This window comes from Thalassotalea sp. 1_MG-2023 (genome assembly GCF_030546745.1).
Lineage (GTDB): Bacteria > Pseudomonadota > Gammaproteobacteria > Enterobacterales > Alteromonadaceae > Thalassotalea_C.
The window spans coordinates 1-57671 of sequence record NZ_JAUOPD010000019.1 but is presented as its reverse complement, the minus strand read 5'-3'; the positions used below and the strand labels follow the sequence as shown (position 1 = coordinate 57671).

Below are 57671 nucleotides of genomic sequence, written 5' to 3'. Positions count from 1 at the left end.
TCGATGCGAAACGCTCCATTAGGTCGAAATAGACTGGTGGTGTTACAGTTGCCTGCAAGTCTACCAATGTGGAATCTGGCAAAGATATTTCAGAAATATTCTGCTCTGTGGACGACAAAAGATGTTGTAAACAGCTTTCGTATGCTTTCACAATTAAGCTTGCGGCTGACGAAGGGTACTTTTTGTTATCAGCGTCAAGCACAAGGTAAGCGCAGCGACTGTTAGCAGATAGACCCGCCTGTACTGCTAAACCAAAGTTTGAATGTTCAAAGTCTACACCGCCAAAAACATCATTCGTTTCAAACGCACCGCGTTGCACTAACGCAACATTCCCGTTAAAGCGTTTGTTATATTCTCTAAAGTGAGTGAAGTTGAATGCAAAATCAAACAACGACGAGGCGCCACTGTCACGTAAAATATTAGGCAGTGGGTAATGTTTATTTGCTAGTGTTGTCAATTCGTCATCAAAAATACGTTGAATAAACGACAACCAATTTTCAACTTTGACTTCGCTTCTAAACGGAACTGTATTAATAAATAAACCGACAGTGCGATCAGCACCTTCTAATGCTGGTCGACCGTGACTAACTAATCCTGACAATGCATGAGACGAACCTGATAACAATGACACGGTTCTCATGTGCAATGCCAACATAACATGTTTCAAAGAAACCTTTAGTTTTGCAGCAATACTTTTAAGCTGCTGAGTTTGCTGCTCTGAAATAGTTATTGAATATTGGCTTACGCCTTGCTCTTTCTCTTCTTCTGGAAATGAAGGTAAAACACTTACTTGAGCATCTTGTAAATAATTCAACCAATATTCACTCACAGCAGTATTGTTTATTGCGCTTTGTTCGTCCGCTATAAATTGGCTGTATGGGGTGACCACTCGTTCTTGCAGTTGATGTTGCGTAATATTACCAGCAAACAAATCAACAAAATCACCAATGAGCACTGTTGAGCTCCAACCATCCATAATTGCGTGATGAAAACTCAACGTCAGTACAAATGATTCTGGCTCCAGAATCAGTACTTTTGCTCTCACTAATCCAGCCTGTTCCCATGCAAAGCCACGCTGTTTTTCATCGCTTAGGATCTTCTCAAATTGCTCTTTTTGCTTGCTTTTCTCTAGGTGTTGAAGACCAAACACCTCATATTCAGGCGTTACTTCACGATGAACAAGCTGCAAAGGTGTTTTTTCATTTTCAACTGAAAACGATGTTCTTAAAATTTCATGTTTATCAGTAACCGCTTTAAGAGCTGCTTTGAATATATTTTCATCAAATGGTAGTCGAATAGTATGACTAAGAATGTCGTGATAAGTTGATGATGAACGCCCAACATCACTTTGAATGAGCATACTAACTTGTATTTGACTTGCCGGATAAGCGGCTTCAATACCTTCAGGCAATTGCTTGTCAGAAACATATACAGACGAAGGTGTATTTTTTGGGTTTGGCTTTTCATCATTCGATTGACGAGACGCCACTATATTGGCAACCGATTTGTAGTTAAATATGTCCGCCACAGAACAAGATAACCCATGCTGCTCAGCGATTCCTGCCAGTTGAATAGCGACTATCGAGTCTCCTCCAAGCTCAAAGAAGCTATCTTCAGCACTAATATCTGGAGTTTCAAGTACCTCTGCCCACAAAGACAGTAGCTGCTTGATTTCATTATCGTTAGCGTCTGCGTTATTTATATTTTTAGACAACGCAATAGTAATGTCATTGATCGTTTTATGTTCAAATATTGTAGAAACCGTTAATTCAATACCGCGTTGTTCAGCTAAACCACTAATTTGAATGGCACTAATTGAGTCGCCACCAATATCAAAAAAACTTTGCTCCGTATTAACATCAGCGAGTTGAAGCACTTCCTGAAAAATATCAACTAAAGTACTCTCCAATGTTTCATCGGCTTCAATAGAAGCCAATGTTTGCTGTCCATCAAGCATTGCCAATAGCTTGGTTCTATCCACTTTTCCATTCACATTTAGAGGTAACGCTTGTACATGAATGAATTGGTGCGGGAGCATATATTCTGGCAACGTCGTTTTTAAATCGTCTTTAATTTTTGCTGCAACAACATTTTTATCAGCTACGACAAATGAAACTATCTGCTTTTGACTAGCCTCTTTTTCAACAACTAGCGTAGTACTTTGCCCAACATCTGTTAAGTTACTGAGAGCTGTGTCAATTTCACCAAGTTCTATCCTATACCCACGCACTTTGATTTGCTGGTCTTGACGGCCAAGAAACTTGATTTCACCTTGCTCGCCGCGTTTAACCAAATCACCGGTCTTATACAAACGACCACCATGATGATCAAACATATCAGGAATAAATTGCGTAGCAGTTTTTATAGGGTCGTTTAAATAACCATGACCAACTCCTGAACCACCTATATACAGCTCACCGATTTCGCCGTCAGCCACACATTCAAGCGCTTCATTGAGAATCAAACAATGTGAACCGTCTAAAGCAAAACCAATTGGAACCGATGATTTTTCGTCATTCAGGTTTTGACTTGATCTAATAGGATAATAACAACTAAATGTAGTCGCTTCTGTTGGCCCGTAACCATTAACAAAAGTTAGTTCAGGGCTATACTCACGAATTCGGTTAACCGCTTCTGGTGGCAACGCATCACCACCGGCAACTAATAACCTTAACCCTTTAACTAGTTCAATCTGTTGTTCGGCAATCCAGGGAAGTAGCGGAGCCGTTAACCATAGAACCGAAATATCGAATGCTTCAATATGTTCAGCAAAAAAACGCGTACTTACTGGCTCGTTGCGGGCTACAACTAGTGTCGCCCCTGCTAGCCAAGCTCCCCAGATTTCGTAAGTGCTAGCATCGAATACGAGAGCGGAATGCAATAGTACGTTATCTGTTGAAAATATCGTTAGTTCGTTGTTCTGAGAACACAAACGACAAATAGCTTTATCTTGAATCTGAACAGCTTTAGGATTTCCAGTCGATCCTGAAGTAAACATCACATAAGCGACGCTTTCCGGTGCTCGTTCACCCACAGATGGTTCTTTAGATAATGCTTTACTATTATCAAGTATCTCGTCAAGCGCAAGTGTGTTGGGATCAACGTTTGAAGAAGAAGTATCAGTGATTAATACCGCAGCATTCGCGACATTCATCATATGACACTTTCTTTGTTCTGGATAATTAGCATCAATAGGTGCGTAAGCGCAGCCAGCTTTAATTATCCCCAATATAAGACTTAAGGATTCCGGAGAACGCTGCAGTTCAACAGCAATAACAGAGCCTGCAAAAATCCCCCTTGCAGTAAAATAGTTAGCGATCTGATTTGAACGTTCATCAAGCTCACCATATGTCATTTCATTATTTTCAATTGAAGAAACAACAGCGACTTTTTCTGAGTAGTTCAAAACGGTTTTGTGGAAGTAGTCTGTTAATTTATTTTCGGTTATATGCTTTGTCATTTTGCAGGCTCTTGCTTTACGGATGTAATCAGATGCCTAACCTATCTTTAGACACCTAATCTATGTTAAAAAATTCGCTGCCAGTCGCTACGAATCCTCTCTAGTGTGCTGAAGCTGAACGCGCACTTAATGGCGTTATGTCAGTCCAATTCTGCGCAATGTAATCCAGACACTCTTCTTTACTCTGAGCCTGACCAGCTGTTTCCCAACCTTTTGGTTTATCCTTATGTGCAGGCCAAATTGAATGTTGGTTCTCGTGATTAATGACTACGTAGTACATAGTTTCGTTTTGATTTACTTGATTCATGTAACACTCCAATAGTTGTAATTTGGGTGACACTGCTAACTTCCAAAATAGAAATTAGATCGGTCACATCTTTTAATCTTCGTGGAGATTCAACTACAACTGTGTAAAATAGATAACTGCTACTTCTGACAGGAAGGTAAACGATTAGCTATCAACAGCCCAAGTCATACGGGGATGATGTGAATAACAAAGTTTTTTTCATCAAAAAAATTTAAAATGGCGATAGTGATTTGGAACCTCGGCTATAGTGCTTATTGCTAATCACAACCGATATTTCTGAAGTTTAGATTGGATAGGTATGAAATAAAGTGATTGGCACCAATGACATTCCGCGTCACACAAATCTGATGTTACTGTAATATTAGACAATATTTCTAATTGCTAACAAGTGGTGTATTTTTTATAAAATAGATAAACTTAGGCACGAGATCGCCGAGTCACCTCACATGCTACCCAAACCATCTCGTCAGACTGCCAATAGTCCATAACGATACTCTGTCCAGCAGACCAATTAGAAGACCAATCTTCGGTAAGGCGCAGCTCAATTTGAGTAGACGAAACGCCAATAACCTGTGCAGCAGTAAATTCTTTTAGCTGCTGGCAATCAGGGTAAAGAGCTTTGTACAATGACTCTTTACCGGCAAATGCCAAGGCATAAGCAAGGCTTAACGGCAGTGATTGATTACGGAGCCATTGCATTTCTTCATTACTTAGAAGCTGCCCTCCCAACTCCCGTACCTGCTTTTCAGAAAAAAACTGCTCGACATCCAGACCCAAACTCATTTCGGCATTCTGCGATAATCCTGCCCAAACTGAGCCGCGACTGTGACTAATAGAGCCACTGCTCCCTTGAGGCCAAATAGGACTTCTATCCGCCGCATTACTTATGGTGGCTTGATGAATATCTAATTGCCTTTGCAACTCTTTTACCAAATAACGCCCAGCTAAATGCTCTGCTTGTCGTTTTTCTACCGACTTTTCTATAAGCTCAGGCAGCTCAATACAAAACTCTTGCCATAAACTAGGTACATATGCTTGGACTGAAAACTCAGCACTAGCAAGTTGCCAATTTCGCCATTCGCGGAAGTGAAGGTTTGATATAAACTGTTTCAGAATCAACTTCCTTGGTTAACTTGGTACAAATTATTTGTATGAAGAACACAAATTATCAACTATTGTAGACAAAACTTGCGAGGACATGCCAAAGCTAAGCCCTCATTGTTCAATACAAGAATCTCATAAGGCGTCTTTCTTTTCAATAAGAAGAAAATGTTCTTCATATCAAAAAATTAGAAACGATGCCTTACTTTGCGTATGCGCTATGCAAATTAAAAAACAATGACTTACAGGTTAGAATCAAGCCAGCAGATTCAATACAAAATGGCGATATTATTCTGTCAAGAGGAGCAACTAGAACACAGATAATGCTGAAAAATTGCAAATAAAACTGCATGCTCATTTCCTGCGAAAATTACATTTGATACACACTAGGTCACGGTGCAAATTATAATAGTTTCGAAAGGAGTCCTTTACCTAATAAGAAAGTATAAAACTACTCAACCTGTCACCATTAGCTTTTGATGAAGAAAGAGTTGTAATATCGAGATAATTCAATTAGCCATTTCCGTCGGCTAGAGCTTGAGAGTAAATTGAGAGAGTGTGCATAGCTAACAGAAAGTTTAATAAATGTGTTGCGCTAATCGGTTGTTCTCACAGTACATACTTGCCGTAAGACCTATCTCACTTTGTGCCCCTAAGCGAGTTATAAACTATAAATAATTGGTTAGATTAACTATGCCACCTCGTTTAGCTGCATCACGATGTTTGTAGCCGTAGTTAACGACTAACTCCGCGCACTCTCGTTTAAACTATGCTGATAAAATTTTATTCGGGATTTTGATCTCGCTATTTGTATTAATAATACCTCTAACAAAGTCTCTAGTTAAATTATACCGTTACAAGTTTTTTTAGTTGATTTTTTTAACATCAAAAATAGTATGAAGTTCTGATACGCTTGATAAAGGAATAATAGTAACTCCTTCGGTTTCTAACCTAGGATTATAATTTCTCTTTGGTAGTATTATTGTTTTGAAGTCATTGCGAATAGCTTCTTTAACTCGTTCTTCGCCTGACGGTACAGGTCTGATCTCACCTGAAAGACCTATTTCACCAAATGCTATCGCATTAGAAGGAAGTACAGAGTCATTTTGTGATGAAATCATGGCTAAAACGAGCGGAAGATCAGCACCTACATCTTTGGTTAAATTAACCCCAGAAACTACATTAACGTAAATGTCATTACCGCCAATATTAACATTCATTCTATTACGAATTATGGCTAGCAGCATAGACATGCGCTTGTAATCAAATCCAACGCCGCCTCGTACAGGTACCTCTCCATAAGACTTTGTTACCAGTGATTGAATGTTAATTAGTAATGTTCTGCCGCCATCGTTTGAAGCATATGCCATGTTACCACTTGATTCTAAGCCGCCTTTTTCTAAAAATATTGCCGATGGGTTCAAAACATCTTTCATGCCTGTCGCGGTCATAGCAAATGTCCCAACTTCCGTTGTATCGCCAAAACGATTTTTTGACGCACGTAAGGTACGGAACTTACTGTCTAATTCGCACTCAATTTTACACATAGTGTCGCCAATATGTTCTAATACTTTTGGACCCGCCATATCGCCTGATTTAGAAACGTGACATACTAAAATTACTGTTATGCCATGTTCTTTTGCTAAGCGGTTGAGAATGGCGGCAGACTCTTTAACTTGCGTTATGCCTCCGGGAGCATTTGAAAGGGAACTAACAAATGCCGTTTGAATAGAATCAATGATTAAAAACTTATATCCGTCTGCTACAGCGACATCACAGATTAACTCAACATCCCCTGAATTCATTATGTCGATATCGTTAATATCAAGCTGCAATCTAATACCTCGATCACGGACTTGATTTTTTGATTCTTCACCAGAGGTGTATAAAGCTTTACCTATTTTACTAAGAACAGAGCACGTTTTTATTAGTAATGTACTTTTGCCAGCACCTGGATCACCAGCTACCAATATGACAGAAGCTTCAACAATTCCTCCGCCTAATACTCGATTGAATTCTGAACTTCCACTATCGAATCTAGTTAAATTAGTGTCAGAAACTTTACTAAGACTTTCAACCTTAGCATCTTGCTTTGAATAACCTTGATGTTTTTTAGAACTAGGAGTGCGTTGTGTAACTGTTTTGCTCTCTTTGAATTCGATTATACTATTCCAAGCACCACATGAGCATTTACCTAACCACCTGCTGTGATTTTCTCCGCATTCCTGGCATATATATTGGGTATTGTTTTTCTTAGTCATTTTAATCTCGTGATCTAACTACATATCTAATAAGGAATAATTAGGTATTGTTTCAGTAACTTTTTATCCTCTGCTTAATGTTTATAATTAAGCTTTTAGAATAGTTTACTGTTTATTTGTACAGCTGTAAATATTGAGTATATGAGTGCTAAATTTATTTTATAATTTATTTCGTGTTAGATGAGGGAATAGATATATATTGAACCAAAATATTTCTATCGAGCAAAAGACTTTTCTTTTCATTTTTAATTAGTTCACCAGAGTTCATCTGGCTAATTATCCACACCTTAATTTCAGGCAAATAACTTTCTATAGGTGTACTAATTGTATTTCTCAAACCACCACTACCAACAATATAAAATTGGTTTGCATTGTTAACACCAACCACGACATGTAGCCAATCCGATTGGTTAGGCTGCTCCAGCGTTCCTTAAATTTTTCAACAGTCAACATAACTACCTCAACTCACTCAGTCCCAAAGCGATAGACTCTTGCTGAAATCGACCAAAAATATTAACGACTTTTTCATATGAGCTTGTTAAAAAGTGTTCTTCAACAATGTTAACAGTTTTATCAAAGGTTTGGTGTGAACGTTCTTCTTGTCATATTTAACCTCGTTAGTTAAGGGTAATAATACCTCTAACAAGGTGTCCTGAATATTTAGACCGTTACACACTGTATTATTGCTCTATTATGCTAGAAGGCAGTACTGACTCGCGTTATCGTACCTTACGTGGTAATAAAAACCGCTTTGACGCAGTAAATGAATTAGGCGTGTTTGCCATGACGGGTACGGGTCTAAAAGAAGTTAAAAATCCATCAGCCATTTTCCTCACCCGAAGTGAAGAACAAACGCCAGGAAGTATCGTTATGGTACTTTGGGAAGGAACAAGGCCATTGTTAGTTGAAATTCAAGCACTTGTTGATCATTCAGCCCTAGGTAACCCACGCAGAGTCGCTGTTGGCGCAGAGCAAAATCGACTTGCTATGCTATTGGCTATTTTAAACCGTCATGGCGGCTTACAAATGAATGACCCAGATGTTTTTGTCAATGTTGTTGGTGGTGTAAAGTATCTGAAACCAGTGTTGACTTAGCACTCATGTTAGCGCTATTGTCAAGCTTTCGGGATAAAGCGTTGCCACAAGATTTAGTGGTATTTGGTGAAGTAGGTTTATCTGGAAAAATTAGGCCAGTACCCAGTGGCCAAGAGCGAATTAACGAGGCGGCAAAGCATGGCTTTAAACGCGCCATTGTACCTTTTGCAAATATGCCTAAAGACCGTATTGAAGGGATGGAAGTTATTGGGGTAAAAAAAAATAGCGACGCATTAGAAGTCATTTAACAAATAATCAAATAACAATGTACACAAGGAAGCTGCGATGAAATTAAACCTTACGCTTTTAACCCTAGTTTTAGCCACTGCATCAATAGGTGCTTGGGCAACTAACAATCCATTTATTGGCACCTGGCAATTAGTGTCAGGTGAATATGTAAATAATGAAAATGAAACAATCGTCTACCAATCAATCGGCATACGCTCTCAAAAGGTCATTGGTGAAAAGCATTTTAGCTTCGTTACTTTTTCACAAGATAAATTTTGGGCCGCAGGCACAGGTAGTTATCAATTTACTAACACCACCTACAGCGAAAAGCCAAGTATGGCGTCATACCCTTTAGAGGGTAATGGTGTATACACCTTTCATTATGAGATGAAAAATAACCAATGGCATAACTCACGCTGGCATGATGGCAAACGCGTTGAGTATGAAATTTGGCAAAAAGTACAATAAAAGTTACAAAACCCATGTAATTCATTTCGCTCTTGAGCGAATATGGCGGAGTATATCCAAGGTACTTACTTGTTTTTGTTTATTATATCACGCAAAAATCGGTGATTAATCTTATCAATTAGGTTACTTAGCGGTTCAAGGTTGACTTTATTGGGCTAGTCGCCATTATAAGTAGCGTAAAAATGACTTATAAAAACGATAAGAGACCTCTATGAAAAAATCACTTTTAGCCATTTCTATCGCTACAATTTTGCTAAGCGCATGTAGCGAACAAACGACCTCAACGACCGTTAGCCAAGAAGCTAGCGTTGAAAATACGACAGAAAGTACCGCAGAAACTAGCACAACAGCCAAAGCTGAACTAGGTTCATTCGGTGTTGATTTAACTGCTCGTAACCTTACCGTTAAACCAGGCGACGACTTCTTCATGTATGCTAGTGGCAATTGGTACGATAATTACGAAATGCCAGCAGATAAAACTCGCTATGGCGCATTTAACGCGTTAGCAGAACGCAGCGAAAAACAAGTAAAAGAAATAATTGATGATGTAACTTCACGCGAAAACTTAAATGCTGAAGAGCAGAAAGTAGCTGATTTTTATCACAGTTACATGGATGTTGAAACCATCAACAAACTTGGACTGTCACCTATTCAATCTACTCTAGATGATATTACAGCCGTTGATTCTGTTGATGATTTAACAAAAATGTTCGGTCAAGCGTGGTTAACCGGTACTACAAGCCCATTAAGTGGTGGTATGTGGTTTAACCGTTTAGACCCAGATAAATATGAAATGTCTATTGGTGCAAGTGGATTAGGCATGCCAGATCGTTCATATTACTTAGTAGACAGCGAACGCTTTGAAAAAACACGCGCAGCTTATGTCGCTCATATAGCTGAAATGCTTGCCTTTGCTGGCGTTGAAAACGGTGAAGAAAAAGCCAAAGCCATTTTAGCATTGGAAACAAAAATTGCCGAAGGTCACTGGCCACGAGAAAAACGTCGTAATCGCGATTTAACGTTAAACCAAATTGAACGTGCTAACTTATCAAAAGAATACCCTGGTTTTAACTGGGATTTATACTTTGCACAAACAGAATATAAAGTTCCTCAGTTGAATATTTCACAGCCAGAGCCTGTTAAGGCGATGATCAGTTTAATTAATGAAGAAGAGTTAAGTGTATGGAAAGACTATATGACTTACCATACTATCTCTAATAACTCATCATTACTCGCTGAAGACATCTACGCAGCTAACTTCAAATTTTACGGTACTGAGTTACGCGGCCAACAAGAGCCTCGTCCTCGTTGGAAACGTGCTGTCGCTCAAATGTCTGGTACGCAATCTCTTGGTTTTGCCATTGGTAAAGTGTATGTTGATAAATACTTTCCTGAGTCATCTAAACAGCAAATGTCTGAGTTAGTTGAAAATTTACGCAAAGCCATGGGCGAGCGTATTGATGGTTTAGATTGGATGGGCGAAGAAACAAAAGTAAACGCCCATGAAAAATTAGCCGCATTCAACCCAAAAATTGGTTACCCTGATGTATGGCAATCATTTGACGGTCTTGAAATCTCAAGTAAAGACTTACTTGGCAATATTAAAAACATTCGTCAATTCTTCCGTGCTGACAGTGCAGCCAAAGAATTAGAAAAAACTGATCGTAATCGCTGGGGCATGACACCACAACAAGTTAACGCCTATTACAACAGTTCATTTAATGAAATTGTATTCCCAGCAGCAATATTACAACCACCATTTTTCGATCCAAACGCAGATCCTGCAGTAAACTACGGCGGAATTGGTGCAGTAATTGGTCACGAAATGGGTCATGGCTTTGATGACCAAGGGTCAAAATCAGATGCTAAGGGTATTCAACGTAATTGGTGGACAGACGAAGATCGTGCAGCATTCGATGCAAAAGCTGATCAACTTGCTGAACAATATAACAAGTACGAACCTATTCCAGAAAACTTTGTCAATGGCCGAAACAGCCTAGGTGAAAACATTGGTGATGTTGGCGGTATCGCAATGGCATACCATGCTTATAAATTAAGCTTAAACGGTAAAGAAGCGCCTATCATTGATGGACTAACCGGTGATCAACGTTTCTTTCTTGCTTGGGCACAAGTATGGAAAGAAAAACGTACTGAGAAAAGTATGTTGAGCCAACTTCGTGCAGGTACACATGCACCAGGACGTTTCCGTGCTCTTGCACCACGAAACCACGACGCTTGGTATAAAGCATTCGATGTTAAAGAAGGCGATAAGCTTTATTTAGCACCAGAAGATCGCGTACGTATTTGGTAATATACAAAAAGTAAGTAAACAAAAAACCGGCAGAATATGCCGGTTTTTTTTATGCGAAGAATTTGATATTAATCGCTAACGATATTTCCTTTAACCGGGTTCGTAATCTAAGTTCGCAGACAACCAACGTTCCGCTTGTTCAATGGTCATTTCTTTACGCGCAGCGTAGTCTAATACTTGGTCTTTTGCTACCTTAGCAACAGCAAAGTATTTACTGTCAGGGTGTGCAAAATACCAACCACTAACAGCAGCGCCAGGCCACATTGCATAACTTGATGTAAGTTCCATACCGATGTTTTCTTCAACATTTAGTAAATTCCATAACATGCCTTTTTCAGTGTGATCAGGACAAGCAGGATAACCAGGCGCAGGACGAATACCTTGGTATTTTTCACGGATCAAGTCTTCATTCGCTAAAGACTCATCCGCTGCATAGCCCCAATATTCTGTTCGAATTTTTTCATGAAGATATTCTGCAGAGGCTTCAGCCAAGCGATCAGCAACGGCTTTAATTAAGATGCTATTATAATCGTCATGCTCAGCATCAAATGCTTTAGTAAGCGCTTCGATACCAAACCCCGCGGAAACCGCAAATGCTCCCATATAATCAGCAACGCCACTGTCTTTATCAGCGACATAATCAGCTAAACACCGATTAAACTGACCTGAAGGTTTCTTACTCTGTTGTCTTAACTGGTGTAAACGCATCAATGGGGTTTCTTTCGCTTCATCTTCAAACACCCATAAATCATCTTGTTCACGATAAGCGGGGAATAAACCAAAAACAGCTTTAGCTTGTAATTTATTATTGGCAATCACATCATCAATCATGGCATTAGCGTCATTGAATAACTTCGTTGCCTCTTCACCTACCACTTCATGCTTCAATATCAGTGGATATTTTCCTGATAACTGCCAAGTCATGAAAAATGGTGTCCAATCGATATAATTACGCACAATGTTTAAATCAAGTGAATCAAGTACTGTGATCCCTAGTTGGTTTGGCTTTTTTGGGGTGTAATTGTCAAAACTAATTGGCGCAGGATTACTTCGTGCTTGCTCTAAAGTGATCAAGCTTGAACGAGGTCCTTTTTTATAGTGGCGTTCACGTACTTTTTCATATTCTTTATCTTGTCTTGCGATAAAGTCTGTACGTAACTCTGCCGATAATAAATTACTAACAACGGAAACTGATCGAGAAGCATTAGGCACGTAAACCACAGGCTCTTTATACTGATGTTCAATTTTTACTGCTGTGTGCGCCTTCGACGTAGTAGCGCCCCCTATGAGTAAAGGTAAATTGAAGCCTTGACGTTCCATTTCTTTTGCCACATGCACCATTTCATCTAATGATGGCGTGATCAAACCTGATAAGCCAATTACATCCACATTTTCTTCTTTGGCTACGCGCAATATGTCATCACATGAAACCATCACGCCTAAATCAATAATATCAAAGTTATTACACTGTAAAACTACACCCACAATATTTTTGCCTATATCGTGAACGTCACCTTTTACCGTCGCTAAGAGTACTTTACCATTTGAACGAGCTTCGGTTTTTTCAGCTTCAATATAAGGGTTTAAATGAGCAACCGCTTGTTTCATCACTCGTGCAGATTTCACTACTTGCGGCAAAAACATTTCACCTGCGCCAAATAAATCGCCGACAACATTCATGCCATCCATTAATGGCCCTTCAATTACATCTAACGGCCTCTTCGCTTCAATTCTCGCTTCTTCAGTATCTGTGATAATAAATTCATTTATCCCTTTTACTAATGCATGTTCAAGTCGCTTTATTACAGGGAGTTCTCGCCAAGATAGATCAACTTTACTGTCTTTTGTCCCCCCTTGACCACGGAACTTTTCAGCAAGGTCAAGTAATCGTTCCGTTGCTCCGTCATCACTATTTTGGATAACATCTTCGACGGCGGTTTTTAGATCTGTCGGTAAATCTGAGTAAATCGCCAGTTGCCCTGCATTTACTATCCCCATATCCATACCATTTTTTATCGCATGGTAGAGAAACACAGCATGTATTGCTTCACGAACTGGGTTATTCCCTCTGAACGAAAATGAAACGTTAGATACACCACCTGAAATCATTGCATGAGGTAAGTTTTGTTTAATATCGCCTACCGCTTCAATAAAGTCGACCGCATAATTATTGTGTTCATCAATACCTGTAGCAACAGCAAAAATATTAGGATCAAAAATAATATCTTCTGCTGGAAAGCCTATTTCATCAACAAGAATATGGTATGCACGGTGACAAATTTCATATTTACGCTTTCGGGTATCAGCTTGACCTGTTTCATCAAACGCCATCACTATAACTGCCGCGCCATAACGTCTGAGTAACTTAGCTTGATGCCTAAATTGATCTTCACCTTCTTTTAATGAAATTGAATTAACTACCCCTTTGCCCTGTATACACTTTAATCCTGCTTCTAAAATGTCCCATTTAGACGAATCGAGCATGATCGGCACTTTAGCAATATCAGGTTCACCGGCTATCAAATTCAAAAATTTAACCATTGCAGCTTGTGAATCCAACATGCCTTCATCCATGTTGATATCAATTATTTGTGCGCCGTTTTCAACTTGTTGAAGTGCAACAGCAATGGCCTGTTCATAGTTTTCTTCGGTAATTAATCGACGGAAAACAGCAGAACCTGTCACATTCGTTCGTTCACCGACATTAACGAATAATGAATCTTTATCAATCGTCAGTGCTTCTAAACCTGATAATCGACAGGCAATATTTTTAGTACTAATTGCACGAGGTTCAATTTTCGCAACTGTTTCAGCCATACCTTTAATATGTTCAGGTGTAGTTCCACAACAACCACCGATAATATTTAAAAAGCCCGATTGCGCCCATTCTTCTACATGCGTGTTCATGTCTTCAACGCTAAAGTCATATTCGCCAAAAGCATTGGGTAAACCGGCATTAGGATGCGCTGATACTGCAAAATCGCAAATTCGACTCATTTCTTGCACATACTGCCTTAATTCAACTGGCCCCAAGGCACAATTTAAACCAAACGATATAGGTTTTGCATGCCTTAATGAGTTATAAAATGCTTCAGTTGTTTGCCCTGATAAAGTGCGGCCTGACGCATCTGTAATCGTGCCCGAAATCATCACGGGGTACTTAATGCCTAACTCTTCAAATACTGTTTCAACAGCAAATATAGCCGCTTTCGCATTTAAGGTATCAAAGATAGTTTCAATTAAGATAAGATCTGAACCACCTTCAATAAGCGCATGTGTTGACTCTTTATATGCTTCAACTAATTGATCAAAAGTGACGTTTCGATACGCTGGGTCATTTACATCAGGAGAGATCGAACAAGTTCTATTTGTTGGGCCCAACACACCCGCAACAAAACGTGGTTTGTGTGGTTCTTTGGCGGTATATTCATCGGCGACTTCGCGGGCTAATGCCGCAGCCACTTTGTTAATGTCTGCACTATGAGATTCCATATCATAATCAGCCATTGCGATGGTAGTGGCGTTAAATGTATTTGTTTCAATAATATCAGCGCCTGCAGCAAGATACTCGCTGTGAATAGCTTTAATGATATCTGGTTGCGATAACACCAGCATATCGTTATTACCTTTAACATCTAGGTGCCAATCAGCAAATTGCTCACCACGATAATCTTGTTCTTCCAATTTATAAGCTTGGATCATCGTCCCCATAGCGCCATCAAGAATTAAGATGCGGTTTTCTAATTGCTGTTTCATTAATGAAAAGGAGGTTGAATGTTGCATGTGATGACTCTTTATTAACGTTGATGACTTGGATGAATTGCCTGAATATTATTAGCATCAAGCTGATAGGGTGTAATTTGATAAACGTAGTAGTTTAACCAGTTAGTAAATAAAAGACTTCCGTGGCTTTTCCAATTACACATAGGCTTTTGTTTAACGTCATTTTCTGGATAATAATTTTCGGGCATTATAGCATTTTCTGAGGTTGTTAGATCACGATGATATTCATCATCCAAGGTCGTCGCATCATATTCAGGGTGCCCCGTTAAATAGACTTGCTGCTTATTTTTACTAACGGCCAGATATACCCCCGCGGTAGGCGACTCTGCCACTACGGTTAGATTTGGCACTGACAGATAGTCAGCCTTATCAATATAACCATAACGGGAATGAGGCACATTAAAGTAATCTTCAAATCCACGAGTTAGATCTTCTTTTGCATCTAAAGGAGAATGAAGATAAACGCCTGATAATTTTTTTGGTCGTAAATGACGATTTAGCCCATAGTGATGATATAAAGCTGCATGTGCAGCCCAACACGAAAACATCGTGGATGTAACATTTCTTTCAGCCCAATCAAATACTTCACAAATTTTATCCCAAAAGGTGACTTTTTCGTATTCTAATAAAGCAAGTGGTGCCCCCGTAACAATAAGGCCATCATATTGTTTATGTTTAATATCATCGAATAAACGATAAAAATTATCTAGATGCTCTTGAGGTGTATGTTTAGATTCTGCTGTATTAATACGAACAAACTCAATATTAATTTGTAATGGTGTATTTGACAGCATTCGACAAATTTGCACTTCCGTTTCAATTTTATTCGGCATCAAGTTCAATATCGCCACTTCCATCGGACGAATTTCTTGATTGATAGCCCTATGTTCTGACATAACGAATATATTTTCATTATCAAGAACTTGTAAGGCAGGAAGTTGATCAGGAATTTTAATTGGCATTGCATACACCCAGTGTCGATTCGTATTGTGTTGTCTCGAAGATAACCTTTACAGATTATTATAGTGCGTAATGTGCCTTGGATTACTAGCTATGTCAACTTCTAAACGTATAGACGTCTAAAACAGTTATGCATAGTTTAGATTGAAACTGTCTTGTGTGTAAAAAGTCATTTAAAACGAGAATACCGTCAAGAACGAAAATGAAGCTGGATAGGTTTATAGATGTATTTAAACTACAAAATAGGATTAATGCGACTTGGAGAAGTTTAACATTATACTTTTAAGTAAATTCCATCCTTATACTTAGTAAATACAATCAGTGATCAATTTTTTTGACCACTGATTGTATTCCAATCGATATATTCTCTTTTATTTTAGATCTGATATTTTTAGAAAATTATTTAACATCTCTATAAAAAGATTATATTTTTTGATTAACATGTCTTGTTTAATTAAAGCAGAGCAATCCTCCGACTTTTCACTGTCATATCCGCTTAAGCGTATTATCCATCAATTAAAATTTTAACGCCGTGTTCTCGCAGCGTCGTAAGTGCTATATCAATATTTTCATGACGTTCAGGAAATGTGACTCCAGCGTCTATCCCTGAGTTACCTCCAAGAGATAAAGCTCGTTCAACCTGAATTACTCCTCCTAGAGCTGTTAAATGAGTCTGACCTTTTTCATCCAATAACGTTGCGCGTACAGTTTTATGTGTGCCACTTTCGTCCATACCTGTAATAGTTACAAGCACTTCGTGAGGCCCACCTTCTCCGGGGTTATAAAGTAGCGAATGTCTAAATTTTTTGAACATGGGTCTATCAATAATACGCCATAACCCAGAACGAACCATAAAAGATAGAAAACCAACAGTGTATTTATCATCATATGCAATACGCGCTGAAACACTTTTTGCCTTAGAAAACATTGGCAATGTACGTTGGTCAGGAGTATCAAAGCGATATGTATTAGTACTAAAACCACTTTCGAAACTTACATACTTGGGTTCGGTCATTGGCTTAACGGTTTTAATACGACCGTCAGCAAAAACGTTATAAGGTTTACTAAGTTGATCGACAAACTCAATTGAGTTTGGACCCGCTTTGTCATTTAGTGAAAAAAGTACATCTATATCAATAGAGTTTACTGTTGTGAATTGTTCAGATACTTTTTTCGCCAATATTGCTGTGGTTCCAGCCATCCATGCGGAAGAAAAGATTACTGGCTTTGTTATTTTTTCACCTGAAATACGAATAATGGCTTCTTCTAATCGCGCTGTCCAACGGGTCACATCGATATACGGAAGTTGATTTACAATAGCATCTAACAAAATATAATTATTAGGATCATTGGTTGCAGTAACAACAGCCGCTAGTTTTCCATGCAAGGGCGATATTTGCTTGCTGTTAGTTACATCTATCGCAATGCCTTGAGCATATCCAAGCATGTCGGCAAACTGTTCTGCTTTATTTAAGTCCCGACCTGCAATTATTAAAGGTAATTCGGGATATTTTAATCTAAGAATTGACGCTATCTGCCTACCGACAATGCCATAACCCCCGACAATTAAAACTGCACTTTCTATTTGAATTTTGCTCATATTATTCTCCGCAAACAAATTAGGTCAAATGACCTACTTTTAGAATAGGTCATTTGACCTAGAGTGTCAATTTCTATATATTTAGCTTCAACAGTAGAATGATTAGTAAGACATAATGAGTTCAAAGACTGAGCACATATTAAATTGCGCAATGAGTATATTAGTTGAGTCTGGTGATCAAGGGTTGACCATGCGCAAGATCGCTGAAAGAGCGGATATGAGATTAAGCAATGTCCAGTATTATTTCAAAACCAAAGAATTGCTTTTGGCAGCGTTACTTGAAGGGTTTTTATTAGAGTATGCAGACTCGATGCATTTACTTTCATTTCCTATGAACTTCGAACCACAAAAAAGATTAAGTTTATTAGCCTTTCATATTCTAAATGATATTGAGAGTAGTAATTGTTCTGTTATTTTTAAAGAAATTTGGGCTATATCAGAGCGTAATAGTTCGGTAAAATCAGCTGTCGAACAATATTATAAGCAATTATACTCGATGCTTTTTGAAGCACTTAAGCAAGTAGCCCCCATGGATTGCGAAGATAAGCAACTGGATAATACGGTGGTTATTTTATTGCCATTCATTGAAGGTTACTGCATTACATCTTCTAACCTCAACATCTCGACTAAAGAATTGGCTGATCAGCTAGGTAGTATGATGTATAACATATTAACTAAGTCGCCGAATTAATCTAATAACTATCTTTTGTAATATAAAAAATGGATTTAATCTAATTGCTTAAGACGACAAATCTTTCTCTTGCTCTGAATTAATAGTGAAATATCTAATTGTCACTCTCTCGTATTATGACTTAGTCCTATAAAAGTCTGTGCTCAACATCTTTTAATAAAGTTCTTTTACATCTGTTTCAAAGTAAGTTAACAATAAAAAACCCAGTAACATTGTTACTGGGTTTCGAAATATCTAGGTTATTAAGAATAAAATACGCAACGCAAAATACTAATAGTATTTTATATCAACCGTTTACTCTGCTTCTGCTGCTACTTCTTGCTCAGCGCTTTCAGTATTTTTATTTAAAAACATATCACGTAAACGAGTATCTAATTCCTTCGATACTTCGGGGTGTTGACGCATATATTCAACAGCTTTGGCTTTACCTTGACCAATACGGTCGCCATTATAGCTATACCAAGCACCAGCCTTTTCAACCATCTTATTTTGCACGCCTAAATCAAGCAATTCACCTAAACTGTTGATACCTTCACCGTACAAAATTTGAAACTCAACTTGTTTGAATGGCGGTGCCACTTTGTTTTTTACCACTTTTACGCGTGTTTCATTACCCACAATTTCATCGCCATTTTTTACCGCTCCAATGCGACGAATATCCAAACGTACTGAAGCGTAAAATTTAAGCGCATTACCACCTGTTGTCGTTTCTGGGTTACCGAACATAACACCAATTTTCATACGAATTTGGTTGATGAAGATCATCATGGTATTCGATTGTTTAAGGTTACCGGTTAGTTTGCGCATTGCTTGAGAAAGCATACGCGCTTGAAGGCCCATATGTGAATCACCCATATCACCTTCAATTTCAGCTTTTGGTGTTAAAGCAGCAACAGAATCTACCACAATCACATCAACTGCGCCTGAACGCGTTAACATGTCACAAATTTCTAACGCTTGCTCACCGGTATCAGGTTGTGAAACAAGTAATTCATTAATGTTCACGCCAAGCTTTTCTGCGTAAATAGGGTCAAGTGCGTGTTCTGCATCCACAAAAGCACATACTTTGCCATTACGCTGTGCTTCTGCAATTACTTCTAACGTTAACGTTGTTTTACCACTTGATTCTGGGCCGTATATTTCAACAACTCGCCCCATGGGCAAACCGCCAGCACCCAGTGCAATATCTAATCCTAAAGAACCCGTAGAAATGGTTTCAACATCCATGCTACGATTCTCACCTAATTTCATGATTGAACCTTTACCAAATTGACGTTCAATTTGACTTAGCGCAGCAGAGAGTGCTTTTTCTTTGTTATCGTCCATTTCTTGCTCCAATGTTTCGGATAAATCTTTGTAATGCGCAAAGTATACTGTATGGTCGTACAGTATCAAGTGTTTTTTTATTATAAAGTAGTTTTTTTACTGAATTAAACAGTAGTAGTCTGTTTACATTGAATATTTTATTAGTCTTAAGGTTTAGCTAACAAGCAAAAAAAAACGCTACTCAAAGCGAGTAGCGTTTTTCATTTATGTATTTTCTTTTAGATTATGCTTTTCTTCTTGAAAAAGATAATCCCATCATTGCTAAACCTAAAATAGCAATTGTAGAAGGCTCTGGAACTGTCACAGAACCAACATCAAGCGCTGAATACATGATGGTACCACCTGCAGTTAAAAACTCACCAAAACCATTACCGAAAAAAGTAACCGTGGTAAATTGTGATGAATCGTCAATAGCACCAACGAAGAATGCATCACCAGCATTACCACCAGCAGCAGTTGCAGGATTATCATTAGCGTTTGTAGCGCTTGCTACTTTAATTGCTGCACCGCCATCAAAACTAATAAATAACTCTGAAGTAAAACAACATGTCGCCCAATCACCTACTTCAAAACCTAATGCATTAACAGCACTGTCAAATGTAAAAGTTAAACCTGAGCCTGCGCCATTATCATTGTTATCTCTTGGATCGATCCCGATCATTTCACCTGTAGAGTTATCATAGCTTGCACCATAAATACTTTCATTAAACCCATCAGTTGTAGAGATAGTAAAATCGCCTAAATCCCATGAATTTCCACCGCTTAAACCGTTCAAAGTCACTGAACTTACTGAACTGCCTGCACTTGTTACAGCCGTTGTAAATTGATTTTGACCGTTAAATATCGTGTCATAGAAGTCTAATATTGTCGCTTGAGATGAACTAGCTACTAAGCATAAAGAAAGAGAAAGAGTTTTGATTGTTTTATTAATCATTTGTTATTCCATTAAGTTAATTAAAAACATTTTGTTATTACGAACTCAAAAGCAATTACAGTGCCACTATAAATATAACCCTCAAAAACAACGAGTTATGAATTTCAATCAACAAAAAACTTACAAAAGTGTAAAATATTTAGACACTTACCTAAAGTTACTCTATTTAAGGTTGAATACACCCCTTAGTTAAAATTACAATCTACAGTATAAGAACATATTGATAAGTTAATTAATGACCACAAACCAAAGCCTTGATTCACACACCCCCATGATGCGTCAGTATCTGACAATAAAAGCTGAATTTCCTAATATTTTAGTTTTTTATCGTATGGGCGATTTTTACGAATTGTTCTTTGATGATGCGAAAAAAGCCGCAGATTTACTTGATATATCGTTAACAGCTCGTGGTAAAGCCGGTGGCAATGCAATTCCAATGGCCGGTGTGCCTTACCATGCCGTAGAAAATTATTTAGCTAAGCTAGTTAAACTTGGTGAATCTGTCGCTATTTGTGAACAAATTGGTGATCCTGCCACCAGTAAAGGCCCTGTAGAAAGAAAAGTTGTTCGCATTGTGACACCTGGGACCATAAGCGATGAAGCATTATTGTCTGATCGCCAAGACAATTTACTCGTTTGTATTTTTCAGCACAAAGAACACTTTGGTCTCGCATACTTAGATATGACTAGCGGACGTTTTGTCATCTGTGAACCCCAATCTATCGAACAACTACAAGCTGAATTACAACGATTATCACCTGCGGAGTTGTTATATCCGGAATCTTTCGAGCATGAAGCTTTAATTCGCGGCTTTAAAGGAGTAAGAAGACGCCCTGACTGGGAGTTTGATCATCAAACCTCTGTGGCATTATTAAACAAGCAATTTAACACTAAAGAATTAAAAGGCTTCGGGGTTGAACCCTTTCCGTTAGGCATAGCAGCCGCCGGTTGTTTGTTACAGTATGTGAAGGACACTCAGCGAACCGCTTTACCGCATATACGTGCTATCAAAGCAGAGTCAGCACAACAAGGTGTTATTCTAGATGCAGCCACACGTCGAAATTTAGAATTAACCCAGAACTTACAAGGTGGACAAGAAAACACCTTGTCTTCGGTATTAGATCGCACATCTACACCAATGGGGTCTAGGCTACTTAAGCGTTGGTTGCATTTTCCGTTGCGCGATTTACCTACGTTACAAGCGAGACAGCATGCTACTTCAACGTTAATTGAGCATGAGTCATATGTAGACATTCAAGAGTTATTAAAAAAAATGGGCGATGTTGAGCGAATTGTTGCCCGAATTGCTTTAAGAACCGCTAGACCTCGTGATTTTGCAAGATTAAATAATGCATTACACATTTTACCAATGCTACAGCCATTTACAGCTAATACCAAAAGTGAGCTACTCTCAAGAGTTGCTAATAATACTCAACCAATAACTCACCTCAGTGATTTATTATCCGCTGCCATCGTTGAGAACCCACCTGTATTAATAAGAGATGGCGGGGTAATTGCGCCTGGCTACAATAAAGAATTAGATACTTTACGAGATCTCAGTCAAGGCGCGAGTGAGTTTTTAGCCCAACTCGAGCAAAGAGAGAAAGAGAAAACAGGCATTCAATCATTAAAAGTTGGCTACAATAAAGTACATGGCTTTTATATTGAAATTAGCCGAGCAAGCTCAAATGAAGTTCCGCCGGAGTATATTCGTAGACAAACATTAAAAAATAATGAACGCTTTATCACCGAAGAATTGAAATCTCATGAAGAAAAAGTATTAAGCGCGCAAAGTAAGTTTTTGGCCTTAGAAAAGAAATTATATGAAGCGCTATTTGATCTGATCCTGCCAAACATTGAATCTTTACAGTCTCTTGCTGACTCATTGGCGACTTTAGATGTACTCGCTAACTTTGCCGAACGAGCAGAAACCTTACAATACTCACAACCAACATTACATGATGGCTCAGGCATCCATATTGATAATGGCCGTCATCCTGTAGTAGAGCAAATGACAACAGATCCTTTCATTGCAAACCCAGTAGCACTATCAGACAGCCGTAAAATGCTAATAATTACTGGCCCTAACATGGGCGGTAAATCAACTTATATGCGGCAAACTGCATTAATCGTTTTACTTGCTCATGTGGGTTGTTTTGTACCGGCAGATGCCGCCAAAGTCGGCTTAGTTGATCGTATTTTTACCCGAATTGGTGCTTCTGATGATTTAGCAAGTGGTCGCTCTACCTTTATGGTTGAAATGACGGAAACAGCCAATATTCTGCATAATGCAACTGAAAACAGTTTAGTATTACTGGATGAAATTGGTAGAGGCACAAGTACTTATGATGGTCTTTCGCTCGCCTGGGCGTGTGCAGAAATGCTTGCTTTACGTACTAAAGCTTATACATTATTTGCCAGTCATTACTTTGAACTAACCCTACTAGCCGAACAAATTCCAACATTAGCAAATGTACATTTAGATGCTAAAGAGCACGATGACAACATTATTTTTATGCATGCAGTACAAGAAGGCGCAGCAAGTAAAAGTTTTGGTTTACAAGTTGCTCAACTAGCTGGTGTGCCCCATAGTGTGATCCAACGAGCAAAGCAAAAACTAAAAGAATTAGAGACACAACAGCCAAGTGTTAACATTGACTTAAAAGCCCCCTACGAACAGCTACCACTCGTTGATATTCAGCACCCTGTTGTAAATGCTTTAGAAAATACAGACATAGATAACTTAACGCCAAGGCAAGCTTTAGATTTATTATATGATTTAAAGCAAAAATTAGATTAAAGGGGTCAGGTACATTAAAAGGGTTAAGCAAAAAAACCAGCCAATTGGCTGGTTTATCTAACTTTTGCTTAATACTTATTACGCTTGAAACAATGCTTCAATTGATAAGTCTTGGCCGCTTAAAATATCGCGCAAACGTTTTAATGCTTCGACTTGAATTTGGCGTACTCGTTCGCGAGTTAAGCCAATTTCAACACCAACATCTTCTAAGGTTGCAGCTTCGTAGCCTAATAATCCAAAACGACGTGCAAGTACTTCTCGTTGTTTAGAATTTAACTCATTCAGCCAATGCACAATATTATTTTTAATATCATCTGTTTGTAAGTTGTTTTCCGGTCCGTTTGATTTTTCATCGGGTATAACATCTAACAATACTTTGTCTGACTCAGCGCCAAATGGGGTATCTACTGACGCAATACGCTCATTCAAACGAAGCATTTTCGATACATCGGCAACCGGTACATCTAAAGCATGAGCAATATCTTCTGCGGTTGGTTCGTGATCGAGCTTTTGCACCAACTCACGAGCAGTTCTTAAATAGATATTTAGTTCTTTGACTACATGAATAGGTAAGCGAATAGTACGCGTTTGATTCATGATCGCTCGTTCAATCGTTTGACGTATCCACCACGTTGCATAGGTTGAAAATCTAAACCCGCGTTCAGGATCAAACTTTTCAACAGCACGAATTAAGCCTAAATTCCCTTCTTCTATGAGATCTAATAGCGGTAAGCCACGATTGTTATAACGGCGTGCAATTTTTACGACAAGACGCAGATTACTTTCAATCATACGTTTTCTAGAGGGCTCGTCACCTTTTAGGGCTAAACGAGAAAAATAAACTTCTTCCTCAGCAGTTAATAAGGGTGAAAAGCCAATTTCACCAAGGTATAACTGTGTGGCATCTAAATTTGAAGGTACATCATCCTGTACTTTGTCTATTACTTCCTGTTCTGCTGCATTAACAGCGTTTTCGACAGTTTCACTTTTTAATTCTTTTTTTTTGCTCATGCTATAATCTCCCATCATTCGCAAAGCTGAATTACTTATAAAATACTCACGTCATCTCCAAATTATTATTTTAGTTTTTATCTTCTCGGCAAATACTTTAATGGGTTTACTGGTTTACCACGGAAGCGAACTTCAAAATGAAGCATGACTCTTTCCGCGCCACTATCACCCATTTTCGCAATAACTTGACCTGCTTTAACAGTTTGCTGCTCCTTGACCAAAATTTGATTGTTATGAGCATAAGCGCTTAAATAATCATCATTATGTTTAACGATTACCAATTGGCCATATCCTCGCAACACATCACCGGCATATACTACCTTGCCATCAGCTGCTGCCTTCACAGAATCATTACGATTACCTGCGATGTCAATTCCTTTATTACCTTGTTTTCTCGTAGAAAACTTATTGATGAGCTTTCCACTTGCAGGCCATTTCCACGTTCTTATTTTTTGTGAAAATGTTCCTACATTGTCAGAGGACTTTTTGTATGTTTTTTGCCCTCTTACATTTTTACCATACGCCTGCTTTTTATTTGATGCAACAGGTTTTTTTACAACTTTTTGCTGTTGTTTCTGTGTTGTTTTACTTGAAGGTTTATTTTTACTCGCCTTCATGGATTTTTTAGCTAAAAATATTTTTTGTCCAGGAAATATTTTAAACGGGGGGGAAATGTCATTATAGGATGCAAGTGTTCTAACATCTAAACCAGCACGCCAAGAAATAGAATATAACGTTTCTCCTTTCTTCACGATATATTCGGTACCTGATAAGCTATTTCGCACTTGTTTACTTAACGGTACTTTGGCTTTCGCTTCGATAACGGGTGCTGGTGTTTGCCTTGATGAACAAGCAAATAAAGTCATTAACAATATGCAAACAACAATTCGATTAAGCACAAATCCCTCTTTTAAATGAACTAAACTTTTTTATCTAAGTGCGAAGTAAGCGATAGCAATTAAGGCTACCAATAGCCAACCAAGAATATCAACCCATTTTCTGAGTTTTTGTTCCATTTGATCACCGCCAGCGTATATAAGACCTGCAACTAAAAAGAAACGCAAACCTCGACCAATCGCTGATACGAATAAAAACGGCAAAAATGCCATTTGTAAAAAACCAGCACTGACCGTAAAAACTTTATAAGGAACAGGAGAAAAGCCAGCAATAAATACTACCCATACCCCCCATTCTTTGAACCAAAATACTGCTTGATCAAACGTTTCTTGTTTGCCCCATTCAATTATTAAGGGCTGTATCCACGGTTCAAACATATAATAACCAAGTGCATAACCCGCAACGCCACCCATCACAGATGCAACAGTTGTTAAAGAGGCATAAAACCAAGCTTTATGTCTTTTTGCAACAACCATCGGTGCTAATAACACATCAGGCGGAATAGGAAAAAATACAGATTCAGCAAACGTTAGAATAGCAAGAATGACTGGCGCAAATTTATGCTTAGCCCACTTTATGGTCCAATCATAGAGCGCAGTAAATATTTTCATTGTACCGCTCCTGGTACCAATGGAACGAAGCGAACTGCTTCTACATGTTGTTCATTAAATTCATTACCTTGTCGCTTAATAATTTTCAATATTTGTGTTTGCTCTCCAACGGGAATGACTAAACGTCCGCCATCTGCTAATTGCTCTAATAGTGCTTGCGGTACTTCTGTTGGTGCCGCAGTAACTATAATAGCTTGAAATGGTGCTTTGCTTTTCCAACCTTTCCAGCCATCTCCATGTTTCATAGAAATGTTATGAAAATCTATGGATTGTAATTTTCTTTTCGCTTGAAATTGCAAAGATTTAATACGTTCAACAGAATAAACATGCGGCGTTAACTGCGCTAAAATTGATGTTTGATAACCGGAACCTGTGCCTATTTCCAAAATACTATCAGGGATACCATCAGCTAAAAGTAATTCTGACATTTTTGCAACAATATATGGCTGAGAAATCGTTTGTCCTTGGCCTATAGGTAGCGCGGTATTGTCATACGCCTTATGTGCTAATATTTCTGGGATAAATATATGTCTTGGGCTGCGTGCAATTGCTTGTAGCACTTGAGGATTTTTTATCCCCTCGGATTGTAACTTTTGCGCCAGCAACTCACCACTACGTGTGGATTTTCCACCCACTCGATGTCTTACTCTGACATTCATTTTATTATTCTCTTAATTGAAATTCATTAATCCATTCAGTCATAATTGACATACTTTTATAAGCTGTCATATCGACCGTTAACGGTGTTACCGATGCAAATCCTTTACTGACCGCATTAAAATCTGTGCCTTCTCCGGCATCAAGTTCTGCCCCTAAAGCTCCGTACCAATAAATATCCCGTTGCCATGGGTCTTTACTTACTTTCATAGTTTCAGCTTTGTGACGATGACCTAAACGTGTCACTTTAATACCTTTAACTTCTGTTAACGGTACATCGGGTACATTTAAATTAATTATTTGATCAGCAGGTAACGGGTGTTGTCTCAACCGCTGGATAAATTTTGCGGCAACAACAGCAGCTGTTTCAAAATGTTTTTCGTCTTTACCTGCTAACGACACTGCTACAGCTGGCATCCCCATATGCCGTCCTTCGGTTGCTGCAGCAACTGTCCCTGAATAAAGCGTATCATCACCTAAGTTAGCCCCATGATTAATGCCTGCAACAACTAAGTCAGGTGCAGGGTCCATTAGCTGACTGATCCCTAAATGCACTGAGTCGGTAGGTGTACCGTTAACAGAATAAAAACCATTCTCCAATTTTTGCGCTCTTAACGGATTAATTAACGTAAGTGAATTACTTGCACCACTACAATTGCGATCAGGAGCAACAACAGTAACCTCTGCAATCTTTTTCAACTCTTGGTATAACGCCTTAATGCCTTGCGCATTAACACCGTCATCATTGCTTAATAATATTCTCATTATTTACTACTCTATCTAACGGTTAAGTCTTGGTAACACAAAAGTTCACGTAATACTGAAGTGGCGAAGCAGCCAGCATCAAGCGAAAACGTTAGTACCGCGTGCTTTTTCTCATGGTCTACTTGAATATGGCAATCTCGTGGCATTAACCTAATACGACGACGTTCTTGTTTTAAGCCATGCTTAATCAAGCCACGACATAAATCTTCATGTAACGTCGCTATTTGTTGTTCTTGTGTTGCTGTTGTTGCAAAACTAAATAATTCACCTTTGCCCCACATTGCTGTGGTTAGGTCAACATCACCCTCGGCTAAACGTTGTTGAAGGTCTGCGGTAACTTCATCAACTTTAAATACTGATTGTGTGCCTGACAACATTAACGCATCGCCAACCTGTATCTGATCAAACTGCTCATTTTCTATACGTGATGAAACAAGGTGGTTAAAAATAAATGAACGCGCAGCTGATAAGTACATGCCGCGCATTTTTTTATTTTTCACTTTCTTTCCTGAAAACAATTCACGCGCTTTATTAATATTTTCGCCATCAATGCCAAAGCGTTGCTCACCAAAGTAATTTGGCACTCCAAAATGGTTTATTGCCTGCCATCGCTGCTGCAACTTAACAATATCGCTAATATTTCTCAATGTTATTTCAAAGCGATTACCACTTAGCGCGCCTATACGTAACTTTTTATTATGACGATGAAATGACAGTATCTCTACGCCATCAAGCACTAATTCATCAAGGTTATCTGTTGCTTTACCTGGAAGATGTATTCCAAACCATTGTTCAGTCACTGCGAATCGATCTTTTAAGCCAGCATAGGTGACTAAGTTTTCTTTAACATTAAAAAAACTAGCTAGTTGTTTTGCAACAAACGTGGTATTGACCCCTGTTTTTCTAAGATGAATAAGCAAATGCTCGCCTTCACCTGAGGGTGAAAAAGGCAATATTTCAAACACTTTAAAATCTTCACGCTGTGTGCGTAGATCACCTGTTATTTCTGGCTTGCCAAAGAGGTATCGCCACTGGCTCATTAAATTATTGTTCATTAGACACCAATAACACTACCGCATGAACCGCAATACCACGCTCCTCACCTACAAAACCGAGTTTTTCGGTTGTGGTTGCCTTGACATTAATTTGGTTAATAGCACAGTGCATATCAATGGATAAAATTTCGCGCATATCAGTTAAGTGAGGCGCCATTTTGGGTGCTTGCGCTACAATCGTAATATCTGCATTACCTAACTTAAAACCATGTTCATTCATTAACCCTACTACGTGCCGTAATAAAACCCTGCTATCAATATTTTCATATTGATTGTCAGTATCGGGAAAATGATTACCGATATCAGCCAAACATAACGCACCTAAAATTGCATCACAAAGCGCATGTATAGCAACATCTCCATCAGAATGTGCAAGAAAACCCTGTTGATAAGGAATTTTCACGCCAGCCATCACAATAGGCCCTTTACCACCAAACTTGTGTACATCAAAGCCATGTCCTATTCGCATGAGTAGTCCTGTTGTTTTAATAAAATAAATTCTGCCATTGCTAGATCATCCGGTTGAGTGATTTTAATATTATCAGCTCTTCCTTGCACTAATAGGCTCGATCCACCCGCCAATTCAATTGCTGACGCTTCATCTGTGACCGCTTTGCCATCAATGAGCGCTTGTTCAATAGCCTTTTTTAGTAGTTTTGCAGGATACATTTGTGGTGTTAAAGCATGCCATAAATGTTCGCGAGCAACAGTTTTTTTAACGAAAGCAGTTTTGTCTTCAACATAGCTTCTTTTCATCGTGTCTCTAACAGGTATTGCTAATAACCCACCCGTTTGCTGTAAAAGACATTGTTCAATCAGCAGATCAATATCTTGATGTGTAATACAAGGTCTTGCTGCGTCATGTACAATAACCCAGTCAACGGTTTGCTCTTCAATGGCACAAAGCCCATTAAGGACAGAATCAACGCGCTCTTTGCCACCCTTAGCTACGCTAACTTTTGGGTGTTCTGCTAATTGTGTTGAAGCAAAGTATTGATCAGACTTACTCACCGAAATAACAATTGATGAGATACTAGGGTGACTAGCAAGCTTGTCTACGGTATGTTGTAAAATGGTCTTATTGGCTATCGATAAATACTGCTTAGGACAATGAGTTTGCATGCGCTTACCAACACCAGCAGCAGGAATCACAGCAACAATTTTAGGAGTTTGAGGCATTCTAACTGCTAGCCTTTATTGGGTTTGTTGGTAATAATGCGAAAAAACGTTTCACCTTGCTTAATCATGCCCAATTCGTTACGAGCACGTTCTTCAATGGCCTCAACACCTGATTTTAAGTCATCGGTATCAGCATAGAGCAGTTTATTACGCTTTCTTAATTTATCATTATCAGCTTGTTGTCTCGCAATTTCATCTTCTAGAGCAAGGTAATCAGGCACACTGTTTTTACCGAACCAAAGTCGATATTGCAGCATAATTAAAAATATAAGCAAAATGCCTGAGATAAAACGCATCAATTGATAACAACCGTTAAAAAGATAGCATTATTATAAATGCGATTAACCTGCTGTAAACATGCAAGCACGAATTCAAGGCTTAATTGTTAGGGTTTGCTTGAAATTACGCCAATTTATTGCACATGACAGTAACAATTCTCTTAATGTTGGCATAGTTGGTATTGCCTTTTGATCATTTAACCAAGTATGTCCTGTACAAGCTGCTGTCATTACTTTCTTATTTGGTTTTAATAATTTGATCGACTGAGTCTGTTGTCCATCAAGTGTAAACCAACCAAAGGTGTTGGTTCGAAACCTTTGGTTTTCCATATCGATACGATCAATTGAATCAAGCATAATACGTGATTCATCAGCAACAGGAACCACTAAACCATGTGTTAACGGCACGGATAAATACCATTGATTAACCTCATCAATCCCTTGCCCTGCAAGAGGAAGGTGGATAGATTGTTTTGCGGACCAACTGGCATTTTGAATATCTAAGGTAAGTGGTGTGTTCGCTTGTAACATACTCGATGCAGTACGCTTTACATAATAAGAGAGACTTTTTAAACGCCCCTGAATAGCGTTTGTTGAGTTTAACTGCATTCTGCATAGCGAAGTGACTTCTCGCTCATATAAAGCACAGCAAAGCTCAGCAAAGTCTGCTGACTGTGATTCATCTTGCCATAAAGATACTTGCTCAGTCATAAGCTAAAATTATTACTCTACACCCTATTTTGTTCACACTTTAAGCATACTTGATTGTTAGTGAAAGATAAATTGCTACTTTAGCGAATGTCTGTATCTGTTTTTAATCGCTTCATTTTTAAATCTCGTTTACACTAGCTTTAAAATCACTTTGCTTTATCTTTTGAAATACAAGGGAGTAGATAATGCTTTTTCAAGAACCCAAAAATAGCCCACCACCAGCAGTTGATGGGCTAGACCCAAGTCAGTTACTTAAAAACGAACTTGATTTAATTACCCAAGCTTACCAAGTAACTGTTGAGTTTTTTACCACCTACACTTTCCAATTAATTGGCGCGATCATTATTTTTATCATCGGCTTTATATTAGCGGGGAAAATTGCTAATGCGGTATTAAAAATATGCCAAAAACACCAATTAGACATTACGCTTAGTCAATTCTTATCAAACACTGCCAAAATGCTGATTGTTGTCATGATTGCGATAGTTGCATTGGCGAAGCTTGGTATTAGTGTTACGCCATTTATTGCCGCGATTGGTGCAATTTCATTGGGCGCGGGGTTAGCACTTCAGGGATTACTTTCAAATTATGCAGCAGGGTTTAATATTATTTTGATCCGACCGTTTGTAGTCGGCGACACAATTACCGTGCAAGGGGTAACAGGTGTGGTTAAACAAGTATTACTTGCTTATACCATTATTGCTGATAAAGATAACGTTGAGATTACCATCCCCAATAAGCATATCGTTGGCGAGATATTACACAATTCTAAAAATGATTGCTTATTAGAACTTACCGTAGGTATTGCGTATAAAGAAGATCCAATATCAACAATAGCATTATTAGAAGAGGTGATTGAAACCTTAGATATTTCAGGGGGTGCTAAAGCAACTCAAATAGGCATCGAAGCATTTGGCGATAGCTCAATTGATATTGCTTTACGTATTTGGACACCGACAGAAAACTTATACGAAAACAAGTTCAAGGCATATAAAGCGATTTATTTAGCATTACAAGAAGCAGATATAGAGATTCCATTCCCACAACGCGATGTTCACCTTATTAAACAATAGCGCCAAGAAATATCCATAAAAAAACCACGTTAGTGAATTGTTTCAATAACGTGGTTTTTATGAAATGAATAAACTATTGACCTTTTACTTCAGATAAACCGTTAAATATTGCTTTATCACCTAAGTATTCTTCAATTCTTAATAATTGGTTGTACTTAGAAACACGGTCAGAACGACATAACGAACCAGTTTTAATTTGACCTGCAGCAGTACCCACAGCTAAATCAGCAATGGTTGCATCTTCAGTTTCACCACTGCGGTGTGAAATAACAGCAGTAAACCCAGCATCTTTTGCCATTTTAATTGCCGCTAAAGTTTCAGTTAATGAACCTATTTGGTTAAACTTGATCAAAATTGAGTTACCAATACCTTGTTCAATACCACGAGCTAATATTTTAGTATTGGTCACGAATAAGTCATCACCTACGATTTGTACTTTATCGCCAAGTAATTTGGTTTGATAAGCAAAGCCGTCCCAGTCTGATTCATCTAACCCATCTTCAATAGATACAATAGGGTATTGTGCGCAAAGCTCAGCTAAAAAGTCAGAAAACTCATTGGCTGTAAATTGCTTGCCTTCGCCTTTCAGATCGTAAATACCTTTATCAGCATCATAAAATTCTGATGCTGCACAATCCATTGCTAACGTAACATCTTCACCTAGCTTATAGCCTGCTGCTTCAGTTGCTTCTTTAATAACAGCTAATGCATCAGCATTAGATTCTAAATTAGGTGCAAAGCCGCCTTCATCACCAACGGCAGTGTTCATACCTTTTGCTGATAACACTTTTTTTAATGCATGAAAGATTTCAGCGCCAACACGAAGTGCTTCTGTAAAGCTTTTAGCAGACACGGGCTGAATCATAAACTCCTGAATATCAACATTATTATCTGCGTGCTCACCGCCATTTAATATATTCATCATAGGTAAAGGTAGCGAATATTGGCCAGATGTACCGTTTAGATCTGCGATATGTTCAAATAATTGAACTTTCTTTTCCATTGCAGCGGCTTTTGCATTAGCAAGCGATACCGCTAAAATAGCATTTGCACCGAACTTTTCTTTATTTTCAGTACCATCTAAATCGATCATCGTTTGATCTATTTCAGCCTGTGCCAATGCACTTTTACCAATCAGTGCAGGAGCAATACTCTCATTGACTGCTGCAACCGCTTTTAATACCCCTTTACCCAAGTAACGTGATTTATCACCATCACGCAATTCAAGTGCTTCACGTGAACCTGTTGATGCCCCAGAAGGAGCCGCAGCGCGTCCCCAAGCACCTGATGCTAAAAACACATCTGCTTCTACGGTAGGGTTTCCGCGTGAATCCATTATTTCACGTGCAATCACTTTACTGATATTTGACATTGTTTTTCCTCTGACTCATGTTCATGACAGCCTATGAACAAGCTAATTATAAATAATGTACTTACATCGACAAAAGTAAACGTAAGTGTTAAAAACACAAAACCGCAGCAAGAGCCACGGTTTTAAAAAGATTATGCTTTATTTGATTTATTTTTACGGTACTCGTAAGCAGCCGCAATAAAGCTCTCAAATAGCGGGTGTCCATCTCGAGGCGTTGAATTAAACTCCGGATGAAATTGTCCTGCAATAAACCAAGGGTGATCTGGAATTTCTATCACCTCTACCAAGCTCTTATCGGTAGATAACCCAGAAAAAACTAAACCAGCCTTGCCGATTTTATCTCTGTAGTTATTATTTACCTCATAACGGTGACGGTGTCTTTCATAAATTGTTTCACTACCATATACGTCGCATACCTTGGTACCTTTCAGTAAGTGACACAATTGTGACCCTAGGCGCATCGTACCGCCTAAATCTGAGTTTTCATCACGATATTCCATTTGGCCTTCTTCGTCTAACCACTCATTAATAAGACCAACAACAGGATATGGCGTTGCTTGATTAAACTCAGTACTGTGCGCGTCTTCCATACCCACTACATTACGTGCAAACTCTATTAAGGCAACTTGCATACCTAAACAAATACCTAAATAAGGCACTTTGTTTTCTCGGGCGTATTGTGCAGCAAGTATTTTCCCTTCTACGCCACGTTCACCAAAGCCACCAGGCACTAATATAGCGTGTAAATCATCTAACTGTTGAGTACCCTTTGATTCAATATTCTGAGAATCGATATATTGAATTTTAACATTCAACTGGTTTTTCAACCCTGCATGTTTCAGTGCTTCATTAACTGATTTATAGGCATCAGGTAACTCGATATATTTACCTACCATGCCAACTCTAATTTCGCTGATTGAATTCGCTTCTTGGTACAGTACTTTTTCCCATTCAGATAAATCAGCTTCCGGTGCGTCTATACCAAAACGTTTCGTTACTAATTCATCAGCACCCTGCTCTTTTAAAATTGCGGGAATTTTGTAAATTGAGTCTACATCACGCATCGCAATAACCGCACGTTCTGCTACATTACAGAATAAAGCAATTTTACCACGCTCGTTAGCAGGTATTGGGTTTTCACTACGACATACTAATAAGTCAGGAAAAATACCAATAGAACGTAACTCTTTTACAGAATGCTGCGTAGGTTTAGTTTTGATTTCACCTGATGCGGCTAAATATGGCACAAGCGTTAAATGCATAAACATAGCACGCTCGCGGCCTAACTCTGTACCTAGTTGTCGTATAGCTTCTAAAAAGGGTTGTGATTCAATATCACCAACCGTACCGCCAATTTCAACCATCGCAATGTCAGCACCTTCAGCGCCTTCGATTACTCTGCGTTTAATGTCGTTGGTAATATGCGGTACTACCTGAATAGTTGCACCTAAGTACTCACCTCTACGCTCGCGCGCAAGTACATCTTGATAGATGCGGCCCTGAGTGAAGTTATTTCGCTTTGTCATTTTGGTACGAATGAAGCGCTCGTAGTGACCTAAGTCTAAGTCAGTTTCAGCACCATCTTCTGTAACAAAAACTTCACCATGTTGAATGGGGCTCATTGTCCCTGGGTCAACATTAATATATGGATCTAACTTTAACATCGTAACTTTCAAGCCACGTGCCTCAAGAATTGCCGCAAGAGATGCTGCCGCAATACCTTTACCAAGAGACGATACAACGCCACCGGTTACGAAAATATATCTAGTTGTCATGCGTTACCCAGAATCAGGAAAATTAGAAAAATTTGCGTTTTTGTGTGTTGAATCGGCAAGAAAGTGCGATGAAATATTACACTAATGCCACCTCAACAAGACGGGAGAGCATTATACGCATTTCGCTGATTAACAACAACACAAAGTTGTCACCAATCTATATAAAATAGTCGATAATATTCGAAACGAAAACTTGCAGAGATGTTCGAAAACGATATCATCTGTATATATCTCCTGTTTAAAGAGCGTTTATATGAATGTAAAACGTTGTCAGCAAGCTTTCGCTGCTATTGATAAAATTAACCGACAAGATCCAAATACACTCACCATCAATAATGAAAGCGTTGCAAAAGAATTAATTTACGGTCATCAAATGACTGCCTGCCTAAATAAATACTGGCCAGAGGCAAATGAGTGTTTACAAGTTGCCGTAAGAGCACAACACGTCAAACGTTGGTATATCGCCCGCACAGAATATCCCGAAGGTAAACAAGGCTACTTAACTTGGCGTAAAGACTTAGGGAAAATGCACGCAGATATTGCCAAAAAGGTTATGTTAGAACATGGTTATAATGAACAAGAAGCTGAACACACCGCTAAAATCATTAGAAAAGAAAAATTAAAACGAGATCAAGACAGTCAAACACTTGAAGATGTTGCCTGTTTAGTGTTCTTACAGCATTACTTTGCACCGTTTGCTGAAAAACATAGCGATGAGAAAGTCATTTCTATCTTGCAAAAAACGTGGAGAAAAATGTCAGCGCAAGGACAAGATATTGCATTAACATTTACGTTGCCTTCCCATTTAGCTGCATTGGTGAACAAAGCCCTAACTTAGCAACAAAGCAATGTTTAACCATTGCTTTGTTTGCATGGAATACAAATCAGTCGTCTGTAGTAGCATTACTTTATTCAATGCGTTTACCTGCGATAGGCAAACGCCATATAAAAATAAACGGTCCACAAATTAGCAGTACTGTGAGTATTTTCAACCACATATACTCTAAAACATACAACGACCAAGCAGCAGCTATTAACATCGACGCTAAAGCAATCACTTTTCCCTTTTTAGGAATGCTTCTTGATTGTTGCCAATGGTAAATTAATGGACCAAATACTTTATTTGCCAGCAACATGTTGTAAAGCCGAGGCGACGATTTAGCAAAACACGCCGCGGCCACCAACAAAAATGGCGTGGTAGGTAATAGAGGTAACACTGCACCAAGGGCGGCAAGTGCAACAAAAAATATACCAATAACTTTTAACAACAGCGTATCCTACAATCAACATTACAGGTACAGTATAGCAATAATATATTTGAGTATTCACCTACACAAATACCCAACTTGCGTTTTCAAAGACAGACCCTTAGATGAAATAACGTCTCCATGTTATTGCTATCGATTACTAACGATATGATTATCGATGATAGTTCATATTACTCATGGTTTTCTAACGGTAATTGTTTACCATCTAGTGTACCGCGCCATTTTTTATCGCCGTCGACGATTAACACTTCGCCATATTGTCCACGTTTGATACTTGAATCTATAGCAATCACTCGGCCTTGATGTTTTGTTAAGACTTCTTTTTGCGACGTATGCCCAATCACAAGGTGCTTTACATCGAAATGCTTAAGCAGCAAATCAATTTCAGCAGACGTTGCACCATTATCTTTTAATAAACCACGATACCAAACTGGCCCTTTCTTTTTATGTAAGAACTCACCAAGCTCTGATCTTGACTCAGGTAATTCTCGTTTAATGAGATTCTTTTTAAAGCTTGTATTGATGCTTGCTAAGGTCAGTTGTTTTTCTACTAGTTCAGGATGAAATCCCCCATGAGCAAACAACATATTGTTAATTTTTACTAATACAGGTTTACTTCTTAACCAGTCACCAAGTACTGTATTTTTGTCGAAAAGTAATTCAAACGGTGAATCTAAAATTCTCGCAACATCAAGGTATTTGGGATGTAAATAACGAAGATCACCGTTAAGCACCATTACTTCATGGTTACCTAAAAGTAAGTGAACATAACCACCAGCAGCTTTTGCTTGCTGCTCTAACTGATAAATAAACCATAATATTTCAGTCACTTTGTCACCACGATCAAAAATATCGCCAGTGATCACAAAATGTCCTTTGCCTAATGCCCAATTATTCCCGCTGTCAATTACACCATTACGTTGTAATAAGCGTTTCATAATCGCATATTGCCCGTGAAAATCACTTGTTGCCACAATACGTTGTTTGGTGTTGAACGTAAGCGTGGTTTTTTCAATAAAGTCGATATTCGACAAGGTTACCGGGTAACCACAGTTATCAATTTGCATGCGGGCAATAAATGATAACCCTTGATAGCGTTTTGCTTGACTATTGATAACACACTCAACGGTAAGCTCGCCTTCTTGTTTCTTAATATAAGGTCCGTCAGAAACAAACATTGATTGCTCATCATCTGTTGCATAACTTGAAACACTCGCTCCAAGTAACCCAAGCAGTAACCATTTACCGATATTAGACATATTAATACCTATAAATATTAAATAAAAAACACATCCCTGTGCTGCACTTAGCAGTAACGTCCATATCACTTGATTTCACGTCCTTGTGAAAATGATTCGTCCAGAGAGAATTTATCAGCTGATTAGAACTTTATTTCTGCACCAGCATAAATGAATCGTCCTTTTCCGCCGCCGTAAGAGCTGTCATAGTTGCCTTTACCGCCTAGGATGAATGGACCATTGTTATCAAACACGTTGTTAACACCACCAAATAAGCGTAACTCCGCACCGCTGCTTAAATCAGTGCTGTAAGAAACAGACACATCATTACGCACATATGACGGTAAGAATAACTGGTAAGGTTTTTCTGGGTTATCAACACACACACTTGAGTCTTCAGCACATGCTGCGTAGTATTCAGTGATCACACCACCATTACCTTCTGCATCAAGCGGCTCGTAAAAATCATCATAAAGTGACTTACTTGAAACAACGTCGCTCTTATATTTCATGCTCCAACGAACACGCCAGCTATCTTTGTACCAAGTTACCGATGCACTTGCCGCATCTTGGAATACGTCAGCAGATAATGAGCCGGTGTAATCTGTCGTGTATTGGCCATCAGGAGATGTTTTTGTTTCTTGGTAGCTTATTACATGAGTCCAATCGGCTTTGATTTTAACATTACCATATTCATTTAAATCAAAACGATATTCAGCGGCTACATCATAACCACTGGTACTGATTTCATCTTGGTTATAAAGACGTTGCATTACACCAATAATTTGGCCATCAGTTGGGTCACGTTGTACGTCATTACAAAAAGGGTTATCACTACCAAACGCTAGCGAAGAGTTATAACAAAACTCAATGATATCTTCGTTACCAAATGAGGTGATCGCATCTTCAATTGAAATGTCATAGTAATCAATCGCCATTCTAAAACCATCTAAGAATGCCGGCGCCATCGTGATACCAAGTGTTACTGTTTCCGCGGTTTCTTCAAATAAGTCGGCATTACCCACATTAGGTGAATAACCACTATTCTCGTCATCAAATTGACCTTCAGCAGCAATTTCGGCAGCAATTCCTGGAATTTGTCGGCAATTTGCATGGCCTTCATCTGTTGATGTCGCAGTAACTCCATCACAAATATCATCAAATGAATCGTAATCACCACGCGGTGGTGACATGGCTTCAGTAATCGTTGGTGCACGTTGCGCACGAGCCCAATTAGCACGAACAGCGTACCCTTCGATAGGTTCCCACACTAAACCTGCTTTGTAACTTTGTACTAAATCGATGTTATCTAAGTCGTATTCAGCCAATCGAACTGATACCTCAGCTGATAAGTTTTTCGCACCTTCAACATCTTTTAATAATGGGAATGCCGCCTCAGCAAACACTTCTGCAACACTTAAATCACCTTTAAAATCAGGCACGTAATTAAACGTTACACCGCCATCAGGTACATTTGTGCTTACTTCTTGTGAATCTTTACGGTATTCAAAACCAAATACCGAAGACACCATACCAGCTGGCATTTCAAACAAGTCGCCCGCCATATAACCAAGCATATTGAATTGCTCAATATCAGTGTTGATGGTTGGATTTGCACGAATGTAATCAGCTGCTTCATCAGAAATAGCGCCTTCACCAAATAAGTTTAACGGTACACAGCCTTCGCCGCGAGCAGTAGCGTCAACACATTGGTAACCACCATTACCGTCACTTTCTACGTCTAATGCATTGCGTACATTTGAAACATAAAGCTCATTAAAACGACGTTGACGTTGTTCGAACTTACCAAAACCTACAGATAAATCCCAATCCCATTCGCCATCGAACATAGTACCTTGTAAACCAGCCCACGAACGAATAGTTCTTCGAGTGTTATCGGTAACAATGTTTCCAACTTCAGCAAAATTTCTATCCCATTTTACACCGCTAGAACTTGCTTGATCGCGAATTTCTTCCGGCATAAACGGATTGTTTTTAGGGATACGACCGATACAGTCTTCACCAAACTCGCCCGTCGATGAATCACGGGTAACAATTAAATCACATTCATCTTCACTTTCAGGTGCTTTATCATTGATTGAACGGTTATAGCTATATTGTAACTGACCGTAGAACATCGTATCGTCAGTTAGATCATAATCAACTTTTACTGCCGCAGATGCTTTTTCATCAGGTACACGAAGCATTACAAACTGATTAGTATTAATGCCGTAGCGTTCTTCATGCCAATCATCGCGTAAACCATTTTGATCATACCAAAAGCCAGCATCTGGACGTGTGCTACTTTCTTCATCAAATACGCCACCAGGGATCGAGTCACTTAAACTGCGCCAATCCGCTTTCGTTATGTCACGCATACATTGATCGCCAGTTTCCGTTAGCATTACATTACACATAAGATCATCATCATAATCCCATGAGTCTTGCTGTTGCGCACGGCTGCGATCTTCAAAATCTAAACCAAATTCACGGTCATAGCTTGTTGCTAGGAAAATGCTACCACGGCCATCAGCGATATCTGTACCAAAATCCATATCTAAACCGTACTCGCGAGCACCGCCGTCTGTTGATTCACCGCCACGTGCTTTAAAAGAAAAACCTTCGGCATCTTTTTTAGTAATAATGTTTACAACACCTGCAATAGCGTCTGAGCCATATGCAGCTGATGCACCACCAGTGATAACTTCTACGCGATCTACCATACCTGAAGGTATAGTGCTTAAGCTGACATAGTTACCGCTATAACTGTTAGACACAACACGACGACCATCAATTAACGTTAACGTACGGTTCGTACCTAATTCACGTAGATCAATAGTTGAAAGGCCGGTATTTTGCACACTTGATTGAGAGTTACTGTTACTTGTGCCTTCTGATAATTGAGGAAGTTCATCAATTAAGATATCTGATAAAGAACCAATACCAGTATCTTCAATGGCTTCTCTGTCCATTGTCGCTAATGGTGTCGCAACACTGAAACTATCGCGTCTTAAGCGTGAACCTGTCACGGTAATTTTTTCAGGCTTATCTTCTTTTACCTGTTTTTCTGACGAACTTTGAGCTGAAGAAGATTGTGCTTCCACTTCAGCAAGTAACTGATTTTCATCAGCTGAAGCAGTACCAGAGATAGCAACAACAGAGCTAAACATAGCTGACTGTATCGCGACCGAAATACGTGTTTTTTTCATGACATTTCCCTTATTTTTTATGTGACTTTCTTTTTATTCTGCCAACTTTCATGCACCACTTAGTTCATAAAAAATGTGACAGTAATTATAAGCAACGACTTTTATTATTTTTGCTTTAGCTACTTATTTACGTAAGTGTAGGTTATGGCACAATCGGCTGAGCGTCTTTTCTATCTCTATTTAACATCTATTTTTATTTTTCCTTTTAAAATCATTAAGTAATAAATAACAATATCGTCATTGCTTTTTTGTATAAATGTAAAATAGTTACACTTTTAAGACGAGTTTATATTGTATGTGTTGTGAGTAATCGCTATTATTATTTTGCAACGTTTTTGTACTCCACCCCAAATATATAACAAGGCATTAGCTCGATTTATGATTTCAGATTCGGTATTCACTATTGGTCAATGTCAAGTGATCCCCATCGAATACGCGATTTGTTTTTCCGAACAAGAAAAACAATCCATTCAACCGAAATTCATAGAGCTGTTGTGCTATTTGGCAAAGGAATATCCACGCGTTATTCCCAGAGATGAATTGATAGAAAATGTCTGGAACGGCAACCAATACGTTGGCGAAAAAGCGCTAACCAATGCCATTTGGCACTTGCGTCAGAATCTGCAAGGTGCAGCTGGCGATAGTGAAGTGATTGAGACAATTAGAAAAGTAGGTTACCGATTATTAATTGAGCCCGTTTACTTACCCGTTACTGAGCCGCCAACTCCGTTAGAAAATGAAAGTCAATTGCCCACTGCTAATCAAGCCCCTAAAGGGGTCATTGCACTTGCTGTTGCTTTAATTGGCTTACTTGCAATTGTAGTTATGCAATTAACGCAACCAAAGCAATATAACGACCTAGTAGTTAGTGAAATTACCAAAGAACCGGGTACTGAGCTTTTTGCTTCGCCGTCACCTGATGGCCAACAAATTGTCTTTAAGTGGAGTGGTGAACAAGCTGATAATAATTTATATGTAAAAGATCGTACGAACGACAAACACCCACCAAAACAACTGACCTTTGGCAATAATCATCTAAGTCATTCTGTTTGGAGTAACGATGGCCAATATTTATATTTTGCCAAGCGTGCAGCTGATCGTAGCCAATGCCAAGTAATTCAATTAAAAATTAAAACACGAGAAGAAAAGCCTATTGCTGACTGCCCATTAAAAGGTGGTTATTACTACATTGATATTTCACCTGATGACAAAACCCTTGCCTTTCATGGCTTTCACGAACCGGCAGAAAACAACGGGATCTATTTTATTGATTTAACCGACCAACAAAGCCAGCCGATTCGCTTTTCCTGTAGTAGAGATTGTGGTTATAAAGACAGAGACTTTAAATTTTCCCCTGATGGAAAACATATTGCTGTTACCCGACGTGTTAGCCGTTTTAATGAAAATATTTATCTGGTAAATCTTGCTAGCAAAAAAGCGACCCCTATTACTTATAATGAAGAAGACATAGTAGGCTTAACTTGGCACCCTTCTGGCAAAAAACTGGTATATGCTGCTCAACGAGCTGATCGAAGAACAGGTCATATTGTTGATATTGCTAAAAAGAAAACGGTTAAAATTGATATTGATGGCTTTAGTTACCCTGCATTTGCCAACAAAAGTGGAGAATTGTTTTTTCAACAACGAAGTGAAAAATACCATTTAGCAACACTCGCTCTTGATAGTGATATCGTTTCAACACCTTTTCCGTTGATACAATCAGAATTTAGCCATCATCACCCACATTATTCTAAACAGCAAAACAAAATTGCTTATGTGTCTAATGAGTCAGGTTTTTATGAACTATGGTTAACTGATACCTCTGGAAAAAATCGCACCCAGTTAACCTTTTTAGAGCGTTCTATCCGTTACCCGCGATGGTCACACGACGGTTCAAAAATTGCGTTTCTGGCACCAATAGAAGGTAATGAATCAGACAGAATTTACATCTACCATATGGACACGCAAAAGTTGTCTATCGTGCCTAGCCAACATAAAGAACACAATCGTCCTACCTGGTCTTGGCAAGACGACGCCATTATTTCTGCAGTCTATGAAAGTGAATACGTAGATTTACATCAAATTGACATAACAACGGGAGAAAGCAAACGCTTAACGTTTGATGGTGGTCGCTTTGGTGTTATGACTTCCCCTTCAACGTTAGTGTATACTGCCAACAAAAAAGGACTTTGGCAGAAAGAATTAGATAATAATTTGTTTAATGACAACCCTTTAGAGAAGCTATCTGGAAAGGTTTTTAGAGTCACGTATGCATGGGAGTATACCAACCAAGGTATTTATTACCGTAAAAATTATCGGCGTTACCACCTTATTAGCTTTTACAGTTTTGCCACGCAAACTATCACGCCATTAGTTAAATTACCAAAAGGTTCTTTAGGTTCTTATACCAACTTATCAACACTTGCTAGTATAGATACTTTATTGTTTACGCAGGCTGATTCGCCTCAGTCAGATATTAAAAAGTTAACCCACCCGTTTATACAAAATTAACGTTCTGTATTCCAATTAAAAAAATAAGCGCCTAGCGATAAGAAAACGGTAGTCATCACCGCCATTATCGCTAAGTGATAACTAATATCTGATAAACTTGCCCCTTCTGTAATAATTTTTCGTGCGCCTGACACTAAATGAGTCAAAGGTAAAAAGTCAGCAAAAAATTGTAACCCTTTAGGTGCGCCTTCAAGGCTAAACCAAACGCCGGAAAGCATCATCATTGGCCAAGAAACTAGATTCAGCAATCCGCCAGTAAGCTCTTCACTTTTACTTCTTGAAGCCATCAATAACCCTAAGGTGATCAAACTTAATGACCCCAGTAAACCAACGATAAATAAATCTAAATAGCTGCCTAACATATAGAAATTAAAGAAAACGTTACAGCCAATATAAATAATACTTGAGGTTAGCATCACGATAATCGTGCGTGATACTAATTGCGCACTGACAAATTCTAATGCCGTTAGCGGAGTTGCCTTTAATCGTTTTAAAACTGCATTTTTTCTATACCTGACAATGACATACCCCACACCAAACAAGCATGAAAACATCATATTCATTCCTAAAATACCGGGTAACACCCAATCAACATAGCGTATTTTTTCACCCTTAGTTGATAATGCTTCAAAGCCTGATTGCTCAGCTAAAAATATTTTTTCAACTAAATAACCATTAGGAGAGTCTTGATTGATCCAATACCGTTGATTGGTAAAATCAACCACCATATCAAGGCTGTGATGAGCAAGCTTAGTTTGCGCAAGCGTGACATCTTGGTAATCAACAAAATCTATATACTTCGTTTGCAGAAAGTTTGATTCAACATTTGTTAAATCTATCACACCTACTTTATAAGCGGCTTTACCATCACCAGAGAAAACAAATGAAAGCACCACTAACAAAATAACAGGAAATAAAATACTCCAACCTAACGATGACTTATCTCTAACAAATTCTAAATTACGTGCCTTAACGACAGCTAAAAACCGACTAATGTTCATATTATTCTCTCAACGAATGACCTGTTAACTTTAAAAACAGATCATCAAGATTCGGCGACTTTACATGTAGCCCCGTTAGTGAAATATTTTGTTTTATCAAATATGCTAATGTTTGTTCTACGGTTGACGTGGATATAACCACCTTGTTGCCTTCAATCAACCAGTTGTTTTCTGCAACTATCTGTTTATCGATATCTTCTTTTGGCAGATTGATAAAAACATCTTTAAAATGTCTAGAAAGTAACTGTTCAGGTGTGCCCTGTTCAATGACTTTGCCTTTATCCATGATTGCTACATCGTCACAAAGTTGCTCTGCTTCGTCCATATAATGTGTCGTTAAAATGACTGTTTTATTGTTGGCTTTTATTTTACCTATCAACTGCCAAAAATTTCGTCTTGCTTGTGGATCTAACCCTGTTGTTGGTTCATCTAAAAAAACAATATCGGGGTCATTAATTAATGCCAATGCCAATAACAAACGTTGCTTTTGACCGCCAGATAATAAGCGGTTATCGCGCGATAGAAAATCACCTAAATCACATAATTCAATTAAACGTTCATGGCTTATCGTCTGTTGATAAAATGAAGAGAAAAGCGTTAATGTTTCTTTTACCGTTAGAAAATCTTGCAAAGCCGTATGTTGAAATTGAATACCTATTTGTTGAGAAATATCAGTAGTAGTAGCAGTTTTTCCATAGTAGTTCACTTGGCCAGAAGAGGGTTTGATGATCCCTTCCATAATTTCAATTGTTGTTGTTTTGCCTGCACCATTTGGACCTAGCAAACCGAAACATTGGCCTTGATTAATAGTAAAATCTACGCCATCAACTGCATTTAACTCACCATATTTTTTTGTTAACCCTTTTACTTCAATGACTGGTGTCATTAAATTACTCCATAATATTACTTACACATCAGATAGTAACGCTAAAATCGGTACTTAACAACATCAACAAAGCATTAAATACGATTAATTATCATTTGTATTAAGTTAATTGAATGACTACAGTTGTTACTACCAGTGTCAACGTAAGGAACAAGCATGACAAAAAATAAAGCGACCCCCCAAACTAGAGAACTTGCACAGGTTGCCCTGCCACAACATTTGTTAGCAACATTGATCACGTCAGGCGTAATTCACGGTAATGAATGCCAAAGTTTAAATTCCGCTGCAAAGAAAGTTATTTGGCAAAGCTTACTAACGAGCTGTGTAGGTAGACAGGATTAATAACAATGAAATGTATCGATATTACTCAGCAATATGCAACAACATCTGAACAATGGTTAACTATTCTACTCAACACCTATTGCGATGCCCCCAGTCAAGGGCTGGCAAAAACCATTGTTCACTATATTGAGAAAGTGATCATCTCAGTAGATTATTTACCAGAAACAACAAGCGTATGTGATTATCACACAATGCACCGGTTTTGGAGTTGGCAGTGTCGACGATAATTTCACTTATCAGCAAATTAAATTACCTAATAATAGTTGTAATTGGTGTTGAATGTGTTTTTTACCCGACATTGAAAACGCTTTGCAAATATCAGCATCACAGTGTTGTTGTAAAAGTTTAACAACCATAAAGTCTAAGGCGATTTCAGCGTCAGAAAACAACGTGCCTTTGATAATATCTTCAGCCACTACATGATCATTAGTTAAATAATGCAACATCCAAAGTTGCAAGCTAAAAGCACTTTGTAAAAATTGCATTTTTTTATCGCTAAATGCTTTAACGACAAGGTTATCGGTAGATGTTAATGGGGGTAACCATTGTGGCTGACCACTGTACATTAACTGTCGAATTAATGAAGCTGGTAGTTTTTGAAATACACTAGGTAAATAAAAGGCTACTTTTCGATAAAATTGTTCTGCCAAAGCATGTTCAATTGTTTTAGCTTGGTTATTCAGAGCTTGTAACAGTAACGCAGCATGTTCACCACTGGCTTGTACTTTTGACATTCCAAGATTAACCACAGCAAAACCATTTTTTTGCCAAAATGACACAACCGCTTGGTTTGCTGAAAAACTGGTTGCGACAAAATCAATAGCTAATTGTTCTGCTTCTGTTACTACAAAGCTAAGAAGTTTACTACCTATACCTAAATGTTGCATAGTCTCAGTAACAGCAATTCTATTTACGCGCCAATAACGATATTGAAAGGCGTTTTCAACAGATAGATGCCTGAGTAAATATTGCGGAATAAACTGATTGGCTAATTGCTTTTCATGATTGATCACGGAAGCTATATCTTCATTGCTTGCCTCGCCTTCTTCAACGATCAACGCTACTGCATTCACTGAATAATTATTTTCTTCATAGCCAATAACAATTCGTACCGCATTATTGTCGAGCAGTAATTTTAAATCAGACGGCGTGGTTTTATAATGCGCGCTCATGAGCACGGCAAACACTTGTGATAATAAGGCATTATCCCTAGTTAATTCATTATTAGTCACAAAGCGGAACTGTTGTCCCGTTGCGCCTTGTATTATTGGTAATGGTTCGTGTTGACAATCAAACAAGAAGGTGGAGTAAATAAGTGTTTCTAATGGATCATTTTCACGCCAGCGGATCGGCTGTTGAAGATGTAATGTGCGATATTGAGGAGAGATGTTAGCTAATAAACGCTGAAATTTAATGGCAAAACCTCTACCAGCCCCTTCATAGCCGTGTTGTGTTGATGAAAACACAATGCGTTTATAATGTGTAGCAACATCAGACAATAAATGTACTGGAATAGCTGCTGCCTCATCCACTAACAGTAATTGACATGTTGGCTTTGTTTCTAATAACACATCTATTGGAATAAACTTTACACAATGCTGTTGATATTCGAATAAACCTTTAGTTAACACACCTTGTGGACAATGTATCGACAGCTGCTGAAAAAATACATTTAACGCATTTATGGTTGGCGCACAAATAATGATAGTAACTGGCTGTTGCTGCGTTGCTTGCAATAAAAGGTAAGCACTTGCCAACGCTAATGCGGTTGATTTTCCTCGCCCTCTATCTGCTGTTAACACTAACGGACGATTTCTATGGCCATCAGTAACACGTAAAATACCATCCACAGCATGCTGTTGTTCTAAGGTTGCACAACCTTTTTTTAAGCCCTTAGGTTGAGGGGCAATCTTATCCAGTTTTACTGGGTTAATAACAGGTAATGATGATGCTGTAATAGTTATAACATTATGATTTCGAGCAAACTCAGTTTCTATGCGCTGCATAAATGAGCTAGGTTTACCGTTTGTTGGCTTTAACCACAATAGCACTCCGCCGGCTTTAATTGTGCCTGATAATGCAGCAAAGGCATCGGGATGAAAGTTTTCATCAGCAAAAATAACCAAATCATTTTCGCGGCCTAATTGATGGCGGTAGTTGTGTTTATTTCCTGGTAAGTACGGCTGAGAATCTCCCCACAAATATATGCTGCCATTTTTCTTCTGATAAAAATAAAAAAAACGTTCAGCTACTTTGTGCTGCCATGAAAGCTCACCTTCTGCAATCACTAGTCTTCGTTCATTTGCAGCTAAAATATCAGGTTGCCACGATGATAACCATTGTAATAACTCGTCAGAAGAATGCACTTAACTACTCAATTACTCTCATTAATAGGAGATTTATCATACCAAGCAATAACCCAATTCTGAACTGATGTTAGCGATAATTCATCAGAAATATAAACGCACTTAACATTGATATGGATCAACTCTCTCGTTTTAGCTTTAGGCATAATGGCTAAAAACCTATGAAGGACAAACAATATGCCAAACGAAGTCACTCCAGAAAGGCAACGTAAGCATGAAAGAAACACCTTTATTTTTCTTGCGGTATTTTTAGCGCCGATTTTATCAGTCATTATCGTTGGTGGATTCGGTTTTGTTGTCTGGATATCACAAATGCTATTTGGCCCGCCTACTTCTTAAGAACGTTTAACAGACAGAAAGTAACAATCATCAGCCATGGAAAGTTACTAGAAGAAAGTTAAACGTATACTGCAAGAGACTTCTTATGAAAACAACAAACAGCAAACCAACAAATAATGGTTGTCCAGAATCAACCGAATACCATATCGCCAGTTTTGTAGCACATATTATTCCACAACAAACCGATGCGTTCAGCCAAGACCTTGAAGCGCAAAAAGGCGTACAAGTTCACGCAATCAGTGACGATGGCAAAGTAGTGTTTACTGTTGAAGCTCAACATCAAAAACATATTGCTTTTGTGGTAGAGCAGTTTAGAAATTTTATCGGGCTTTACAGTTTATCGCCTGTTTATCATCAATTTATAACCGAAGAATAAGGTGACAAAATGAATATTAATCGCCGCGAGTTTATTAAAGCTAATGCTGTTGCCGCTGCTGCGGCAGTTGCAGGGGTATCAGTTCCTGCCACTGCATCAAATTTGATCACGAGCAGTGACTTAACTAAATTAAAATGGGATAAAGCCCCTTGTCGCTTTTGTGGCACAGGGTGTAGTGTCAACGTTGGAGTCATGGACGGTAAAGTCGTTGCGACTCATGGTGATATTAAATCTCCAGTTAACCGCGGTTTAAACTGCATAAAAGGCTATTTTTTGTCGAAAATTATGTATGGCAAAGATCGCCTTACAACCCCTTTACTTCGTATGAAAGATGGTAAGTTTGATAAAAATGGTGATTTCGCGCCTATCACTTGGGATCAAGCGTTTGACATCATGGCTGAAAAAGCAAAACAAACACTCAAGAAAGTAGGTCCTACCGGAATTGGTATGTTTGGTTCTGGTCAATGGACAGTTTTTGAAGGATATGCGGCATCTAAATTATTTAAAGCCGGTTTTAGAAGTAATAACATTGATCCAAACGCAAGGCATTGTATGGCGTCAGCAGTTGGTGGCTTTATGCGCACTTTCGGTATCGACGAGCCAATGGGCTGTTATGATGATATTGAAGCAACCGACGCAATGGTGCTTTGGGGCTCTAATATGGCAGAAATGCACCCTATTCTATGGACAAGAATAACCGATCGCCGTTTAAGCGCCCCACATGTGAAGGTAGCCGTGCTTTCTACCTTCCAGCACCGTAGTTCAGACCTTGCTGATAACAGTATGATCTTCACACCACAAACCGATTTAGCTATTTTAAACTTTATTGCTAATTACATTATTACCACAGATCGTGTTAATAAAGATTTTGTCAATAAACATACTAATTTCCGTATGGGTAATACCGATATTGGTTACGGCTTGCGAGCAGAGCACCCACTAGAGAAACGTGCCAAAAATAATGGCTCAAACGCTGGCGGTTCGAAAGCAATTAACTTCAAAGAATATGCTGAATTTGTTAGCACTTATACCGCTGAATATACTTCTCAACTCTCTGGTGTTCCAATTGCAAATTTAGAAGCTTTAGCAGAGCTGTATGCAAACCCAAAAACCAAAGTTTGTTCTTTTTGGACGATGGGTTTCAATCAACACACGCGTGGCGTATGGGCAAACAACTTAGTGTATAACATTCACTTATTAACCGGGAAAATATCAACTCCTGGCAATAGTCCATTCTCATTAACAGGCCAACCATCCGCATGTGGAACGGCAAGAGAAGTCGGGACATTCTCACATCGTTTACCGGCAGACATGGTTGTTACCAACGATAAGCACAGAGCCTTTGCAGAAGAAAAGTGGAAACTGCCAAAAGGCACAATACCCGCAAAACCTGGTTACCATGCTGTTGTGCAAAACCGTATGTTAAAAGATGGAAAACTTAACTTCTATTGGGTGCAATGTAATAACAATATGCAAGCTGCAGCTAATATGAATGAAGAAGGCTACCCAGGTTATCGCCATCCTGATAATTTCATTGTTGTATCTGATCCTTACCCAACCGTTACCGCTCAAGCTGGAGATTTAATCTTACCCACTGCAATGTGGGTGGAAAAAGAAGGTGTTTACGGTAATGCAGAAAGAAGAACCCAAGCATGGTACCAAATGGTGGAAGCACCAAAGGGTGCAAAATCTGACCTATGGCAATTAGTCGAATTTTCTAAACGCTTTGCTATCGAAGAAGTGTGGCCGGAAGAGTTATTGGATAAAAACCCTTCGTATAAAGGTAAATCTATGTATGAAGTGCTTTATGAAAATGGTCATGTAAACAAATTTTCAATCAACCAAGTACCAACAGACAGGCTCAATGATGAAGCTCGTCACTTTGGTTTTTATATTCAAAAAGGATTATTTGAAGAATATGCGAGTTTTGGCCGAGGAAAAGCTCATGATTTAGCCTATTATGATCGTTATCATGAAGAACGTGGACTTCGTTGGCCTGTCGTCGACGGAAAAGAAACTCGATGGCGCTTTAAGGAAGGTTCAGATCCGTATGTAACCCCAGGTAGTGATTTTGAATTTTATGGCAAACCTGACGGAAAAGCCGTGATCTTCGCACTGCCCTATGAGCCGCCAGCTGAAGTACCAGACGCTCACTTTGATTTATGGTTATCCACCGGCCGTGTATTAGAGCACTGGCATTCAGGTTCTATGACTCAACGAGTACCTGAACTCTATAAAGCAATGCCAGACGCCCTCGTTTATATGCATCCTGATGATGCTAAAGCGCGGAAAATGCGACGCGGCGATTTGGTTAAAATACAGTCTCGTCGAGGCGAAGTACAAACCCGTGTAGAAACCAGAGGACGTAATAAGCCACCTAAAGGTTTGGTTTACATGCCGTGGTTTGATGCCAGCAGATTAGTCAACAAGGTGACCTTAGATGCAACTGATCCACTCTCTAAACAGACTGACTTTAAAAAGTGTGCTGTCAGAATAGTAAAAGCTTAGGAGGATGATATGAATAAAGCAATGCAATATATATGTAACTCATTTTTATCATTAATATTAGTCACCACAACGGCTACCGCCTTTGACGATGTTGCAACGTTAAGAAAAGGGAAAGCGCTGGATCAGCAATCACCTTCATCACCCATTGCTAATGTTATGAATAACGACATAAAACGCGCCCGAAACTATCCTATGCAGCCGCCGGTGATCCCTCATAAAACACGAAATTATGAAGTAAACCTTAATACCAACAAGTGCATGTCGTGCCACAGTAGAAAGCGCACTGAAGAGTCTCAAGCGCCAATGGTAAGCGTTACTCACTATATGGATAGAGACGGAAACTTTCTCGCAGAAATATCGCCCAGACGCTATTTTTGCAACCAATGCCACGCGACTCAAACCGATGCAAAACCTTTAGTAGAAAACACCTTTATTGACATGCATCGTTTAATGAAAACAAAGCAAAAAAGTGATAATTAGGAGTGTATGATGAAAAAGATCATTAGCATTGGCTGGCAAACACTCAAAAAGCCTAGTGCATATTTTAGTTTAGGCTTTCTCGTTATCGGTGGTTTTATCATGGGCATTATCTTTTGGGGTGGTTTTAATACTGCACTAGAAGCAACTAATACCGAACAATTTTGTATTTCTTGCCACGAAATGGAAGACAATGTTTATGAAGAAATGAAAACGACCATTCATTTTTCAAACCGTTCAGGGGTACGTGCCACCTGCCCCGACTGTCATGTTCCGCATAAATGGACAGATAAAATAGCCAGAAAAATGCAAGCTTCAAAAGAAGTATGGGGTAAAATATTCGGCACAATAAACACTCGAGAAAAATTTCTCGCTCACCGAAAACGTTTAGCACAAAATGAATGGACACGCCTAAAAGCTAATGACTCACTAGAGTGTCGAAATTGCCATAATTTTGATTACATGGACTTTACCGCTCAAAGTGGCAGAGCAGCTCAACAACATTCAACGTCGCTTGCTAGCGGTGATAAAACTTGTATCGATTGTCATAAAGGTATTGCGCACCAGTTGCCTGATATGAAAGGTGTTGAAGGCTGGTAAAATAACACTCAAATAGCCGATAGCACTGCTGTAATTTGGCAGTAGTGCTTTTGAACGGCTTTTCCATCAACTGTTGTTAAGACACATTTTTTACACTGAAAATTTGACCGATAAAGTTTCCTTGCCTATGTTCACATTATTAGGATGAAAACTACGAAAGTGATATTCGTTATTCGCATGAACTAGGTATAAAAACATGACTTATGACAAACACGACGATGCACACAATCAACAACTTAACAATGATGAACCTGATGTACACGCGTTACCAACAGCAGAAAACAACGCCAAAGTAAGACGTAAAATCGATGATTTATTGGAGCAGAAACGTTTAAAAGACTTACTTGATGATTGGGATTCATCGTAAATTTATATACCTTACTTTTTTATGGCAATAATTATTCAGTATTAACCGTTTAGTTAATATTGTTTATTTACATTATGTTTTGCCATTTCCTCATTCTTTTTCTATAAAACTCATATCGTTATTGATAAAATAGTCAAATTCAAATATTGGAGTTGACTGCATGACCTTTTTAGAGAAGTTACGCTGCCTATTTACTTTTGGCCAAGGCGTTGCTTTACCCTTACCTGATATTCAACCAAACCAATCTCCTTTTGATTTATTTCAACAGTGGTTTGATGATGCCAATAAGTCAGGCATTTTATTGCCAGAAGCGATGTCGGTCAGCACTGTCAGTGATAGTGGTCAACCCAGTTCTCGCATGGTGTTATTAAAATCATTCAACGAACAAGGTTTCGTTTTCTATACCAACTATGGCAGTCGGAAACATCAAGAATTACAACACAACGATAAAGTTGCATTACTATTTCATTGGAATGTATTACAACGACAAGTTCGTATTGAAGGCTCCGTTGAAAAGATCACGCCTGAAGAATCTACACGCTATTTTCATAGTCGTGACCGAGGTAGCCAAATTGGCGCTTGGGCATCAAAGCAAAGCCAGAAACTCAGTCACGACAATACACTCAAAGAACAATTTGAAGCATATCAACAAAAATTTTCAGGTCAAGAAGTGCCATTGCCCGAATTTTGGGGTGGTTTACGCGTTAAGCCACATTACATGGAGTTTTGGCAAGGAAGAACTAGCCGACTACATGATCGGATATGTTTTGAAAAAAGTAATGAAGGCTGGCAACAATATAAAATACAACCTTAACAACGATAGATTGCGATACTTTTTATAATTATGTTAGGGTGAATAAAAGCAGCAGGGATTTAATACGTGAAGAAACTTTTAATTATCTTATTGTTAACGTTTTCAATGACGGGTAATGCAGAGTGTATTTTCGTTGAACTTGAACCATTTCCGCCCGTTATAAACGATGATGGTTCAGGGATCTTACCTGATATGTTAGCAGCAATTGAAGCCAAAACAGACTTATCTTTTCAAGTCACAATAGCAACCTATGCCCGAGCAAAAAAAGATCTGCATGACGGTAAAGTGAAATTAATCGGATTAACGCCAAAGGGCAATGAATCTAAAAGCTTTTATCGAGGGGCAATAGAGTTAGACTGGTTTTTTCAAGCGACAGTAGATATCTACGCACAAAGCCCCCGGTATCTTAACGAAGAAAACTTAACCACCAACAGCATCGGTACTTTGACAGGTAATGCTGACTTTATGTCAATGGTGACGAATATCCCTAGAGAAAAGTTTATAGAAGTCAGTAGCCTTGAGCAGTTAGCTAGGTTAATCGTCAAAAAGCGCATAAAGGCTGCTATTTTTGAACGCGCATCAATGATGAGTACTATCAGCCGCTTAAAGCTTGCCAACATACATTACAACAAACTTATTACAATTCCTGCTGGTCTTGCCGTTAAAAAAACACGTGCAGGTCAAACCTTAAAAAAACAGCTTGATAAAGCCTTATTGACTCTGAATACGCGAGCCTACTTAACACCATTAAATAATTTTAACCAATTGGCAAACGCTGGAATAGTCACGACGATTTCGGACAAAAAAAAACGTTAATCGTGATAAACATCGATTAACGCTTTTTCTATTAACTTGTAACTTTTACTGACCAACCAATGCTAATAAAATACCGGCTGCCACTGCAGAGCCTAACACCCCGGCGACATTTGGCCCCATAGCGTGCATCAGTAAAAAATTATGTGGATTAGCTTCTAAGCCTACTTTATTCGCTACTCGTGCTGCCATCGGTACCGCAGACACACCAGCCGCTCCAATTAACGGGTTTACTTGCTCGCTACTTAGTTTATTCATCAGTTTCGCCATTAATACCCCAGAAGCTGTACCAATTGAAAAGGCAACAGCACCTAAACCGAGGATACCTAATGTTTCAACATTCAAAAACTGATCAGCACTTAATTTAGAACCAACGCCTAAACCTAAGAATATCGTAACAATATTGATAAGCTCATTTTGCGCAGTTGAACTTAAACGATCAACGACACCACATTCACGCATTAAGTTACCTAAACAAAACATACCAACTAATGGCGTAGCCGCAGGTAAAAAGAAAATTGTCATCAACAAGACACCCAACGGAAAGATAACTTTCTCAATTTTGGTTACATGACGTAACTGTGCCATTTCAATCTTACGTTCTTTTTCGGTGGTTAAAGCTCTCATGATTGGTGGTTGAATAATGGGTACTAACGCCATATATGAGTATGCTGCTACTGCAATAGCGCCAAGAAGCTCTGGTGCTAGCTTAGAAGCTAAGAAAATAGCTGTTGGGCCATCTGCACCACCAATAATCGCAATTGCAGAAGCATCTTGTAACGTAAATTCGAAGCCAGGGATCGCATTCAATGCGATAGCACCAAATAATGTCGCAAAAATACCAAATTGCGCCGCAGCCCCTAAAAACAAGGTTTTAGGGTTCGCGATTAGCGCGCCGAAATCGGTCATTGCACCTACACCCATAAATATTAATAGCGGGAATATACCCGTATCAATACCAGCGTAATACACATAATGTAATAGACCACCGACCTCAGAAAAACCTGCAACAGGTATGTTAGTCAGTATGGCACCAAACCCCATTGGCACAAGTAGCAGCGGTTCAAAATTTTTCGCGATAGCGAGAAATAAAAGCCCACAACCAACAAGCATCATAATAACTTGGCCTAACTCAAAATTTGCTAAGCCTGTTGATAACCATAAAGTATTTAACTGCTCCATGTTATCACCTACGCTAAAGTCAGTAAGGTTTCGCCAACAGTAACGGCATCCCCTTCTCTAACATGAATAGAAGCAACCTGACCTGCCGATACAGCTCGCACTTCAGTTTCCATTTTCATCGCTTCCATGATGATAACCACATCGCCTGCGGCAACCTCTTCACCTTCATCAACAAGTACTTTAAAAATATTACCTGCCAATGGTGCATTTAAGGTTTCACCTGCACTGACCGGTGCAGATTGTTTTATTTCAGCATCTGCAGTGGTAACTGAAGATACGCTGCCACTTGGGCCAACGACAACATCAAACACTTGTCCATCAACACTGACCGAGTAGTTCTCAGTAGTCGCTGATGCTTTCTTCGCCGTTGACGTTTGAGAGCTGTTCGCCTCTTTAGTCGGTGCTGGCTCAAAAGCATCTGGATTATTTCGATTTTCTAAAAATTTCAAACCTATTTGCGGAAATAATGCATAAGTTAGCACGTCATCAATTACTTCATCCGCTAGTGTAATGCTTTTTTCTTTCGCAATATTTTCAAGTTCGCTGGTGAGTTTATCAACTTCAGGTGTTAATAAATCAGCCGGACGACAGGTAATAGCCTCTTTGCCATCAAGCACACGATCTTGTAGCTCCGTATTAACCGGCGAAGCCGTTGCACCATATTCACCTTTAAGAACGCCTGCAGTCTCTTTTGTAATCGACTTATAACGCTCACCTGTTAGTACATTTAAAACCGCTTGTGTGCCGACGATTTGCGATGTTGGCGTGACTAACGGAATATTCCCTAGATCTTCACGTACCCTTGGAATTTCTTTTAATACATCATCAAATTTATCAGCAGCACCTTGTTCTTTTAACTGGTTTTCCATATTGGTTAACATGCCACCAGGTACTTGTGCTAATAAAATACGCGCATCTACGCCTTTTAGACTACCTTCAAAGTTTGCATATTTTTCTCGAACATCTCTGAAATATGCAGCCACCTCAGCAAGTTTTTCCATGTCTAAACCTGAATCACGCTCTGTTCCTTCAACAATAGAAACAATTGTTTCTGTTGGCGAATGACCATACGTTTGGCTCATAGATGAAATAGACGTGTCAATAACATCAATATCGGCATCAATGGCTTTCATGTGGGTAGCAACACTTAAACCGGTTGTTGCATGACAATGTAACGCAATAGGTAATGAGACAGTTTCTTTAAGACGGCTTATCAACTCGGCACCGTCATAGGGTTTCAGCAAACCTGACATATCCTTTATACATAAAGAATGTGCTCCCATGTCTTCTAGCTTTTTAGCCATGGTTAGCCAGCCCTCAAGAGTATGTACAGGGCTTTCTGTATAACTGAGCGTACCTTGCGCATGAGCACCAACATTAACTGCAGCTTTAATTGCAGTTTGAAGGTTTCGAACATCATTCATAGCATCAAATATTCGAAAAACATCTACACCATTGACATGTGCTCTTTCAACAAACTTTTCAACAACATCATCCGCATAATGGCGATAGCCTAAAATATTCTGGCCTCTAAATAACATTTGTTGTTTAGTTTTCGGCATTGCTTTTTTTAATTCACGAATTCGATGCCAAGGATCTTCTCCTAAATAACGAATACATGAGTCAAACGTAGCACCACCCCATGACTCTATTGACCAGAAACCAATATCATCTAATTTTGATGCGATCGGCAGCATATCTTCTAAACGTAATCGAGTGGCAAGTAAAGATTGGTGACCATCTCGTAATACAACTTCGGTAATACCTAGTGCTTTTGACATGTGTATTCGCTCCTATGCTTTATCGCCATGTTTTTGTTTATATTGAGTAACAGCCGAGCCTATCGCCGCAACGACTTGGGGTGTTACACCATTAGAGGCAATATTTGTTTTCTTTGCTTTAGGTTTTGATTTAGATTGAATAATAGGATCGGGATATTTGTTCGCAAGTTTTACTAGTACTAAGTTAATAAAAATAACGAGTAGCCCTAAAAATGCAAAAACAAAAACCATACCTGCTAACATTAATGTGCCAGCTTCAATAAAAGTTTGTAATAAACTGTCCATTTTTTATCCTAATCTAAAAAAGGTTGGAATTAGAATAATCACTCCAATTGGTAAAAAGCAAATATATTTTCGAGAACTCAGAAAAAAAATTTGAAGTCAACCCATAAAAGCCACATTTAAGCCGTGACATTCAATTATTTTCAATAATTATTCACATTTTTGTTATAAGAATTAATATTGTATACAATTACCCATTCCAATTTTTAAGGCTTAGAACAAAAAAAGACAATATTGTATGCAAAATACAATAATGCCAAATTGAATACACAATGAATGATTAAAGGGTCAGGTACATTTAAAAGCTTGAATCAAAATCGTGAAAATACAACGTTATCTTCATTAAATGTATCTAACTCTTTAAATTTTATTTTTAATATTGAGGACGCGGCAGGAGTCGAACCTGCGACCGAAAGGGATCATGTTTCGTAGCCAGCTTTTGCCCATAGTATAGCTATCCAGCTGAGCGACTTGTTTTTACACGACTCTTAAACGAAAAAACCAACCCGAAGGTTGGTTTAAAATGTGGCGGACGCGGCAGGAGTCGAACCTGCGACCGCCTGGTTCGTAGCCAGGTACTCTATCCAGCTGAGCTACGCGTC

At 38.8% G+C, this 57671-nt stretch carries 47 protein-coding genes and 1 pseudogene (1 of these 48 running past the window's edge); 18 read left to right on the top strand and 30 right to left on the bottom strand.

The genetic code is table 11. The features are described 5' to 3' along the window. From Q4489_RS14040 to radA, 4 genes are all read right to left on the bottom strand, one after another. Window positions 1-3460, bottom strand: part of the annotated coding region (locus Q4489_RS14040) for a non-ribosomal peptide synthetase (protein ID WP_303481364.1) (this coding region is incomplete at its 3' end). The annotated region extends 3197 nt beyond the left edge of the window; 3460 of its 6657 annotated nt are in view. A 100-nt stretch (window positions 3461-3560) separates the two neighbouring features. Then, window positions 3561-3767, bottom strand: coding sequence for an MbtH family protein (locus Q4489_RS14035; protein ID WP_303481363.1), 207 nt, complete (start codon window positions 3765-3767; stop codon window positions 3561-3563). A gap of 417 nt (window positions 3768-4184) precedes the next feature. Further along, window positions 4185-4886, bottom strand: a complete 702-nt coding sequence (locus Q4489_RS14030; RefSeq protein WP_303481361.1) for a 4'-phosphopantetheinyl transferase — start codon at window positions 4884-4886, stop codon at window positions 4185-4187. An 848-nt stretch (window positions 4887-5734) separates the two neighbouring features. Further along, window positions 5735-7129, bottom strand: coding sequence for a DNA repair protein RadA (radA, locus tag Q4489_RS14025; protein WP_303481360.1), 1395 nt, complete (start codon window positions 7127-7129; stop codon window positions 5735-5737). 684 nt (window positions 7130-7813) lie between these two features. Between radA and Q4489_RS14020 the strand changes: the two are divergent. The 3 genes and pseudogenes from Q4489_RS14020 to Q4489_RS14010 form a co-directional block, all read left to right on the top strand. Beyond that, window positions 7814-8472, top strand: a pseudogene (locus tag Q4489_RS14020) (magnesium chelatase domain-containing protein); the annotation flags it as partial. A gap of 37 nt (window positions 8473-8509) precedes the next feature. Further along, window positions 8510-8920, top strand: coding sequence for a hypothetical protein (locus tag Q4489_RS14015; RefSeq protein WP_303481359.1), 411 nt, complete (start codon window positions 8510-8512; stop codon window positions 8918-8920). Between the two features lie 211 nt (window positions 8921-9131). After that, the gene (locus Q4489_RS14010; RefSeq protein WP_303481357.1) at window positions 9132-11231 is read left to right on the top strand and encodes a M13 family metallopeptidase; all 2100 of its coding nucleotides are present in this window, start codon (window positions 9132-9134) and stop codon (window positions 11229-11231) included. Window positions 11232-11321: 90 nt separating this feature from the next. On the opposite strand, the gene metH is transcribed toward Q4489_RS14010, so the two are convergent. From metH to Q4489_RS13995, 3 genes are all read right to left on the bottom strand, one after another. Beyond that, the gene (metH, locus tag Q4489_RS14005; protein WP_303481356.1) at window positions 11322-15014 is read right to left on the bottom strand and encodes a methionine synthase; all 3693 of its coding nucleotides are present in this window, start codon (window positions 15012-15014) and stop codon (window positions 11322-11324) included. 14 nt (window positions 15015-15028) lie between these two features. After that, complete coding sequence (metA, locus tag Q4489_RS14000; RefSeq protein ID WP_074496013.1) at window positions 15029-15976, bottom strand: homoserine O-succinyltransferase; 948 nt, start codon at window positions 15974-15976, stop codon at window positions 15029-15031. Between the two features lie 503 nt (window positions 15977-16479). After that, window positions 16480-17574 (bottom strand): hypothetical protein, encoded by a 1095-nt coding sequence (locus tag Q4489_RS13995; protein ID WP_303481354.1) that lies wholly within the window; start codon window positions 17572-17574, stop codon window positions 16480-16482. A 115-nt stretch (window positions 17575-17689) separates the two neighbouring features. On the opposite strand from Q4489_RS13995, the gene Q4489_RS13990 reads away from it, so the two are divergent. Beyond that, window positions 17690-18265, top strand: coding sequence for a TetR/AcrR family transcriptional regulator (locus Q4489_RS13990; RefSeq protein ID WP_303481352.1), 576 nt, complete (start codon window positions 17690-17692; stop codon window positions 18263-18265). Window positions 18266-18559: 294 nt separating this feature from the next. Here Q4489_RS13990 and recA read toward each other — a convergent pair whose 3' ends face one another. Continuing rightward, window positions 18560-19591, bottom strand: a complete 1032-nt coding sequence (gene recA / locus Q4489_RS13985) for a recombinase RecA (RefSeq protein WP_303481351.1) — start codon at window positions 19589-19591, stop codon at window positions 18560-18562. 223 nt (window positions 19592-19814) lie between these two features. Then, window positions 19815-20525, bottom strand: a complete 711-nt coding sequence (locus Q4489_RS13980; protein WP_303481350.1) for a PEP-CTERM sorting domain-containing protein — start codon at window positions 20523-20525, stop codon at window positions 19815-19817. Window positions 20526-20760: 235 nt separating this feature from the next. On the opposite strand from Q4489_RS13980, the gene mutS reads away from it, so the two are divergent. After that, window positions 20761-23325, top strand: a complete 2565-nt coding sequence (mutS, locus tag Q4489_RS13975; protein WP_303481348.1) for a DNA mismatch repair protein MutS — start codon at window positions 20761-20763, stop codon at window positions 23323-23325. 78 nt (window positions 23326-23403) lie between these two features. Here mutS and rpoS read toward each other — a convergent pair whose 3' ends face one another. From rpoS to Q4489_RS13925, 10 genes are all read right to left on the bottom strand, one after another. After that, window positions 23404-24336, bottom strand: coding sequence for an RNA polymerase sigma factor RpoS (gene rpoS / locus Q4489_RS13970; protein ID WP_303481346.1), 933 nt, complete (start codon window positions 24334-24336; stop codon window positions 23404-23406). A gap of 77 nt (window positions 24337-24413) precedes the next feature. After that, complete coding sequence (locus tag Q4489_RS13965) at window positions 24414-25235, bottom strand: peptidoglycan DD-metalloendopeptidase family protein (RefSeq protein ID WP_303481343.1); 822 nt, start codon at window positions 25233-25235, stop codon at window positions 24414-24416. 30 nt (window positions 25236-25265) lie between these two features. Then, window positions 25266-25844, bottom strand: a complete 579-nt coding sequence (locus Q4489_RS13960) for a YqaA family protein (RefSeq protein WP_303481341.1) — start codon at window positions 25842-25844, stop codon at window positions 25266-25268. Further along, the gene (locus Q4489_RS13955; RefSeq protein WP_303481339.1) at window positions 25841-26503 is read right to left on the bottom strand and encodes a protein-L-isoaspartate(D-aspartate) O-methyltransferase; all 663 of its coding nucleotides are present in this window, start codon (window positions 26501-26503) and stop codon (window positions 25841-25843) included. The genes Q4489_RS13960 and Q4489_RS13955 overlap by 4 nt, the downstream gene beginning before the upstream one ends. Before the next feature lie 4 nt (window positions 26504-26507). After that, complete coding sequence (surE, locus tag Q4489_RS13950; RefSeq protein WP_303481338.1) at window positions 26508-27266, bottom strand: 5'/3'-nucleotidase SurE; 759 nt, start codon at window positions 27264-27266, stop codon at window positions 26508-26510. Between the two features lie 11 nt (window positions 27267-27277). Next, a complete protein-coding gene (truD, locus tag Q4489_RS13945; RefSeq protein WP_303481337.1) occupies window positions 27278-28321 on the bottom strand; it encodes a tRNA pseudouridine(13) synthase TruD in 1044 nt (347 codons plus the stop codon). Next, window positions 28311-28790, bottom strand: coding sequence for a 2-C-methyl-D-erythritol 2,4-cyclodiphosphate synthase (gene ispF / locus Q4489_RS13940; RefSeq protein ID WP_303481336.1), 480 nt, complete (start codon window positions 28788-28790; stop codon window positions 28311-28313). Before ispF ends, truD begins: the two co-directional genes overlap by 11 nt. Beyond that, window positions 28781-29500 (bottom strand): 2-C-methyl-D-erythritol 4-phosphate cytidylyltransferase, encoded by a 720-nt coding sequence (gene ispD / locus Q4489_RS13935; RefSeq protein WP_303481334.1) that lies wholly within the window; start codon window positions 29498-29500, stop codon window positions 28781-28783. Before ispD ends, ispF begins: the two co-directional genes overlap by 10 nt. Window positions 29501-29508: 8 nt before the next feature. After that, window positions 29509-29796, bottom strand: a complete 288-nt coding sequence (ftsB, locus tag Q4489_RS13930) for a cell division protein FtsB (RefSeq protein ID WP_303481332.1) — start codon at window positions 29794-29796, stop codon at window positions 29509-29511. A gap of 75 nt (window positions 29797-29871) precedes the next feature. After that, on the bottom strand, window positions 29872-30489 hold the full coding sequence (locus tag Q4489_RS13925) for a hypothetical protein (protein ID WP_303481330.1): 618 nt from the start codon (window positions 30487-30489) through the stop codon (window positions 29872-29874). A 185-nt stretch (window positions 30490-30674) separates the two neighbouring features. Here Q4489_RS13925 and Q4489_RS13920 point away from each other — a divergent pair, with 185 nt between their 5' ends. After that, on the top strand, window positions 30675-31562 hold the full coding sequence (locus tag Q4489_RS13920; RefSeq protein WP_303481328.1) for a mechanosensitive ion channel family protein: 888 nt from the start codon (window positions 30675-30677) through the stop codon (window positions 31560-31562). Window positions 31563-31635: 73 nt separating this feature from the next. Here the strand turns inward: Q4489_RS13920 and eno are convergent, their stop codons facing one another. Then, on the bottom strand, window positions 31636-32934 hold the full coding sequence (eno, locus tag Q4489_RS13915; protein ID WP_303481327.1) for a phosphopyruvate hydratase: 1299 nt from the start codon (window positions 32932-32934) through the stop codon (window positions 31636-31638). A gap of 131 nt (window positions 32935-33065) precedes the next feature. Continuing rightward, on the bottom strand, window positions 33066-34709 hold the full coding sequence (locus Q4489_RS13910; RefSeq protein WP_303481326.1) for a CTP synthase: 1644 nt from the start codon (window positions 34707-34709) through the stop codon (window positions 33066-33068). 253 nt (window positions 34710-34962) lie between these two features. Between Q4489_RS13910 and Q4489_RS13905 the strand changes: the two genes are divergently transcribed. Then, a complete protein-coding gene (locus Q4489_RS13905) occupies window positions 34963-35547 on the top strand; it encodes a DUF4202 domain-containing protein (RefSeq protein ID WP_303481324.1) in 585 nt (194 codons plus the stop codon). Between the two features lie 70 nt (window positions 35548-35617). Here the strand turns inward: Q4489_RS13905 and Q4489_RS13900 are convergent, their stop codons facing one another. The 3 genes from Q4489_RS13900 to Q4489_RS13890 all read right to left on the bottom strand — a co-directional run bounded on the left by Q4489_RS13900 (window position 35618) and on the right by Q4489_RS13890 (window position 40424). Continuing rightward, window positions 35618-35977: a YbaN family protein gene (locus Q4489_RS13900; protein WP_303481322.1), complete on the bottom strand. Its 360-nt coding sequence runs from the start codon at window positions 35975-35977 to the stop codon at window positions 35618-35620. A 170-nt stretch (window positions 35978-36147) separates the two neighbouring features. After that, window positions 36148-37236: a metallophosphoesterase gene (locus tag Q4489_RS13895; RefSeq protein WP_303481320.1), complete on the bottom strand. Its 1089-nt coding sequence runs from the start codon at window positions 37234-37236 to the stop codon at window positions 36148-36150. Between the two features lie 122 nt (window positions 37237-37358). After that, complete coding sequence (locus Q4489_RS13890; RefSeq protein ID WP_303481318.1) at window positions 37359-40424, bottom strand: TonB-dependent siderophore receptor; 3066 nt, start codon at window positions 40422-40424, stop codon at window positions 37359-37361. 378 nt (window positions 40425-40802) lie between these two features. Between Q4489_RS13890 and Q4489_RS13885 the strand changes: the two genes are divergently transcribed. Next, window positions 40803-42935 (top strand): winged helix-turn-helix domain-containing protein, encoded by a 2133-nt coding sequence (locus Q4489_RS13885; RefSeq protein WP_303481317.1) that lies wholly within the window; start codon window positions 40803-40805, stop codon window positions 42933-42935. On the opposite strand, the gene Q4489_RS13880 is transcribed toward Q4489_RS13885, so the two are convergent. Continuing rightward, window positions 42932-43936 (bottom strand): ABC transporter permease, encoded by a 1005-nt coding sequence (locus Q4489_RS13880; RefSeq protein ID WP_303481316.1) that lies wholly within the window; start codon window positions 43934-43936, stop codon window positions 42932-42934. The genes Q4489_RS13885 and Q4489_RS13880 overlap by 4 nt on opposite strands. Window position 43937: 1 nt before the next feature. Further along, window positions 43938-44822: an ABC transporter ATP-binding protein gene (locus tag Q4489_RS13875; protein ID WP_303481315.1), complete on the bottom strand. Its 885-nt coding sequence runs from the start codon at window positions 44820-44822 to the stop codon at window positions 43938-43940. A 156-nt stretch (window positions 44823-44978) separates the two neighbouring features. Between Q4489_RS13875 and Q4489_RS13870 the strand changes: the two genes are divergently transcribed. After that, window positions 44979-45164, top strand: a complete 186-nt coding sequence (locus Q4489_RS13870; protein ID WP_303481314.1) for a hypothetical protein — start codon at window positions 44979-44981, stop codon at window positions 45162-45164. Between the two features lie 5 nt (window positions 45165-45169). Further along, window positions 45170-45391 (top strand): hypothetical protein, encoded by a 222-nt coding sequence (locus Q4489_RS13865; protein WP_303481313.1) that lies wholly within the window; start codon window positions 45170-45172, stop codon window positions 45389-45391. Window positions 45392-45400: 9 nt separating this feature from the next. Here the strand turns inward: Q4489_RS13865 and Q4489_RS13860 are convergent, their stop codons facing one another. Then, the gene (locus Q4489_RS13860; RefSeq protein WP_303481312.1) at window positions 45401-47530 is read right to left on the bottom strand and encodes a GNAT family N-acetyltransferase; all 2130 of its coding nucleotides are present in this window, start codon (window positions 47528-47530) and stop codon (window positions 45401-45403) included. Between the two features lie 177 nt (window positions 47531-47707). Between Q4489_RS13860 and napE the strand changes: the two genes are divergently transcribed. From napE to Q4489_RS13820, 8 genes are all read left to right on the top strand, one after another. Beyond that, window positions 47708-47869 carry a periplasmic nitrate reductase, NapE protein gene (gene napE, locus Q4489_RS13855; RefSeq protein ID WP_303481310.1) on the top strand — a complete coding sequence of 54 codons (162 nt, stop codon included), beginning with the start codon at window positions 47708-47710 and terminating at the stop codon, window positions 47867-47869. Window positions 47870-47954: 85 nt separating this feature from the next. Next, window positions 47955-48245: a chaperone NapD gene (locus Q4489_RS13850; protein WP_303481308.1), complete on the top strand. Its 291-nt coding sequence runs from the start codon at window positions 47955-47957 to the stop codon at window positions 48243-48245. A gap of 9 nt (window positions 48246-48254) precedes the next feature. Continuing rightward, the gene (gene napA / locus Q4489_RS13845; protein WP_303481306.1) at window positions 48255-50753 is read left to right on the top strand and encodes a nitrate reductase catalytic subunit NapA; all 2499 of its coding nucleotides are present in this window, start codon (window positions 48255-48257) and stop codon (window positions 50751-50753) included. Window positions 50754-50762: 9 nt separating this feature from the next. Beyond that, window positions 50763-51233: a nitrate reductase cytochrome c-type subunit gene (locus tag Q4489_RS13840; protein WP_303481305.1), complete on the top strand. Its 471-nt coding sequence runs from the start codon at window positions 50763-50765 to the stop codon at window positions 51231-51233. A 6-nt stretch (window positions 51234-51239) separates the two neighbouring features. After that, window positions 51240-51830 carry a cytochrome c3 family protein gene (locus Q4489_RS13835; protein ID WP_303481304.1) on the top strand — a complete coding sequence of 197 codons (591 nt, stop codon included), beginning with the start codon at window positions 51240-51242 and terminating at the stop codon, window positions 51828-51830. Between the two features lie 196 nt (window positions 51831-52026). Beyond that, window positions 52027-52197, top strand: coding sequence for a PA3496 family putative envelope integrity protein (locus Q4489_RS13830; protein ID WP_303481303.1), 171 nt, complete (start codon window positions 52027-52029; stop codon window positions 52195-52197). 160 nt (window positions 52198-52357) lie between these two features. Continuing rightward, a complete protein-coding gene (gene pdxH / locus Q4489_RS13825; protein ID WP_303481302.1) occupies window positions 52358-53011 on the top strand; it encodes a pyridoxamine 5'-phosphate oxidase in 654 nt (217 codons plus the stop codon). Between the two features lie 66 nt (window positions 53012-53077). Continuing rightward, window positions 53078-53827 (top strand): hypothetical protein, encoded by a 750-nt coding sequence (locus Q4489_RS13820; protein ID WP_303481301.1) that lies wholly within the window; start codon window positions 53078-53080, stop codon window positions 53825-53827. Window positions 53828-53872: 45 nt separating this feature from the next. Here the strand turns inward: Q4489_RS13820 and Q4489_RS13815 are convergent, their stop codons facing one another. The 3 genes from Q4489_RS13815 to Q4489_RS13805 are packed head-to-tail and all read right to left on the bottom strand — an operon-like array spanning window position 53873 to window position 57072. Further along, window positions 53873-55006 carry a sodium ion-translocating decarboxylase subunit beta gene (locus Q4489_RS13815; protein ID WP_074496079.1) on the bottom strand — a complete coding sequence of 378 codons (1134 nt, stop codon included), beginning with the start codon at window positions 55004-55006 and terminating at the stop codon, window positions 53873-53875. An 8-nt stretch (window positions 55007-55014) separates the two neighbouring features. Next, a complete protein-coding gene (gene oadA, locus Q4489_RS13810) occupies window positions 55015-56787 on the bottom strand; it encodes a sodium-extruding oxaloacetate decarboxylase subunit alpha (protein ID WP_303481300.1) in 1773 nt (590 codons plus the stop codon). 12 nt (window positions 56788-56799) lie between these two features. Then, window positions 56800-57072 carry an OadG family protein gene (locus tag Q4489_RS13805; RefSeq protein WP_303481299.1) on the bottom strand — a complete coding sequence of 91 codons (273 nt, stop codon included), beginning with the start codon at window positions 57070-57072 and terminating at the stop codon, window positions 56800-56802. Between the last annotated feature and the right edge of the window lie 599 nt (window positions 57073-57671).

What these genes read in the sequence shown, in the direction of transcription:
- Q4489_RS14035 (WP_303481363.1), bottom strand. Translation starts at nt 3,767, where the DNA reads ATGAATCAAGTAAATCAAAACGAAACTATGTACTACGTAGTCATTAAT.
- radA (WP_303481360.1), bottom strand. Translation starts at nt 7,129, where the DNA reads ATGACTAAGAAAAACAATACCCAATATATATGCCAGGAATGCGGAGAA.
- Q4489_RS14015 (WP_303481359.1), top strand. Translation starts at nt 8,510, where the DNA reads ATGAAATTAAACCTTACGCTTTTAACCCTAGTTTTAGCCACTGCATCA.
- Q4489_RS14010 (WP_303481357.1), top strand. Translation starts at nt 9,132, where the DNA reads ATGAAAAAATCACTTTTAGCCATTTCTATCGCTACAATTTTGCTAAGC.
- metH (WP_303481356.1), bottom strand. Translation starts at nt 15,014, where the DNA reads ATGCAACATTCAACCTCCTTTTCATTAATGAAACAGCAATTAGAAAAC.
- metA (WP_074496013.1), bottom strand. Translation starts at nt 15,976, where the DNA reads ATGCCAATTAAAATTCCTGATCAACTTCCTGCCTTACAAGTTCTTGAT.
- Q4489_RS13995 (WP_303481354.1), bottom strand. Translation starts at nt 17,574, where the DNA reads ATGAGCAAAATTCAAATAGAAAGTGCAGTTTTAATTGTCGGGGGTTAT.
- Q4489_RS13990 (WP_303481352.1), top strand. Translation starts at nt 17,690, where the DNA reads ATGAGTTCAAAGACTGAGCACATATTAAATTGCGCAATGAGTATATTA.
- recA (WP_303481351.1), bottom strand. Translation starts at nt 19,591, where the DNA reads ATGGACGATAACAAAGAAAAAGCACTCTCTGCTGCGCTAAGTCAAATT.
- Q4489_RS13980 (WP_303481350.1), bottom strand. Translation starts at nt 20,525, where the DNA reads ATGATTAATAAAACAATCAAAACTCTTTCTCTTTCTTTATGCTTAGTA.
- mutS (WP_303481348.1), top strand. Translation starts at nt 20,761, where the DNA reads ATGACCACAAACCAAAGCCTTGATTCACACACCCCCATGATGCGTCAG.
- rpoS (WP_303481346.1), bottom strand. Translation starts at nt 24,336, where the DNA reads ATGAGCAAAAAAAAAGAATTAAAAAGTGAAACTGTCGAAAACGCTGTT.
- Q4489_RS13960 (WP_303481341.1), bottom strand. Translation starts at nt 25,844, where the DNA reads ATGAAAATATTTACTGCGCTCTATGATTGGACCATAAAGTGGGCTAAG.
- Q4489_RS13955 (WP_303481339.1), bottom strand. Translation starts at nt 26,503, where the DNA reads ATGAATGTCAGAGTAAGACATCGAGTGGGTGGAAAATCCACACGTAGT.
- surE (WP_303481338.1), bottom strand. Translation starts at nt 27,266, where the DNA reads ATGAGAATATTATTAAGCAATGATGACGGTGTTAATGCGCAAGGCATT.
- truD (WP_303481337.1), bottom strand. Translation starts at nt 28,321, where the DNA reads ATGAACAATAATTTAATGAGCCAGTGGCGATACCTCTTTGGCAAGCCA.
- ispF (WP_303481336.1), bottom strand. Translation starts at nt 28,790, where the DNA reads ATGCGAATAGGACATGGCTTTGATGTACACAAGTTTGGTGGTAAAGGG.
- ispD (WP_303481334.1), bottom strand. Translation starts at nt 29,500, where the DNA reads ATGCCTCAAACTCCTAAAATTGTTGCTGTGATTCCTGCTGCTGGTGTT.
- ftsB (WP_303481332.1), bottom strand. Translation starts at nt 29,796, where the DNA reads ATGCGTTTTATCTCAGGCATTTTGCTTATATTTTTAATTATGCTGCAA.
- Q4489_RS13925 (WP_303481330.1), bottom strand. Translation starts at nt 30,489, where the DNA reads ATGACTGAGCAAGTATCTTTATGGCAAGATGAATCACAGTCAGCAGAC.
- Q4489_RS13920 (WP_303481328.1), top strand. Translation starts at nt 30,675, where the DNA reads ATGCTTTTTCAAGAACCCAAAAATAGCCCACCACCAGCAGTTGATGGG.
- eno (WP_303481327.1), bottom strand. Translation starts at nt 32,934, where the DNA reads ATGTCAAATATCAGTAAAGTGATTGCACGTGAAATAATGGATTCACGC.
- Q4489_RS13910 (WP_303481326.1), bottom strand. Translation starts at nt 34,709, where the DNA reads ATGACAACTAGATATATTTTCGTAACCGGTGGCGTTGTATCGTCTCTT.
- Q4489_RS13905 (WP_303481324.1), top strand. Translation starts at nt 34,963, where the DNA reads ATGAATGTAAAACGTTGTCAGCAAGCTTTCGCTGCTATTGATAAAATT.
- Q4489_RS13895 (WP_303481320.1), bottom strand. Translation starts at nt 37,236, where the DNA reads ATGTCTAATATCGGTAAATGGTTACTGCTTGGGTTACTTGGAGCGAGT.
- Q4489_RS13890 (WP_303481318.1), bottom strand. Translation starts at nt 40,424, where the DNA reads ATGAAAAAAACACGTATTTCGGTCGCGATACAGTCAGCTATGTTTAGC.
- Q4489_RS13885 (WP_303481317.1), top strand. Translation starts at nt 40,803, where the DNA reads ATGATTTCAGATTCGGTATTCACTATTGGTCAATGTCAAGTGATCCCC.
- Q4489_RS13880 (WP_303481316.1), bottom strand. Translation starts at nt 43,936, where the DNA reads ATGAACATTAGTCGGTTTTTAGCTGTCGTTAAGGCACGTAATTTAGAA.
- Q4489_RS13875 (WP_303481315.1), bottom strand. Translation starts at nt 44,822, where the DNA reads ATGACACCAGTCATTGAAGTAAAAGGGTTAACAAAAAAATATGGTGAG.
- Q4489_RS13870 (WP_303481314.1), top strand. Translation starts at nt 44,979, where the DNA reads ATGACAAAAAATAAAGCGACCCCCCAAACTAGAGAACTTGCACAGGTT.
- Q4489_RS13865 (WP_303481313.1), top strand. Translation starts at nt 45,170, where the DNA reads ATGAAATGTATCGATATTACTCAGCAATATGCAACAACATCTGAACAA.
- napE (WP_303481310.1), top strand. Translation starts at nt 47,708, where the DNA reads ATGCCAAACGAAGTCACTCCAGAAAGGCAACGTAAGCATGAAAGAAAC.
- Q4489_RS13850 (WP_303481308.1), top strand. Translation starts at nt 47,955, where the DNA reads ATGAAAACAACAAACAGCAAACCAACAAATAATGGTTGTCCAGAATCA.
- napA (WP_303481306.1), top strand. Translation starts at nt 48,255, where the DNA reads ATGAATATTAATCGCCGCGAGTTTATTAAAGCTAATGCTGTTGCCGCT.
- Q4489_RS13840 (WP_303481305.1), top strand. Translation starts at nt 50,763, where the DNA reads ATGAATAAAGCAATGCAATATATATGTAACTCATTTTTATCATTAATA.
- Q4489_RS13835 (WP_303481304.1), top strand. Translation starts at nt 51,240, where the DNA reads ATGATGAAAAAGATCATTAGCATTGGCTGGCAAACACTCAAAAAGCCT.
- Q4489_RS13830 (WP_303481303.1), top strand. Translation starts at nt 52,027, where the DNA reads ATGACTTATGACAAACACGACGATGCACACAATCAACAACTTAACAAT.
- pdxH (WP_303481302.1), top strand. Translation starts at nt 52,358, where the DNA reads ATGACCTTTTTAGAGAAGTTACGCTGCCTATTTACTTTTGGCCAAGGC.
- Q4489_RS13815 (WP_074496079.1), bottom strand. Translation starts at nt 55,006, where the DNA reads ATGGAGCAGTTAAATACTTTATGGTTATCAACAGGCTTAGCAAATTTT.
- oadA (WP_303481300.1), bottom strand. Translation starts at nt 56,787, where the DNA reads ATGTCAAAAGCACTAGGTATTACCGAAGTTGTATTACGAGATGGTCAC.
- Q4489_RS13805 (WP_303481299.1), bottom strand. Translation starts at nt 57,072, where the DNA reads ATGGACAGTTTATTACAAACTTTTATTGAAGCTGGCACATTAATGTTA.